We start from the raw sequence: 57,671 nt of genomic DNA, 5'->3' as shown, positions 1-57,671 counted from the left end.
CGTGTCGATGTGCCGCCCGCCGCGCTCGAGATCTTCGCATCGCCATATCGCGACCAGGTGTTCTATAGCGTGCGTGTCGACGATGGGCGGCTGCTCGCGGGTACGCCTGATTTCCCGCCGCGTCCGCTGCGGGCGCCCGACGTGCCGGATTCGTACTACACGCAGTTGCACGGCCAGCAGGTGCGCGCTGTCGACATCGTGCGGCTCATGTACGACAACGGCGCGACGCGTCCCGTGCGCGTGACGGTCGGCAAGACCGTGCGCTCGCGCGATGCGATGACGCAACAGCTGTGGCGGCCGCAACTCGTGCGCCAGCTCGAAATGATCGCGCTGGCGGTGGCGCTCGTTTGCATCGGGCTCACGTTCGAGTTGCGGCCGTTGATGAAGGTGAAAGACGAGGTGGCCGACCGCGATCCGATGCAGCTCGAACCGATTCGCGTCGAGCGTCTGCATACGGAGCTGCGGCCCATCGTCGATGCGATCAATCAGTGCATCGCGCGGCTCGGCGTGCAGGTGGCGGCGCAGCGGCGCTTTATCGCCGACGCCGCGCATCAGTTGCGCACGCCGCTCACGCTGCTCGGCACGCAACTGCAATTCGCGCGGCAGCAGGAAGGCCTCAATCCCGCGCTCGACGAAGCGCTTGCCGCGATGCATCGCAGCAACCGCTCGATGGTCGGGCTCACCAACAAGCTGCTTTTGCTCGCGCAGGCCGAGGCCGCCGACAACTCGCAGCTCGCAATGGAACGCGTCGATCTGGTGCCGCTCGCGATGGAGGTCGTCGAAGATCTCGGCCTGCTCGCGCAGGCACGTGAAATCGATCTGGGCGCGGAATTGCACGGCGCGGCGCCGGTGCTCGGACATCGCGGCTTGTTGCAGGCACTGATCGCGAATCTCGCCGAGAACGCGATTCGCTATACGGGCAGCGGTGGTCACGTGACGGTCGCCGTGAACGCTGATACCGCGGCCAATGCGGTGACGGTCAGCGTGACCGACAACGGCCCCGGCATTCCGGCCGAATCGCGCAGCCGCGTGTTCGAGCCGTTCTTTCGTGCGTCGACGGATACCGAGGGCACGGGCCTCGGTCTTGCGATCGTGCGCGAAATCGCGGACGCCCATCACGGCGAGATCACGCTGAAGGCGGGCGAGGGCGGCAAGGGTGTGCATATCGCCGTGACGTTTCCGCGCGCAACGCCGAAGTGATCGGGATAAACCCGAGGTTCGCGCAACATGCACAGCCGTGAAAGCATCGGGAAGGGTTCGCACCTTCGAAATCACGGGCAGGCGACCCGCGCGGCGCCCAGACACAAGATAACGGAGACACCCCCAATGAAGCTTTCCTTGACGCGTTTCTCGCGCGCGGCCTATGCCGCCGTCGCGGCGTCGCTCGCGCTGTGCGCGCTCGCGAGACTCGCGACGTCTGCGCAAGCCGCCGCGCCGGAGAAACTCGCGATCATGGTGGGCGGTACCAACAAGCTCATCTATCTGCCGGCGCGTCTTGCCGAACGGCTCGGCTATTTCAAGGCCGAAGGGCTCGACGTCGAACTGCTGTCGCAGCCGACTGGAATAGACGGCGAAAACGAAATGCTCGCGGGCGCGGTGCAGGGCGTGGTCGGCTTCTACGATCACACGATCGATCTGCAGACACGCGGCAAGGAAGTGAAGACGATCGTCGTGTTCAGCCAGGTGCCCGGCGAAGTGCAACTGGTCGCGGCGAAATCGGCCGATTCGATCCGGAGCATGGCCGACGTGCGCGGTAAAACGCTCGGCGTGACGGGGCTCGGTTCCTCGACGAGTTTTCTCACGCAGTACCTCGCACAGCGCGCGGGCGTGCGGTCCACGCAATACACGCTGCTGCCGGTCGGCGCGGACAGCAGTTTCATCGCGGCGATGCGGCAAGGACGCATTCACGCGGGTATGACGACCGAGCCGACCGTCACTCAACTATTGAAAGCGGGCGACGCCAAAGTACTCGTCGATATGCGCAGTGTCGATGGCACGCGCGCTGCGCTCGGCGGCATGTATCCGGCGTCGAGCCTCTACGTGCAAAACACGTGGCTCGACGCGCATGCCGACGAAGCCGCGAAACTCGCGCGCGCATTCGTCAAGACGCTGCGCTATATGCGCACCCACAGCGCGGAACAAATCGCCGCGCAGATGCCAAAAGAAGACATCGGCAACGACAGGGCGCTGTATATCAGCGCATTGCAGGCCTCGCTGCCGATGTACACCGTCGACGGCAAGATGCCAGCCGACGGTCCGCAGACGGTGCTGAAGGTACTGTCGAGCTTCAATCCGGCGGTGAAGGGGCGGCATATCGATCTGTCGCGCACGTTTACCGATCAGTTCGTCGATGACGTGAAGCCTTGAAAGCGGGCTGACCGCGGGGGGCGCTTCGAGCACAAGAGGATCGGCACATCGTGTTTTCAGGCAGTTTGCGCGGACGCTTGTTGTGGTGGCTGCTGTTGCCGTTGGCGGCATTCGTTTCCATTTCTGTCGTCATTTCATACCGGTTCGCGCAGAACACCGCGGACCTGGTTCAGGACAATGCGTTGCTGTCGTCGATGCGGATCATCGGCGAGGATATCGACTGGGACAACTGACGCGCGGTCTGACGCGCGTGCAGTCCGGTGTCGTACAGATGATGTTCAACATCGGCGGCGGCATCGGCGCGATCGTGATCGCCGGCATGATGGACCGGATGGGGCGGCGCCGCACGGTCGCGGGCATGTATGTCGGCATCGTCGTTGCGCTTGGCGCGTTGCTGAGCGCGAATGGCGGCACGTCGATGGCGTGGGGCGGTCTGCTCGCGGGGCTGTTCCTGGTCGGCGGCCAGTCGGTGTTGTATGCGCTGGCAAGCAGCCTGTACCCGACCGAAGTGCGTGGCACCGGCGTCGGCGCGGCCGTGGCGGTGGGCCGTCTCGGCTCGATCCTCGGACCGTTGATCGCGGGGCAACTGCTCGCGATCGGTCAGGGTGCGAGCGTGCTGCTCGGCGCGAGCATTCCGCTGATCGCGGTCGCCGCGATTGGCGCGTGGCTCGTCGTGAATCGCTCGACACTTCGTTATACCCCGGTGGCCGCGCAATAGCTTTGCAGCCCGAAATACCGCGCGGGTCCGCCGTCAACGGCGACTCGCGGTCACTTAATCCGTGAAACAAAGGAATTCGACATGAGCAACACCAACACGCAAGCAGCGGCGATCACCGAGGAAGCGACCAGCCGATTCGTCCGCATCACCGAAGACGGCCGCGAGATGCAGCTCCACTACAACGACGTGGGGCAGGGTGCGAAAACGGTCGTGATGCTGCACGGCTCGGGACCGGGCGCGACCGGCTGGGCCAACTTCAATCGGAACGTCGAGCCGCTCGTCGCGGCGGGCTATCGCGTGATCCTGATGGACTGCCTCGGTTGGGGCAAGAGCGACCCGATCGTCTGCAAGGGCTCGCGCTCGGAACTGAACGCGCGCTGCCTGAAGGCGCTGCTCGATGCGCTCGATATCGAACGCGCGCATATCATCGGCAACTCGATGGGTGGGCATAGCGCGGTTGCGTTCGCGCTCGCCGAGCCGCAACGCGTCGGCAAGCTCGTGCTGATGGGCGGCGGTACCGGCGGCCCGAGCCAGTTCGTGCCGATGCCGACCGAAGGCATCAAGCTTCTGCAAGGGCTGTACCGCAACCCGACCATCGAGAACCTGCAGCGCATGATGAGCGTCTTCGTGTTCGACACGAAGGCGTTGACCGAAGACCTGATGCAAGCGCGCCTCGCGAACATGCTGGCGCGCCGCGATCACCTCGAGAACTTCGTCGCCAGCCTCGCCGCGAATCCGAAGCAGTTCAACGACTACGGGCCGCGCCTTGGCGAAGTAACCGCGCCGACGCTCGTGATTTGGGGTCGCGACGATCGTTTCGTGCCGATGGACATCGGCCTGCGGCTCGTTGCCGGGATGCCGAACGCCGATCTGCATGTGTTCGGCCGCTGCGGGCATTGGGCGCAGTGGGAGCATGCGGACAAGTTCAACCGGATGGTGGGGGAGTTCCTGGGACGCGGGCAATAAGCAGGGTTGTCGTTGTGGGCGACTGGTGCGTCGTTGCGGCGGCGGGCTGGTTGCCTCGTTTAGGTTTGGGTTCTTTTCTTCGCCGACTAATAGGCGATTTCAAGATCCAAATGTAGAGTCAATGTAGATACGGGCGACTTGCCGTTTTCGCTGTGAGTATCTACAATGGATATACATTTGGAGCTGGGATATGAAACTCAAGATTCAGAAGTGGGGCAACAGCGCTGCAGTACGGTTGCCGGCCGTGTTGTTGGAGCAAATTCATGCGTCGGTGGGCAGTTCGCTGAACGCGGACGTGCGCCCCGAGGGGGTGTTGCTTACGCCTGCGCGTCGCAAGTATTCACTGGATGAACTCGTCGCGCAGTGCGATCCGAAGGCGCCACCGCCAGCCGATCTCGACGTCTGGAGTGAAGTCAAGCCGGCGGGGCGCGAAGCATGGTAAGGCGCATCAAGTTTGAGCGCGGCGATATCGTGCGCGTGAGCCTGAATCCGACGCTTGGCAAGGAGCAGCAAGGCGATTTCCGTCCCGCGCTGGTTTTGTCGCCTGCCGCATTCAATGCTCTTGGGGTCGCGCTCGTTGCGCCGATCACGCAGGGGGGGGAGTTCGCTCGATACGCTGGGTTCGCGGTACCGCTCTCGGGTTCGGGAACAGAGACTCAGGGGGTGGCTCTGGTGAATATGGTGCGCACTCTGGACCTCGAGGCCAGCGGCGCACGCAAAGTCGAGCGCGCTCCGGCCGAGGTAGTCGAGGACGCGCTCGCCCGCCTTCAAACGATTCTGGAATGACGGGAAAGACGATACGAACTAAACCAGCCCGCGGCGAGCGACCCCATCACTCCGCCGCCGGCATCCGGGTCACACTCTTCGGCACCCGCCCATCACTACCCGCGGCGTCGTCCGCTGCCTCTCCCAACTCCCGCCTAACCGTCGACTCCCGCACCACCAGATGCGGATCAAGCATCGAATAACCCGCGCTTTCTTCGCCCTTACCGTGCAGTTCGTCGATCAGCTTCATCATCGCGAGCTCACCCATCTTCTCGCTCTGAAAGTCTACCGAGGTCAGCGCCGGCGACGCGTACTCGCCATACGTCACGTTGTCGAATCCAGCGATGGAAACGTCGCGCGGCAACGAGAAGCCCAGCTCGCGCGCTTCCTTGATGAAGCCGAGCGCGATCAGATCGTTGTAGCAGATCACGGCGTCCGGTCGTTTCGGGCCGAGCATCAGGCCCGAGCAGGCGCGCTCGCCGGCCGTCGACGACGCCGGCGCAGGACGTCGTGACGCGCGAAGCGCGGGCGTGAGGAGGCGGCGGCGGCGCAGGCGTATCTTCGAGGCGCCCAATCGTCGGCAAGTGGAGGGCAGCAGTCACGGCTCGGTGGCGGCATTTGCGGCTCGTCAATGCGACCAATTCGCATTCATCCAAAAATAATATTCCGCAAGTCATCTATAAGATATCTGTCTTAAGACCGGGGTGATCGGCCGCAAACCCTTGCCAGTCATGGCTCGACCCCTTTGGGTAGGGTCTCGCGACCTGTTTGTCTGGTCACATTTAGTGGAAAACGCGCATATACTCTCGGTCGTATCGCAAAACGAAGGTCGCGGGGTTGCGTCGTGCCGAACTGACGCCGTCAGCCGTCGCGCCACGATTTGCGCTGGCTTCGACTGCCAACGCTCTGTCTATCACTTCCTAGCAAAGCATTAATCATGTCCACACCGCCGAAGATCATCTACACCCTGACCGACGAAGCGCCCGCACTGGCGACGTACTCGCTGCTGCCGATCGTCAAGGCGTTCACGCGCTCGTCCGACGTGCTCGTCGAAACGCGTGACATCTCGCTCGCCGGCCGGATCATTGCCGCATTTCCGGACTACCTGAGCGCGGAGCAGAAGGCTTCCGACGATCTGGCGGAGCTCGGTGGACTCACCATGCGCCCGGAAGCGAACATCATCAAGCTGCCGAACATCAGCGCGTCGGTGCCGCAGTTGAAGGCAGCGATCGCCGAGCTGCGCGACCAGGGCTATAAGCTGCCGTCGTACCCGGACGTCGCGACGACCGACGCCGAGAAGGACGTCAAGGCCCGCTACGACAAGATCAAGGGCAGCGCGGTGAACCCGGTGCTGCGCGAAGGCAATTCGGACCGCCGCGCGCCGTTGTCGGTGAAGAACTACGCGCGCAAGCATCCGCACAAGATGGGCGCATGGAGCGCGGACTCGAAGTCGCACGTCTCGCACATGAGCGATGGCGATTTCTACGGCAGCGAGAAGTCGGCGCTGGTCGCGCAGGCCGGTAGCGTGAAGATCGAACTGGCCGCCGCCGACGGCGCGATCACGGTCCTGAAGGCGAAGACGCCGGTGCAGGCAGGCGAAATCATCGACGCGTCGGTGCTGAGCAAGAACGCGCTGCGCAGCTTCATCGAAGCGCAGATCGCCGAGGCGAAGGCGAACGGCGTGCTGTTCTCGGTGCACCTGAAGGCCACGATGATGAAGGTCTCGGACCCGATCATCTTCGGTCACGTGGTGTCGGTGTTCTACAAGGACGTGCTCGCGAAGCATGCGCAAGCACTGGCCAAGGTCGGCTTCAACCCGAACAACGGTATCGGCGACCTGTACGCGCGTCTGAAGGATCTGCCGGCTGAAACAGCCGCGACGATCGAAGCCGACATCAAGGCGCAGTACGAACAGCGTCCGCCGCTCGCGATGGTCAACTCGGACAAGGGCATCACGAGCCTGCACGTGCCGAGCGACGTGATCGTCGACGCATCGATGCCGGCGATGATCCGCGAGTCGGGCAAGATGTGGGGCGCCGATGGCGCGCTGCACGACGCGAAGGCGGTGATTCCGGACCGTTGCTACGCCGGTGTGTACCAGGCGGTGATCGAAGACTGCAAGAAGCACGGTGCGTTCGACCCGGTCACGATGGGCACGGTGCCGAACGTCGGGCTGATGGCACAAGCCGCCGAAGAATACGGTTCACACGACAAGACGTTCCAGATCCCGGCGAACGGCGTGGTCCGCGTCACCGACGAAGCCGGCGCGGTGCTGCTCGAGCAGCCGGTGGAACAGGGCGACATCTTCCGTATGTGCCAGACCAAGGACGCGCCGGTCCGCGACTGGGTCAAACTCGCGGTGAACCGCGCCCGCGCTTCCAACACGCCGGCCGTATTCTGGCTCGACGCGGCGCGCGCGCACGATGCGCAGATCATCAGGAAGGTCGAGCAGTACCTGAAGGATCACGACACGAACGGTCTCGACATCCGCGTGATGACGCCGGTCGAAGCGACGAAGTTCTCGGTCGAGCGCATCCGCGCCGGCAAGGACACGATCTCGGTCACCGGCAACGTGCTGCGCGACTACCTGACCGACCTGTTCCCGATCATGGAACTGGGCACCAGCGCGAAGATGCTGTCGATCGTTCCGCTGATGGCCGGTGGCGGGATGTTCGAAACCGGCGCGGGCGGTTCGGCGCCGAAGCACGTGCAGCAGCTGGTCGAGGAAGGCTTCCTGCGCTGGGATTCGCTCGGTGAATTCCTCGCGCTGGCGGCATCGCTCGAGCATCTGGGCACCGCGTATCACAACCCGAAGGCGCAGATTCTTGCGAAGACGCTCGATCAGGCGACCGGCAAGTTCCTCGACAACGACAAGTCGCCGGCGCGCAAGGTCGGCGGCATCGACAATCGCGGCAGCCACTTCTACCTCGCGATGTACTGGGCTGAAGCACTGGCCGCGCAAACCGACGATGCCGCGCTGCAGGCGCAGTTCGCGGGCGTCGCGCAGGCGATGGCCGACAACGAGGCGAAGATCGTCGCGGAACTCGGCGCGGCGCAGGGCAAGCCGGTGGATATCGGTGGCTACTACCGTCCGAACGTCGAGCTGACTAGCAAGGCGATGCGCCCGAGCGCGACGCTGAACGCAATCGTCGATTCGGTGGCTTGAGCTCGCGCGGGCGACTGATGCGGTAAGCACGCAGCACACCGCGGACAAAGCCGCAAGCAGGACCGCAAATACGACAATGGCGCCTTCGGGCGCCATTGTCGTTTCTACTGTCACTGCTACGTCGCCGTCGGTCATGCCCGTCCTTATACGTGAACGATTTCCCAATCGGCGAGCTTCTCCGGAATTTCGAGCGTCGACGTGTCGAGCTCCGACAGATGCTCGCAGCTCAGACCGCGCGCGAGGTCGTCGGCGGCCTGTTGCGGGCTCGAGAATTCTCCGAGCGTTTCGTTGCCGTAGGTGGCTTCCCAGCCGTCCTGACCCGGCAGAATGTAGAACGCTCCCTGCGTCGAACCAAAGCGAAAGCCTTTCATTTTTACTCTCCCAGTTGCCAATAAAAAAAGCCGCGATTCGTGACGGCTTCTGCGCAATCTGCGGGATTTGGGTGGCCGTGTCGTGAGGCCCCTCGAATCCGACTGCGTGAAGCGCGTGCTCTTGTGAAAGAGTCTACGTCAGCGAATCGGCGGGCAATTGGGCGTCGAGCCGGTCTTTATATTAAAAATATTCGTGTAAAAACAAAGGCTTGCGCGATCCTTTTTGCGATGTGCAACGCCGCCGGGCATCGTGAAATGGCCGCTTTGTGCTCCGCACCATGATTTTTTACGACGCGCGGCATCGTTTCGTATCGTGAAAATTAGGGCTGCGCGCGACGCGCAAAACGACGCTGTGCGGCCCTATGACACGCCGAGCCGTTCGATCAGCATCGCGACGAAGGTCTCGGTCACCGGCGGCAAGGTTCGGCCGCGCTTTTTGATCAGCGCGATGCGCCGCGTGAACGTGGCTTCGTCGATCGGTCGCGCGACTAGCTCGGGCTCCGCGCGCACCTCGCGCGCTGACGCCGGCAGGATCGTGATGCCGAGCCCGGCGCGCGCCATCGCGACCGCGCTCATCATGTAGGTCGGTTCGCAGGCGATGCGCGGCTCACATTGCGCGTCGTTATCTGCAGCCCGACGTGGTCGCCGATTTCTCGCAGGTGCGCGTCGAGCAGGAAGCCGTGGACCGTGTGCGCGTCACCGGCGGTGGCGGCACGGAGCGCACCGCGACGTTGAAAGTGTCGGTTGCGTATTTCGACGGCTATATCGGCGAGGGGCAGATTTCGTACGGCGGACCCGGCGCGCTCGCGCGGGCGCGGCTCGCGCTCGATATCGTGCGCGAGCGTCTCGCGCTGACCGACGTGCAGACGCGCGAGTTGCGCTTCGATCTGATCGGCGTGAACGCACTGCATGGTGACGCGGTGGCGGCCGGTCATGGCGAGCCGTACGAAGTGCGCGCCCGGGTGGCGGGACGCACGGCGTCGCTCGCGCAGGCGCTGCGCATCGGCAACGAGGTCGAGACGCTGTACACGAACGGACCGGCGGGCGGCGGCGGCGTGACGAAGGCGGCGCGCGAGGTAGTTGCGGTGCAGTCGGTGCTGCTGCCGCGCGAGTATGCGACGCCGGCTTTCTCGCTGATGGAGGCTTGAGATGAAACTACGAGAACTGGCCCACTCGCGCACCGGCGACAAGGGCAATACGCTCAATATCTCGGTGATCTGCTACGACGCGCTGCATTACGAGCGGTTGCGCGATGTGCTGACGCCCGAGCGCGTCAAGACGCATCTGCGCGATGTGGTGCGCGGCGAGGTGGTGCGCCATGAGTTGCCGGGCCTTGCCGCATTCAACTTCGTGCTCGGCGACGCGCTCGGCGGCGGCGTTACGCGTTCGCTCACGCTCGACGCGCATGGCAAATCGCTGAGCTCGGCGTTAATGGATCTCAACGTGGGGCAGTGAGGGCATTGCCGGCGGCGCGTCGTGTTGCGGGGCGGCCGCTCAGCCCCGCATGTGATCACACGCCAGCCTTCGTCAGGTCATGCGCGCGGCGCAGTCGCTCGCGGCTGTTGCTCAGATGCATGCGCATCGCGGCGCGCGCGTCGTCGGCATCCTGACGCTCGATCGCGCGATAGATCATCAGATGCTCGCCGAGCACGCTGCGCAACACCTCGATATGGTCTAGCTCCGCGATCTCGGCCGAACCGAGCCGGGTGCGCGGGCTGACCGAGCGGCCGAGCTGGCTCAGCACGTCGAAGAAATAGCGGTTACCGCTCGCGCGCGCGATCTGCAAATGGAACTCGATGTCGTGTGCGAGCGTGTCGGTGCTGCCGCGCTCGAGCTCCGACTCGAATCGATCGAGCGCAGTGCGGATCTGCTTCAGGTTCTGCTCGGTGCGCCGCGATGCCGCGAGCGCGGCCGCGGCCGCTTCGACGTCGATCCGGAACTCGATGATCGCCATCACGTCGAGCATGCTGGTGAGATCGGCGGCGGGAAGCTGCATCGGCTTTTCGGCGGCGGGCGCGAGCACGAACGTGCCAATGCCATGGCGCGTCTCGACGATCCTCTCTGCCTGCAGACGCGAAATCGCCTCGCGGACCACGGAGCGGCTCACGGACAACTGCTTCATCATCGCGACTTCGGTGGGGATGCGGTCGCCTGGCCTCAGCGCGCCGCGGCGAATCTCATCGGAAAGGGTGGCCACCACCTTTTCAGTTAGGCTGCTCATTTTTGTGGCTGGTTGACTGATCCTGCAAAGTATCGCACAGGACTGTACTCGATTCTGCCGCGTTCGGCGGCATCGGCGCGGGCTATTTTTTGCGTGCAGATGCGCGGTGGGGGCGGGGATGAGGCGGACATTTGCGCAAACGCATGGGCTGCTGACGACAGTCTGCCAATCGTAGACATCGGACGTCTTAGTTCGAGGCGGATTCCGGGTTGGTCAACAGGGTTATGAACCTTTGAATCTGCCGTTATTTCAAGGCGATCCCTCTGGAATCACAGGGTAAACACCCCACTGGATTTGACCAAAGTTACGCGGTAGACTGTCGTCAGACAACATGTCAGGCGTAGAGCAGGGTCTTGCACCCACCGGGTGCGCCGCGCTGCGTTCCATCAGGCCTCGTGGCCGACAGGGAGACACAACTTGACATCAGTTCTGACCACCGCGCTCGACCCGCTGGAATCGGCGGTCGCGAAGGTGAAGCGCAACGTGTTGCCGCTTTTCCTGATCATGTTCATCGCGAACTATATCGACCGCGTGAACATCGGCTTCGTCAACGCGCACATGAAGGCCGATCTCGGCATCGGCGCGGCCGCCTACGGGCTCGGCAGCGGGCTGTTCTTCATCGGCTACGCGCTGTTCGAAGTGCCGTCGAACGTGCTGATGCAGAAGTTCGGCGCGCGCGCCTGGCTCACGCGCATCATGGGCACGTGGGGGCTGGTGGCGGGCGCAATGGCGTTCGTCTGGAACGACACGTCGTTTTACGTGCTGCGGTTCCTGCTCGGCGTCGCCGAGGCGGGCTTCTTTCCCGGCGTCGTCTTTTACTTCACGCAGTGGCTGCCGCAAAAGGAACGCGGCAAGGCGATGGCGATCTTTCTGTCGGGCTCGGCGCTCGCGTCGGTGCTGTCCGGTCCCATCACCGGCTCGCTGCTGTCGATTCGCGGCCTCGGCCTGCAAGGCTGGCAGTGGATGTTCCTGATCGAAGGCGCATTCTCGATCGCGCTGTGCGTCGTCAGCTGGTTGCTGTTGAAGTCGCGCATCCGTGACGCGCATTGGCTCACGGCCGAAGAACAGCGTGTGCTCGAACAATCGATCGCGGCCGAACAGGGCGAGCGCGAAGCGCAAGGCGGCGCGCATCTGCCGACGGTGAAGCTGCTGAAGGACCCGCAAATCGCGCTGTTCTGCTTCCTGTACTTCGCGATCCAGCTGACCATCTACGCGGCCACTTTCTGGCTGCCGACCATCATCCGCAAGATGGGCGGCCTTTCCGACTTCGAGGTCGGCATGTTCAACGCGATTCCGTGGCTGATCTCGATGGTCGCGATGTACGGGTTCGCGGTCGTATCGGCGAAGTGGCGACATCAGCAGGGCTGGCTCGCGGTCGCGCTCGTCATCGCGGCGGTCGGTCTGTTCGCGTCGACGTCGGGCAACCCGGTGTTCTCGTTCGTCGCGATCTGCTTCTCGGCGATCGGCTTCAAGGCGGCGTCGTCGCTGTTCTGGCCGATTCCGCAGGGCTACCTCGATGCGCGCGTCGTCGCCGGCGTGCTCGCGCTGATCAACTCGCTCGGCAACCTCGGCGGCTTCTTCGCGCCGGCCACCTTCGGCTATTTGCAGCAACACACGGGCTCGATCACGGGCGGGTTGTACGGTCTCGGCGTCGCGTCGCTGCTCGCGGCGGCGGCCGGCTTCCTGACGCGCAACAAGCCCGGCAATCGCGAGCCGTTGCCCGATTCGTTGCGCGGCAACGCGCATTGACTACACTGACGGCTCGCATGCGGCCGTCGATTTTTCTGTATTCGAGTTCTCATCCGGTCCGGTCGAACACGCACGCAGCGCGCGGCGGCTTCCGCCGGCCGGCCTACTTCATCACACAGGTGCTTTTCCCATGTCCACCAAACCTACCGAATCGAACGCCACGCCGGTCGTCACCGAACTGCGCGTCGTGCCCGTCGCCGGTCGCGACAGCATGCTGATGAATCTGAGCGGCGCGCATGGTCCGTTCTTCACGCGCAACATCGTGATTCTGCGCGACAGCGCGGGCCATACCGGCGTGGGCGAAGTGCCGGGCGGCGAGAACATCCGCAAGACGATCGACGACGCGCGGCCGTTCGTGGTCGGTCAGTCGATCGGCAATCTGCAGGCGATCCTGAACAAGGTGCGCACGCAGTTCGCCGATCGCGACGCTGGGGGGCGTGGCCTGCAGACCTTCGACCTGCGCACGACGATTCACGCGGTGACCGCGCTCGAAGCCGCGCTGCTCGACCTGCTCGGGCAGCATCTCGGCGTGCCGGTCGCGGCACTGCTCGGCGAAGGCCAGCAGCGCGACGAGGTGGAAATGCTTGGTTACCTGTTCTATATCGGCGATCGCAACAAGACCGATCTGCCGTACGCGAACAACGCCGGCGCGCGTGACGACTGGGAGCGCGTGCGCACCGAGAAAGCGCTGACGCCGGAGACGGTCGTGCGTCTTGCCGAGGCCGCGAAGGCGCGCTATGGCTTCAACGACTTCAAGCTGAAGGGCGGCGTGCTGCCAGGGGACGCCGAGATCGAAGCGGTCACGGCACTCGCCGAGCGCTTCCCCGAAGCGCGCGTGACGCTCGACCCGAACGGCGCATGGTCGCTCGCGGAAGCGGTGCGCCTGTGCCGTGACAAGCACGATGTTCTCGCCTACGCGGAAGATCCATGCGGCGCGGAGAACGGCTATTCGGGCCGCGAAGTGATGGCCGAGTTCCGTCGCGCAACCGGCCTGCCGACGGCGACCAACATGATCGCGACCGACTGGCGTCAGATGGGTCACGCCATCCAGCTGCAATCCGTCGATATTCCGCTCGCCGATCCGCATTTCTGGACCATGCAGGGCTCGGTGCGCGTCGCGCAGATGTGCAACGATTGGGGCCTCACGTGGGGTTCGCATTCGAACAACCACTTCGACATTTCGCTCGCGATGTTCACGCACGTCGCGGCCGCGGCGCCGGGCAAGATCACCGCGATCGATACGCACTGGATCTGGCAGGATGGTCAGTTCCTGACGCGAGATCCGCTGCAGATCGTCGGCGGTAAGGTCAAGGTGCCGCGGAAGCCGGGGCTCGGCATCGAACTCGATATGGATGCGCTCGAGAAGGCGCACGCGATGTATCAGCAGCACGGCCTCGGCGCGCGCGACGACGGCGTTGCCATGCAATATCTGATTCCGAACTGGAAGTTCGACAACAAGCGGCCGTGTCTCGTGCGTTAAGGACGATTTAACTCAATCAAAAAGCCTGGCGGGCTGCACGAAAGATGCAGTTCACCAGGCTTTTTTGTTTCCTTTTGCATTGCACGGTGCGAGCTAGCCGCACCGCGGATGTCGGCGGCCATCATCGGGCCACTTGTCAGCTCTTGCGAAACACCACATGCGAAATCCGCTGCACCAGCAGCGCGGCCGCGAGCGATGCCACCGCCGTCAGCCACACACCGATATGAATCGACTGCACCAGCGCGTCGCGTGCGCTATCGATCAGCGCGAGCGTATCGAGTCCCGACTTCTTCATATCCGCAATCAGCTGTGTGCGCGACGCGTCGTCGATCAGGATGCGCAGATCGACGAAACGCGGCCGCCATTGCGATGCGGCCGGCTCTCCGAGCGCGCTCATCGTGCGCGTGACGACATTGCGATAGTGATGCTGCACGACAGTCGCGACGATGCTCGTGCCGAGCATGCCGCCGACCATGCGCGTCGATTGCAATAGCGCGGTCGTGATGCCGAAGCGCTCGCGTCCGGCGATCTCCTGGCCGAACACGTTCAGGTTGTTCAGGATGAAGCCGAGGCCGATGCCGACCGCGCCCATCGGCAGCACGATGCGCCAGTGCGGCGTGTCCGGATTGGCGAACGCGAGCGCGATCGACGCGAATATCAGCAGCCCGAAACCGATCGTCAGAATGCGCGTGGGCTTCTTCATGTGAATCACGATGCGCGTGTTCAGCACACTGCCGAGCGCGATGCACGCGGCGATCGGCGTCGCGAGCAGGCCGGCCTGCTGCGGCGAAAGACCGAAGCCGCCTTGCAGCAGCAAAGGCGCGAAGAAGATCAGCGAGAACATCACGAACCCGGACAGCATGCCGAGCGTGAATAGCGTGACGAGCTGCGCGTCCTTGAACAGATCGAGCGGAACGATCGGATGCGTGGCGCGCTTTTCGCACGTGAAGAGTGCGATCGCGCCGGCGATCACGCACGCGCCGAGCACGAGATTGCCCACGGTGAGGCCGTGCTTCGGCACCGCTTCGATAAACGCCTGCAAGCCGCCGAGCACGCCCGCGACGAGCCCCGCGCCGAGCCAGTCGATCTTTACTTCGCCGTCATGCGGCCGCCGGAAATTCGGCAGATGCATCCAGATGAAATAGAGCGCCGCCGCGCCAACCGGCAGATTGACGAGAAACGTCGAGCGCCAGCCGAGGTGCTCGCTCATCCAGCCGCCGAGCGACGGGCCGGCCGCCGTACCGATGCCGTAGGCCGCGGCCAGCACGACCTGCCAGCGCACGCGGGTGCGCGGGTCGGGGAACAGATCGGGAATCGACGCGAACGCGGTGCCGACCATCATGCCGCCGCCAACGCCTTGCAGTCCGCGCGCGATCGCGAGAAACAGCATGCTGTTGGCGAGGCCGCACAACACGGACGCGACCGTGAACGTGATCACCGCGGCGATCACGAAGCGCTTGCGGCCGAAGTAGTCGCCGAGCCGCCCGAACACCGGCACCGTGACGACCGAGGCGAGCAGGTACGCGCTTGCGATCCACGCAAAATATTCGAAGCCGTGCAGCTCGGCGACGATCGACGGCAGCGCGGTGCTGACGACGGTCTGGTCGAGCGCGACCAGCATGTTGACGAGGCCGATGCCGAGCATCGCGTAAAGCGCGTGGCGAAACGGCAGGGCGGGGGCGGCGGCGGCGGCGGAACTGGCGGGGGCGGTGGAATTCACGGATCGGGCAGAAGGCGGTTCGGGGTGGACGCTGCACGGCGGATCGCGGTCAGGCTGCCGGCGATTGTACGCAAGTTGTCTGACGTCTTGAGGATTATATGGGTTTTCCCTGGTCAAAAGCATTCGTCGCGTGAAAAACCACACGGCGCGGGAAAAAAGGTGGTGTCCCCGGGCACGACGTCGCACACGGGCCGCGGCGACTCCTGCATCGCCGTCCTCCAGTCGCGGACGCTGGCGCGCGCTTGCATCGTTGGAATGTGCGCGAGCGTACTGGACGGCCCGCACGGGTTCGCCCGAACGTGGTAAGTTCGCTCGCGGTATATCCGATCGATGTGTTCGAGGAGGAACTCATCCTGCGTCACGCCATGGCTTGCCTGCTGAACACAGTCCGCGAAGCCTTGACGATCAGCGTCGGCGTGAGAGCGGCTTGGGGAGGTGGCGCGCTTCTGCTCTATGCGCACGGCGCAGCCGCCGTCACCGACATCGATACCGGCACCGGCGCCGCCTCAGGGATCAACACCGGCTTCGTCTCGCTGTATGGCGTGATCGATACGAGCGTCGAAATCACCGACCCCGGTTCGGGCTGGGTCGCGCGCATGGACTCGGGCGCGTATCGCGGCTCGCGGGTCGGGCTGCATGGCGCGGAGCCGCTCGGGGGCGGCAACGCGATCGTGTTCACGCTCGAAAACGGCTTCAGCTCGACCGACGGCAGCTTGCAGGTGCCCGGCTCGATCTTCAATCGCCAGGCATGGATCGGCGCGAGCGGCAGTTGGGGCGAACTGCGCGTCGGCCGTCAGTATTCGCCGATCTATATCCCGTTCAAGGGCGATCTCGACGCGTTCGGCGCCGGCACGATCGCCTCGGGGCTCAACAATCTGTCGAAGATCACGCCGTATGCGAACAACGCGGTTGCGTATCTGTCGCCGCGCATCGCCGGCCTCAGTGCGACGCTGATGATGGCGATGCGCGATCCGTCCGAGGCCGACGGCAACGGCATCGACGGGTATTACGTGACCGCGTCGTATCGGCTCGACCACCTGCATCTGCTGTACGCGCACCAGCAGACGCACGGTGCCGGCGCGCTGCGCGCGAACCTCGGCGGCGCGAACTACGCCTTCGGCAAGCTGCGCGTGTGGCTGTCCTTTTTCAACGGCGATGGCGGCACACCGGTCTATCACGGCGCGGGCGGCTCGCTGTCGGCGCAGTACAGTTTTTCGACCAATGCGCGTGCCTCGCTCGGCTATGCGCACGTGCGCGACTACACGACGCCTGGCGGCAGCGCGGACCAGTTCAGCGCGGCATTCGAATACAGCATGTCGCCGACGCTGCTGCTGTATTTCAGCGCCGCCTATCTCGCGAATCACGACGACTCGCGCTTCACGCTGCGCGGCGTCAACGTGACCGGGCTGCCCGTTGCCTATCCGGGCGCGCCGGTCGCGGGCGTCCAATTCGGTGTGATAGAGCGGTTCTAGCGCGCATCGCAATACGTCAAGCTTTCAGTCGAATCATTCACCCATTGGATAAAAGCGCTTGAATGCGTGCGCGAAATCACATGTCGCGCGGGCCTGATTTCTGCGTCGCGTTTTACGCCAGCTTTCAACACGAAACGGCTGAGGGCGTGTTTCGCGTCGACGAATCAATTAACGAATTTTGCTTATGCTGATCCTCATATCGTTCGATTCACATAACGCGCAGATTCCGCGTGATCACGCTTGCGCGTTGGCACGATTCCGATTGAACAGAAAACGGGGTAGCGGCGCTATGCTAGCGGCTTCGTCTACTCGAGGAGCGACCGATGACCCAACACGCAGGTTCGATGATCACGTTCAACCGTCCCGACGGCAAGCAGCTACAGGGCTATCTCGCGAAGCCTGAAAAAACCGCGGGTGCGCCCGCGGTCGTCGTGATCCAGGAATGGTGGGGCTTGAACGACCAGATTCGCGGCGTCGCCGATCGCCTCGCGAAAGCCGGCTACTTCGCGCTGGTGCCCGATCTGTATCGCGGCAAGTCGACGGTCGAAGAGGATGAGGCGCATCACTTGATGAGCGGCCTCGATTTCGGCGATGCCGCAACGCAGGACGTGCGCGGCGCGGTCCAGTATCTGCAGCAGCACGCGGCGAAGGTTGGCTTGACCGGCTATTGCATGGGCGGCGCGCTGACGTTCCTCGCGCTGTGCAACGTGCCTGAAGTGGCGGCTGGCGTCGTCTGGTATGGCTTCCCGCCGCTCGACTATATCGACGCGTCGAAGATCAAGGTTCCGGTGATGGGCCACTGGGGTCTGCAGGACGAGTTCTTCGCCGCCGACACCGTCGACGCGCTCGAAAAGAAACTCACCGACGCGAAAGTCGACGTCGAGTTTCATCGCTATCTGGCGCGTCACGCGTTCGCGAACGAAACGGCGGTCGGGTCGGGCCGCATCGCGAGGACGCAATACGACCCGGTCTGGGCGCAACAGGCGTGGGATCGTACGTTGACGTTCTTTGGCCGCACGCTGTGGAAATGAGTTGGTGAATGGCGGAAGCGGACGGTTCGTCCGCTTCGTGAGAGTGCCCGCGGTCGTGGCGCTTTCTTGATTCGGCCGCGCTGTTTTGCAGCGCGGCCGTTTTCTTATGCAGCCCATTCCGGGTTTACGCGGCGCGCTTCGTTGCTCGCGAACGGCAGCTCACAGCTTCGAAGCGCCATCGACATGCAGCGTCTCGACGGTGATCCAGCGCGCGGCGTCCGCAGCCAGGAAAGCCGTCGCGCCGGCATCGACGCGCTGGCAACAGGCCCATGACGTTTTCGCCGACCACGGCTATCATGCAGGCGCACACGACAAAACCGGCGGGGACACCTTGACGACCGATCAGGCAGCCAACCGCACCGCAACCGCGGCCGCAGCAATGCCAGCGGCTTTCGACTACACCCACTTCGACACCTTCGGCACTGTGCCGCGCGAGCAGCTGCCTGTGTGGCGCGAGCGCGTCGGCCATTTTCTCGATGTGCCGATTTCGCGCCGGCAACTCGCCGACGGCTTTCGCGGCACCATCGATACCTATCGCGCCGGCGGCATGGCCTTTACGGATTGCTGCACCGATCCGGTCGCGCAATCGCGGTCGATCGCGCGCATTTCGACCGACAACGTGCGCCAGATCGTGTTTCATATAGCCGTCGAAGGGACCTTCGAAACGACCACGGGCCTCTATCCGAAGCGCGTCGCGCTGCAAACGCGGCCGGGCATTCTCGCGCTCGACATGAACCAGCCGATGCGGATGACGCGCGGCCCGTGCCGTCTGCTCGCGCTGTTCCTGCCGCGCGCCATCATCGATCCGGTGCTGCCGGAGGCGGAGTCGATACATGGCCGCGTAATCGAATATCAGACGCCTCTGGCGCGGCTGATTCCCGCGCATCTGTCCGAACTGTGCCGCATGTTGCCCACGATGGACGCGTCCGCGGCTCAGGAAGCGCTCCACACCTGCGCGCTGTTGATGGCGGCGGCGTTCGGCAAGGAAACAGGCTTGACCGGCAGTGCGCGGGCGGTGGCACGCAGCGCGATGTTCACGGCAGCGCGCCGCTATATCGACGCAAATCTCGGCCAACCTGATCTGACGGTCGACAGCGTGCTGGCCATGTCGCAGCTGTCGCGGCCCACGCTGTATCGATTGTTCGAGCCGGAGGGTGGGCTTCACGCGTATATCCGCAACCGGCGCCTGCGCGAAGCGGCCGATGAACTGCATCGCCACCCGCGCAGGCCGGTGATCGAGGTCGCGTACGGCTGGGGCTTCAATAGCGCGTCGGATTTCAATCGCGCGTTCAAGCGTGCCTACGATATGTCGCCGGGTGATTTTCGCGCGGCGGCATCCGCAATCAATGCATGGAGATGACAACGTGGTGAAGATCGATCCTGACCGGCTGATGGCCGACCTCAATCGGCTGCGCGGTTTCGGCGCGACCGGTCCCGGCGTGGTCCGGCTCGCGCTGTCGCCGGTCGATCTGGCGGCGCGCGAATGGCTGGTCGGCAGGATGACTGAGGCGGGGCTCGACGCGCGCATCGACGGCGTCGGCACCGTGTTCGGACGCTCGCGCAATAGTGGTCCCGCGCTCGTGATCGGCTCGCATACCGACACGCAGCCGACCGGCGGCTGGCTCGATGGCGCAATGGGCGTGATGTACGGGCTCGAAATCGCCCGCGCACTAGCGGAGCATGAGGCGACGCGGCACCTCGCCGTCGACGTCGCGTCGTGGATCGACGAGGAGGGCACGTTCTCGGGCCTGCTCGGCAGCCGCAGCTTCGTCGGCGAGGTGGTCGACGACTCGATTCGCGGCGCGACGAATCGGCAGGGCGAACGCCTCGCCGACGTACTCGAGGCCGCTGGACTGGCGGGCCGGCCGCGTGCTCGTTTCGAGGCAGGGCGCCAGGTCGCGTATCTGGAGCCGCATATCGAGCAGGGCGGACGTCTCGAAGCGATCGGCAAAGCGATCGGCGTCGTCACGACGATCGTCGGGCTGCGCGAATCGCGGCTGCGCTTCACGGGTCAGCGCAATCACGCGGGCACGACGCCAAGGGCGATCCGCCGCGACGCGGGCGCGGCGCTCGTCGCGTTCATCGCGCGGATGAACGACGCGTTCGGGCAACTGGCGGACGCGGATACCGTCTGGACCGTGGGCCGCATCGATCTCGATCCGGGCTCGATGAGCGTCGTGCCCGGCGCGGCCGACATGTACCTGCAATTCCGCGATGCGAACCCGGCACGGCTTCAGGCCATGGAACGCGCGCTCGCGGAACTGGTACGCGATTTCAACGCGCACGACGCGGTGAGCGTCGAATTGCAGACGCTCGACGAGCCGATCGAACCCGTCAGCATGGACGCCACGCTCGCGGAGCACATCGCGCGAGCCGCCGAAGCACTCGCGCCGGGCCAGTGGTTGCGCATGCCGAGCGGCGCCGCGCACGACGCGCAGGTGATCGCGCGTTGCATGCCGGCGTGCATGATGTTCGTGCCGAGCATCGGCGGCGTGAGTCACGACTTTATCGAGGACACGGCCGAGGCGCATATCGTGCTCGGCTGCCAGGTCGCGGCGACGGCCGCGGCTTCGATGCTGCTGCAGCTATCCGCCAGGCATTCCTGAGGGCCGCATTACTTCCACTTGTCGCCGAGCGCGTCGAGCCCGGCTTTCATCAGATCCTCGGGCAGCATCGCGATGCGCAGCTCGCAGTCGGCGTCGAGCGTCAGGAACCACGGTTCGGCAAGCGCGGGGATCGCCGATGCATCGGCGACCTCGACGACCGCCACCGCGCCGCGTTTGCCCTGCTGCTCGGTGAAGTAGATGGCTTCTGGTTTCATGTCCTCGAGGATCTTTCTCATCAGGTCGCCGATTCGGCCTTCGCGCACGAGTGTGCTGAACGGTTCGTTCGGTATTTGTATGTTGAGAAGCATGCGCATGTCATCCTCCTGTTCGATACCCCAAAGGGCATCTTAAGGATAGGTGTTGCATGCGCGGGCGATGGTGCTGATCGCGGACGAAGCATCGGCGATTACGGCCGGTGGGTGGCGCATCGTGCCGGGTATGGGCTGCTTTAGCTACCGAACAGCGAACCCTGCGTTCCCCGGCTCGGCTGACGATGCGCCGGTTTCGCGGGCGCATCGTCCTTGACAGCTTGCGCCGCTCCCCGGTCAGGCGCCTGCCTTTGCGCGTGGTCCGCCGCTGCTTCGAGCGAGGTCTGCCCCGCCTCCAGCGAAAGCAGCAGCATCTTGTTGGCGAGGCCGCCGGCGAATCCCGTCAGCTCGCCCGACGCGCCGATCACGCGATGACACGGCGCGACGATCGAAATCGGATTCCGGCCGTTTGCCGCGCCCACCGCGCGCACCGCATTGACGTTGCCGATCTGCTGCGCGATCTCCGAGTAGCTGCGGGTCTGGCCGAACGGAATGGTCAGCAGCGCGCGCCAGACCTGCTTCTGGAACTCGGTGCCGTGAAAGTCGAGCGGCAGATCGAAGGCCTGGCGCGTGCCCGCGAAGTACTCGTGCAATTGCCGCGCGGTTTCGACGAGCACCGCGAGTTCGTTCGCTTCGCTCATCTCGCCGAGTCGCACGCGGTCAGGCTTGTCGTGCTCCCACAGAATCGCGGCGAGGCATTCGCCTTTCGCCACCAGCTTCAACTGACCGACCGGCGAATCGATCAACTTGTATGCATACGTCACTTTCTCAGGCTCCTGACAGGGTGGCGGCGCAAGGACTTGCGAGGCGGCGGCGTTCGACGACCGGACGCGCAAAACTGTATGAAGGCTGCGCCGTTATCCGATAGTGTGTCGCTTGCGTGGCCCGAACGCGCTCCAGATATTGCTGTCTCATTCGCATTCGACATGGCCGCGACGACCGTCACCCCAGCGACGCTCGCATCACTGTACCGCAGAGAACCCCAGATGACCTTCGACTCAGTAAAATCGACAGCTTCGGTACGACGCGCTGCGGGCGCCACCCGATCTTCTTTCCCACGACTGTGACCACGACTTTAGAACAACTGCGGGCCGGGCGACTGGCGGGTGCGCGCGAACTCAAACTCGCGTGCGGCCTGAGCGAATTTCCGCGCGAGATTTTCGATCTCGCCGATACGCTTGAAGTGCTCGACCTGTCGAACAACGCATTGACGACGCTGCCGGACGATCTGCCGCGTCTGCGCAAACTGCGCATCCTGTTCGCGTCCAACAACCCGTTCACCGAATTGCCCGGCGTGCTCGGCGAATGCGCGCAACTGAGCATGATCGGCTTCAAGTCGAATCGCATCCGCGAGGTGCCGGCGCGCGCGCTGCCGCCGCTGCTGCGTTGGCTGATTCTGACCGACAACGATCTCGAACGCTTGCCCGCGGAGCTCGGCCGCTGCACGCAACTGCAGAAGCTGATGCTTGCCGGCAACCGGCTGCGCGCGCTGCCCGAGGAGTTGCTCGCATGCACGCGGCTCGAACTGCTGAGGGTCGCGGCGAATCGTTTCGATGCATTGCCGCGTTGGTTGCTGCGTCTGCCGCGGCTTGCGTGGCTCGCGTATGCGGGCAATCCGTTCAACGCGGCGCTCGAACAGGCGGCGCTCATCGACACACCCATCAGCGGCATTCGTTGGGATGCGTTGCAGCTCGAACGGCCGTTGGGCGAGGGCGCATCGGGCGTCATCTATCGCGCGGCGCTGCACGCGGACAACGAGCCCGCGCCGCATGCGGTCGCCGTCAAGCTGTTCAAGGGCGCGGTGACGAGCGACGGTTTGCCCGACTGCGAGATGGCTGCTTGCATTCGCGGCGGCGAACATGCGAACCTGATCCCCGTGCTCGGCAAGGTGATCGGGCATCCGTCGGATACGCATGGCCTCGTGATGGGATTGATCGATACGCGCTTCGCCAATCTCGCCGGCCCGCCGAGCCTCGCATCGTGTACGCGCGACATCTATCGCGACGACGCGCGCTTCGACCTTGCGACGGTGCTCGGTATCGCGAGCGGCATCGCGAAGGTCGCGAGTCATCTGCATCGGGGCGGCGTGATGCATGGCGATCTGTACGCGCACAATATCCTGCACGGCGGCGCGGGGCGCGCGCTGCTCGGCGATTTCGGGGCGGCGTCGTTTTTTGACGCCGGCAATCGCGAGCTCGCTATCGCGTTGCAGCGGCTCGAAGTGAGGGCGTACGGCTGTCTGCTCGAAGAGCTGCTCGAGCGTTGCGACGTACCCGATGGACTCGCCGCGCAACTCGCCGCCTTGAAGACGCATTGTCTGAGCGAAGATATCGACAGCCGGCCGCTCTTCGACGAAATTGCCGCCAGCGTCGCGTCGTTCGATCGGCACCTCCGCAACCGGCACCTCCGCAACCGGCACCTCCGCGAAGGAGTCAAGCCATGACGCAGAACATGCGCCGCCGCGTGCTGCTCGCGGGCGCGCTGGCCGCAACCGGTCTCACTGGCATCGCGCTGTTCGCGGACGATGCCGGCGCCGAAGTGCTGCCCGGCACGAAGCCGAAGATCGCGCTCGTACTCAAATCGATGTCTGACCCGTTCACGGTTGCGATGGTCGACGCTGCGCGCAATTACCATGACCACTTCTCGTCGCAATTCAGCCTGACGATTCGCGGCACGGCCAAACAGACCGACACCGCCGCGCAGATCCGCATGGTCGACGAGGCGATCAGGGCGAAGGTGAACGCGATCGTGATCGCGCCGACCGACTCGAAGGCGCTGATCCCGGTGATCGCGCGCGCGATCAAGGCCGGCATCATCACGATCACGATCGACAACCCGCTCGACGATGCGGCGCAAGCGGCCGCCGGCATCTCGGTGCCGTTCGTCGGGCCGAACAATCGCAACGGCGCGAAGCAGGTCGGCCAATATCTGGCCGCGCGGCTGAAGCCCGGCGATCAGGTTGGCATCATCGAAGGCATTTCGGCGAGCAGCAATGCGCAGCAGCGCACGGCCGGCAGCCGCGATGCGATGGATGCCGCGAGCGTGCAGGTCGTCGCGGTCGAGTCGGGTGACTGGGAGTACGGCAAGGCCCGCGACGTGGCCGCGAAAATGCTGGCCGAGCACCCGCAGCTGCGCGCGCTGTTATGCGGCAACGACAACATGGCGATGGGCGCGGTCGACGCGGTTCGCGACGCGGGTCGCGGCGGCGGCGTCTATGTCACCGGCTACGACGCGATCGATGCGATCAAGCCGCTACTCGCCGACGGCCGCGTGCTCGCGACGATGAACCAGTTCGCCGGCCGCCAGACCGTGTTCGGCATCGACTTCGCGTTGAAGGCGGTGACCGAGCGGCGCAAGCAGCGCGAGTTGTCGAAGGTGATCGAGACGCCGCTGCAACTGGTGACGGCCTCGATACGTTGAAGCGGCGTAGCGATTAGCGCGCAGCGACGGCGGCAGCGATTTTTTCCGTGGCATGATGATGTCCGGTGTATTGGTATTCAACCACAACGAACCGCTGGGCCTGCCATGTCCTTCCATACCTGGTTGCTTTTCGCCGGTGCCTATCTGCTCACCACCATTTCGCCGGGACCGAACGTCCTGCTCGTGATCCGCAATTCGGTCCGCTATGGAAACCGCGGCGCGGCGGCGAGCGTCGCCGGTAATCTGCTCGCGCAAGGCGTCGTCGTCGCGCTCGTGGCGCTAGGTGTCGGCGCGGTATTGACGACGCTGCCGCCGCTCTTCGTCGCGATGAAAGTGCTCGGCGCGGGTTATTTGATGTATCTCGGCATCAGGCAACTGCGCGGCGGCAACAAAGAGGCATCGCGGGCCGCGCAGCAGGCGGGCGTCGCATCGTCCGCTTATACGTTCGAGCGCAAGAAGGTATTCCGTGAAGCGTTGCTCGTGTCGGGCAGCAATCCGAAGACGATGATCTTTCTATCGGCGTTCATGCCGCAATTCATCGACCACGAGCGCGGCCTGGCGGAGCAGTTCATCGTGATGTATATGACGATCGCGGTCACCGTCGCGCTCGTGCACACCATTTATTCGCTCGGCGTGCGCGGTATCCATACGCGCGTCGGAGCCAGCCGGTGGGTCGCGGCCCTCAAACGCGGCAGCGGGCTCGTCTTCGTCGCGCTCGGCATCAAGCTGCTGACCGCGCGACGCGGCTAGTCCGTCATGATGCCGGCAAGAAAATGAGCCGAATGCAAAGCATCGTCGATGTGAACGTGCTGTTCCTGAATGGGCAGGGCGAGTGCCTTTTCATCCGGCGCGCGAATACCGGTTTCAGGGACGGCCAGTACGCGTTGATTGCCGGCCATCTCGAACCGGGCGAATCGATCGAGGCATGCGCGATTCGCGAATCGAAAGAAGAAGCGGGTGTGACGATCGCGCCCGGCGCGCTCGAATTCAAACTCGTGATGCGGCGCGACTCGGACACGAACCGCATCAGCTTCTTTCTCGTGTGCCGTTCATGGCAAGGCGAACTGGCGAACATGGAGCCGCACAAGTGCTCGGGCTTCGTGTGGGCGAAGCCCGACCATCCGCCGGCACCGGTCGTCGACTACGTGGCGGCCGCTCTCGCGCATATCCGCGACGGTGTGATGCTGGCCGATTTCAAGCCGTGATTCGCAGAGTTCCTGCTTATCTCGTCACTTTTGCTGACGATGTCCTGAACGAATCAAACCCGCAAAATCCCGCTGAATCGAGCGACGAAACGACCGCCAATTGACGCGGCTCCAATCGCGACGTTCGACGCGAAGGGCGACCTTCAGCACGGCGTGATCTCGCTGTACGACTACAAGGACGGCAAAAAGACGCTGCTGGACGTCGTCAAGATGTAACAGCGAGCGGTACGCCGCAAAAGCACAAAGGGCCGATCAAGCATTGCTTCATCGGCCCTTTGTATTGACGGTAGCGAGATCGTTCGACTCAGGTCATTGTGGTTACGGCACGAGCCACAACGCCACCGCGTAAATCACCAGCGACACCGCGAACGTCACCGCCGTATAGCCCATGACGCGCTGAATCCGGATACCCGCGATCGCGACGATCGGCACGGCCCAGAACGGCTGCAGCATGTTCGATACATTCTCGGCCATCGCGACGCCCATTGCGGTGCGCGGCACCGACGCATGCAGGCTGAGCGCCGCGGGCAGCACGAACGGACCCTGCACCGCCCAGTGGCCACCGGCGCTCGGCACCAGCAGCGTGATGATCAGCGAGCTCAGATAGCTCCACAGCGGCAGCGTGACCGGTGACGCGATCGTCACGAACGCTTTCGCGATCATCGACGCGAGACCCGTGCCCTTCATGATGCCCATGATCCCGCCGTACATCGGATATTGCAGCAGCATCGAGCCGGTCTGACGCGCGGCGCGGCGAATCGAATTCGCGTACGCGATCGGCGTGCGTTGCAGCGCGAGACCGATCATCAGGAAGATCAGGATCGTGTTGTTGATGTCGAGATCGAATCCTTCCTTGTGCCACGTCAGCGCCAGATAGCCGATGCCGAGCGCGAGCATCAGCAGTGTGCCGAGCATCGACTGTTCGAGGCGCGCCGCGAGCGATGTCTCGCTGCTCGCGCGGGCATGCGGGTCGTCGCTCGGCGCGTCGGCGGCCGCTTCGCCGCTCTGACGAAACGCGACGACGTTCTCCGCCTTCGGATGCATCTTGATGAAGATCGCGGTCATCACGACGACGACCAGCACGGTCGGAATGAACACGAACGGCGCGAAGATGGTTTCGCTGAGCGGCACCACGTGGCCGGTCGCTTTCTCGACGAGATTCAGCGCATTGCCGTGCGATGCCTGTGATAGCGCGATCGAACTTGACAGCCCGCTGTTGCAGATCGACCAGGCCGAATAGCTGCCCGCGACAAGCCATGCGAAGTCGACGTCGACGCGCCGCGCGATTTCCCGCGACAGCAACGCGCCGACGATGAGCCCGAGCCCCCAATTGAGCCACGCGGCAACCGCGACGACCGGAAACACGAGCAGCGCGGCACGCGTCGGCGAGTTCGCATGCGACGCGAGCGCGCGCAGACCGCGTTGCACGATCGGCGCTTCCGCGATCGCGTAGCCGGTCGCGAGGATCAGGATCATCTGCAGCGCGAAGCCCAGAATGCCGAACGTGCCGGTGTACCAGGAATCGAGCAGCGTCGGCAGTGTGCCGTTCGGTGCGATCAGCATCGCCAGCACGGCGACGAAGAACGTCAGGCAGATCGACAGGACGAACGGGTCGGGCATGACCTGCTCGAAAACATAAACCAGCCCTTCGACGATGCCGCGCGAAGCGGCCGGTCGGCCGGCGGCGTGAGGGGGAGTGTCTCGCTTCATGTGTGTGACTCTGTGTAGTGCCGGGCCCTGTGCTGGGCGGAGGGGCGGGTACGGCGCGCCGGCGCGGGGTGCTGGCGCGTATTGGCGGCAAACTTGCCTTACCTGATCTTGATCACAGCGGACAGATTGGCGCGAATCCAGGAGGGTGGGCCCAGGCTTGGGCGCGCCTGGCCTCGAACCCGGTGTTGCGCTCGAAAAGACCTCTGTTTCCGTTTCAATGTTCTTATGGTGAACACGGTTTCGTTAAACGAACGCTGCATTATTCGCGGTGGGAGCGGGCAATGTCAAGAAAAGGTGAAATCGGCTGAGCGGTCGCGGCATCGTTTAATACTTTCCCCGACCTAATTACGCAGAAAAAATATATTGGACGTCTTACTGGCGTTCTTGCACTATTCGTTCCCGACGCAAAGTCCGCGCTGCGATCCCCACGCCCGCGCGGGCGCTCATCAAAACCGATAACAGCAATACCTGAGGATACAGATGCCTAACTATCGCTCACGCACTTCGACTCATGGCCGCAACATGGCCGGCGCCCGCGCGCTGTGGCGCGCCACCGGCATGAAGGACGACGATTTCGGCAAGCCGATCATCGCGGTCGTGAACTCGTTCACGCAGTTCGTGCCGGGCCACGTGCATCTGCGCGACCTGGGCGCGCTGGTCGCGAAGCAGATCGAAGCGGCCGGCGGCGTGGCGAAGGAATTCAACACGATCGCCGTCGACGACGGCATCGCGATGGGCCACGGCGGCATGCTGTATTCGCTGCCGTCGCGCGAACTGATCGCGGACTCGGTCGAGTACATGGTCAACGCGCACTGCGCGGACGCGATGGTCTGCATCTCGAACTGCGACAAGATCACCCCGGGCATGCTGATGGCCGCGATGCGCCTGAACATTCCGGTCGTGTTCGTGTCGGGCGGGCCGATGGAAGCGGGCAAGGTCAAGTCGCCGACCGACGGCCAGGTGATCGCAAAGATCGACCTGATCGACGCGATGATCAAGGCCGCCGATCCGAAGATCAGCGACGCCGAAGTCGCCGAAGTCGAGCGCAGCGCGTGCCCGACCTGCGGTTCGTGCTCGGGCATGTTCACCGCGAACTCGATGAACTGCCTGACCGAGGCGATCGGCCTCGCGTTGCCGGGCAACGGCACCATCGTCGCGACGCACGCATGGCGCAAGGGCCTGTTCGAGCAGGCGGGCAGCCTGGTCGTCGATCTGTGCCGCCGCTACTATCAGGAGGAGGACGCCTCGGTCCTGCCGCGCAGCATCGCCACCAGGCAGGCGTTCGAAAACGCGATGACGCTCGACGTCGCGATGGGCGGCTCGACCAACACCGTGCTGCACCTGCTGGCCGCCGCGCAGGAAGCGGGCGTCGATTTCACGATGTCGGACATCGACCGTATCTCGCGCAAGGTGCCGTGCCTGTGCAAGGCCGCGCCCATGACCGACAAGTATCACATCGAGGACGTGCATCGCGCGGGCGGCATCATCGGTATTCTCGGTGAGCTCGCGCGCGCGGAGCTGCTCGATCTGTCGTGCGGCAACGTGCATAGCGGCACCCTCGGCAACGCGATCGCGAAGTGGGACATCGCCGGCGGCGCGGGCGAGGAAGCGCAGAAATTCTTCCGCGCGGCGCCGGGCGGCATTCCGACCACGGTCGCCTTCAGCCAGGAAGCGACCTACGCGACGCTCGACACGGACCGCAAGAGCGGCTGTATCCGCAGCAAGGAAAACGCGTACTCGAAGGACGGCGGCCTCGCGGTGCTGTACGGCAATCTCGCGGAGAAGGGCTGTATCGTGAAGACCGCGGGTGTCGACGAATCGCAGTGGCTGTTCTCGGGTCGCGCGCGCGTGTTCGAAAGCCAGGACGACGCGGTCGACGCGATTCTCGGTGACAAGGTCGTGCCGGGCGACGTCGTGGTGATCCGCTATGAAGGTCCGAAAGGCGGTCCGGGCATGCAGGAAATGCTGTACCCGACTTCGTATCTGAAGTCGAAGGGCCTCGGCAAGAGCTGTGCGCTGTTTACCGATGGCCGTTTCTCGGGCGGCTCGTCGGGCCTCGTGATCGGCCATGCGTCGCCGGAAGCGGCGGAAGGCGGCACGATCGGTCTGGTCGAAGACGGCGACGTGATCGAGATCGACATTCCGCAGCGCAAGATGCATCTCGCGGTGTCGAACGAAGAGCTCGCACGCCGTCGCGCGGCGATGGAAGCGCGCGGCGACGACGCATGGCAGCCGACCAATCGCGAGCGTGTCGTGTCGCAGGCATTGCAGGCGTACGCGGCGCTCGCGACTTCGGCCGATCGCGGCGCGGTGCGCGATATTTCGCAATTGAAGCGCAAATAAAGCGCCAATAAAGCGCGGACTGGCGCGGATCAGCGCGGCGGCCGTTTTCGCGGTGACGCGACTGGGGCTCCAATAGAGACCGGTATGCGGGCGACTGCATGCCGGTTTTTTTTGCGGTGGCAGTGCGAATGGACGATCGACCAGGCGTCTCCTGCGCAGCCCTGCGCGGAGCCTTTCCTAAGCCGGAAAACTGGAAACGATGTCATCGGCACGCTGCGACGACCCCGCCAGCATCACGCAGTTTCTGCCGTTGGCTTTCGCGGCATAGAGCGCTGTATCGGCTCTCGCCATCACCGAGGCAACGGTGTCGCCGTCACCGAATTCGTCGACGCCAGTGCTGAGTGTGCATGCGACGTCGCCGGTCGGAGCGCGCGCAACAGACGCCGCGACGAGTGCGCGCAACATGGCAGCGTAACAATGGGTGTGATCCATGAAGGCTCCTGGCGCAACACCAGGTCGCGCCAGTTACATCCGCTGCCTCCGCACGAAGCGCATATCGTACCGGAAGAATTTTTCGCGCCAGATCAAATTTCAACGATTTTCGCCCGACGATTTCCTTTCGAATCGCTGGACAGACTGATCTGGCGTCGACGTAACGGGGCGGTCGCCACGCATAGCCGGATTTCGGCCTCATGCAACCTTCGCGTTACGGCCTGCTTGCGTCTATGCTTGACTCACTTGTTTGGCTGCCAACAACGCCGACGAGGTCTTCTGCAGTCTTCAATAATCGCCCGCTCACCAAGGGCAAACCCAACAGGAGAAAACCAGATGTCACGATCCATCACGCGGCGCGCTTTCATGGTGTTCGGTGGTTTGGCCTTCGCGGGTACGCTGACCTTGGCGCAAGCGGCGCCCGTCTCGTTTGAGGTGCCTTTGACGGGCGCCCAACAGGTTCCGCCGGTGCAGACGCCTGGCAGCGGCAGCGCCAAGCTCACGTACGACCCCAGCACGCGGGTCGTCACCTGGAACATCAGCTTCAGCGGATTGACGAGTCCGACCACGATGGCGCATTTCCACGGACCCGCCCCGGCCGGTAAAAACGCTGGCGTAAAGGTCTGGCTGTCGCAGAAGGGCACCATGGAGGTGACGAGCCCGATCACCGGTCAGGCCACGCTATCTCCGGACGAAGCCAAGATGTTCGAAGCCGGTGACATGTACATCAACGTTCACACGAAGAACAATCCGGATGGCGAGATTCGCGGCCAGGTGAAGCCGCCGAAGGGCAGCTGATGCAGGCACGGTAGCCGCGCCCGGAGAGCGGGTTTGCGGCAGGCTCACAGATAAGCCGCGAGCAGCATCACCACGGCAACGCCGACGCCGAATGGCAGCAGCGCCAGCAGCGCTGGCGCCTGCCGCGGCGCGTCCACTGACGAGGGCAGCAGTTTGTAGCCGGTCAGCATCGGGCGCAGCAGGTTGTGTCCCTTCGCTACCGCGTAGAGGGCGATCACGAGCACGTGCAGCACCACCGCGGCGAGCAGCACGTACCAGACAAGGCCGTGCAACGCCGAGATTGCGTTGGCGAGCCACGCGGGCACCAGTTCGCTAAACGGCCCTTCGTCGGCGATGTCGTTGTTGACGTAGAGCCCGCTCAGCGTCTCGGTCAGCAGCAAGACGAGCAGAAATAGAACCATCCAGCCGCCGGCCGCATTGTGGCCTACCTGCACATCGGGCTCGCGATGAAACAGGCGGCGCAAATGGTGAAGCGCAGCCGCGGGTGATGCCACGAAACTGCGAAAGCGGGCGGTCTCACTGCCAAAGCAGCCCCACAGCAGCCGGAAAATAACAAGGGCGAGCAGCGTCTCGCCGACGCGCACGTGCCAGTCGATCCAGTTCAGCTTCAACGTGACATACGCGGCCGTGACCAGCACGACCACCAGCCAGTGAAACAACCGCACCGGCGCGTCCCAGACAAGGACAGGGCGGGTTACGGGCTGGGTCGGCCGCGTGTCGGGTTCGTGAGCATCCATGTGTCGTACCTGCGTGCGCAATCGCGCTCGGACGAAAATCCGCGTGGCTCCTCGGCCACGCGGAAAATCGACGGAGCCGTGCTGGCAAACGAATTCAGTGTTTCGAGCGGGACCGGAAATTTCCCTACACTCTATCTGGCGGGAGCTTGAATCCGATTGCCACTCGAAGATCAGCTGGCGGCGGCGAGCGCGGTCGTTGGCGTCTGTTCAAGCCGATTGCCGCCCAGCGACTTGGCTCGATACAACGCCTGGTCGGCGGCTGAGAGCAGGTCGGTGAGGCAAGCCGTTTCCGCGACTTGACTCGGCGAGTCCAATGCTGACAGTGGCGCGAATCCGGTCGCCGTCGGCGCCATGGGACATTGCGGCGAACCGGCTGAGAACGTTCTCGCCTGGCTTTCTTGCGCGGTCGCTGTCGTAGCCCGGCAGCAGGGCGGCAAATTCTTCGCCGCCGATGCGTGCAAGAATCGCGTCCGTACCCGTCACGGCTCGAACGGTTTGCGCGAATGACCTCAAAACCTCGTCGCCGGTCTTGTGCCCAAAGTGGTCGTTGATTCTCTTGAAGTGATCGAGGTCGAACGCAAGAAGTGTGACGGGTAGTCGATTTATGCCGTGGTCGCTGATAACCCGCTCCCCCTCTTCGAAAAACAACTTTCGATTCCCGAGGCGAGTCAGGTAATCCGTGCGGGACTCCTGCAAAAGCTCACGATGAATTTCTTCCCGGGTCAGCCGGAGCAAGGTCATCGGCAAAATGACCGAGTAGAGAACCCCTTCGTACATCGTGATTTCGCTGGAGACAGCCAGCACGCGCGGCCCGAAGATCGGCACCAGCCATGGCAGCACGAAAGCCCGGGCGACGTAAAACAGCGCGTGGATGCCCGTTACCGCCACGGCGACGCGCCGGGATTGAACCGCCGGCATGCCGTCGCCTCGCAGCAGTTCGAGCGACGTCATGGCGGAAGCCAGCGCGATCGGGATGGCGCTGACGTACATCCAGACGGCAGCCTGCCAACGCACGCCAGCCACGGCCCACGTGAGCCCCATCAGCAGAAGCAACCCGATCGAGCTCGCGAGATATCGTCGGCCGTTGAACATTGCCACACCGTCCAGGACGAGCAGATAGCCGGTGAGAATCATGAGATCACTCACTGCGGGGCCAGTTGCACCGAGCAGTTGAACCCGAAATGTAGCCGCCGCGCAACCGATTCCGAGGGTCGCATATCCGGCCGCCAGCATTCGTAATTCCTTGTCTAGCTTCCGCTGATTAGTTACCCCCTGACAAATGAAGCAAAAGGCGGTCAAATTATCGCGGCCAGCGCACGAGCTGGTCAGTTGGGTCAGGCCCGCCCGCTCAACCCTCGCATCCGCCGGGCGAAATGGGCGCGCTCCGCATCGTCCATCAGCATGAGGAACTGATCCGCTTCCATATGAATCAGTTCTTCGTGATCGCCCGCCTCGAAGTAGACGTCGGGCTGGCCTGCCAGGCTGGATTCCAGGTAGGTTTTCATGCCATACGCCATACAAATTGGCGGCAGCGCACCCACATCGCAGTCCTTGAATAATTCGCGCAGTTCGACTTCCGTGGCCAAGGCGAGCCGGCGCCCTGTCTTGTTCCAGAGTTCGGAGAGCTGCACGGCGTAAGTTGAGGGCAGCACGGCGGCCACGTAGCCGTGTTCGTCTTCGAGGAGCACGGTCTTGGCGAGGCGGTCGCCCGGAATGTGCGCCGCAGCAGCCGTTTCGATACTCGAGTGGCTGTATGGGTGACGCACGACTTCGTAGCGGGAACCCTTGCTGCGCAGGCAGTCCTGCAAGGTTGGCGACATCGACATGGCACACCTCCTGTCGAATACCTGAAAAGGAATGAACAATTGCGATCTTTTCAGAATAGTTCACGCACCGGCAATACGCACGCCAGCTGAACGATTCCATCGAGCGATCGAATCCACCGGTTGAATCCGCCGTTCCTCGGCTGACGTTGGTCGGCCGGTCCGGCGAACGACACCTTTGGTCCGTGCGAGGCATCGCGCCGCCGCGGACCGAAAAAGTTCGCAAGCTGTTGATCGTTAAGGAACTGCGTTCTACCGTTCTCGCAGGTGCAGCCGATTTACGAGTAGCCTGCATTCGTCAACTTGACAACGCCCATCGTGAACCTCGAACGCAGCCATACCTTCTCCTTTAGCCCCGACGGCGAACATTTCCTGCTCGACGGCCTGCCGTTCCAGATTCGCAGCGGCGAGATGCATCCAGCCCGCATCCCGCGCGAGTACTGGCGACACCGGATCCGCATGGCAAGGGCGATGGGGATGAACTGCATCGCGTTGTACATCATGTGGAATTACCACGAGACGCATAGAGGCGTGTTCGACTTCCGCAGCGGGAATCGCGATATCGAGGCCTTCATCCGCCTGTGCCAAGCCGAGCAGATGTGGGTGCTGTTGCGCCCCGGGCCTTACGTGTGCGCGGAGTGGGATCTGGGCGGCCTCCCTTCCTGGCTGTTGCGCGATCGGGACATCCAGTTGCGGACCGACTCGGCCACCGATCCTCGCTACATGGCGGCGGTGGCTCGCTATATCGACGAACTGGTTCCACGTATCAAGCCATTGATGAGCGAGCACGGCGGACCGATCCTGATGATCCAGATCGAGAACGAATTCGGTTCGTATGCGAGCAATCCGGCTTACCTCGAAGAGCTCAGGCAGCTTTGGCTAGCAGGAGGCATAACCGGGCCGTTCTACACCGAAGACGGTCTCCCGCAACTCGAACGCAATCGCACCACGGTAACGGGCGGCGCGATCGCGCTGAGCAACGGCGACGCAGCGCAGATCGCAACCGTGCGCCGCGATTTCCCCTCGGTGCCCGCGATGGCTGGCGAGGTGTACCCAGGGTGGCTCACGCATTGGGGCGAAGCGGGGTTCGCGGGCGTGGACTACGACCTCTCCAGTACCTTGGCCACGTTCATGGAGGCGCGGCTGTCGTTCAACCTGTATGTCATTCACGGCGGCACGAGCTTTGGCTTTTTTGCCGGCGCGAACGTGGACGCTTCAGGCAACTATCAGCCCGACATCACGAGCTACGACTACTGCGCCCCGATCAGCGAGCAAGGCATGGCGACGCCGAAGTACATGAAGTATCGAGACCTGATCGCCGGCTATCTGCCCGAACCCTTGCCAGCCATACCCGAGGTCATCGCCACGCTTGACTGCGCAGGCGCTGAGGCCTTGATGCCAACGCTGATGCCAACGCTCTACGCCTCGATCTGGGACAACCTGCCCGCGGCACTGCCACGCGAGCGTGGCGTCGAGCCGCAGTCGTTTGAACGCTACGGTCAGGCGTTTGGCTTCGTGCTGTATCGCAAGTCTTTGCCGGAGCACGCGCGCGGTGTGCTGGATATCAGCGCCGTTCACGACTACGCAACGGTTTTCCTTGGTGAACGGTACGCGGGCGGCGTATCGAGAGCGCAACTGCCGCAGAAGTACGCGCAGTCGCTCCACATGATGCATCGCGCGCCGCTTGCCCTGCCTTCGGCGCGGCACAACCACGGGTCGAGCCCGGACGGCCAGGTAGCGCTGGAGATACTCGTCGAGGCCATGGGGCGCGTCAACTTCGGACCCGCGATCGTTGACCGTAAAGGTCTGCTCGAGCCGGTCACGATGAAACACGTCGACGGCTCGCTCGCGTTGCTCGAGGAATGGGACATCTACCTGCTGCCGATGGATGAAACGTTGATCGCCAACCTCAACGAAGACTGCACGAACCCACGAAAACCCGGTCTCTTTTATAAGGCGAACGTGCTGCTGACTGAAGTCGGCGACACCTGGCTCGACATGAACAACTGGACCAAGGGTATCGTCTGGGTCAATGGCCACAATCTCGGACGCTACTGGAACATCGGCCCGCAAAGGCGCCTGTATTGTCCCGCGCCGTGGCTCGTGCAAGGTAACAACGAGGTGCTGGTCTTCGACCTCCATCAGATCGAGACAAAGCCGATTCAACTGGCCGACAGGTTGTACTAGGGCCTGTTCACGCTAATAACGGGCTTGCGCTGGCCGCCAGAAGGGCCGAGCGCAAGGATTGCGACGCAACGAATACTCGACGTATTCGCAAGGAGCATGACGCGGCGATCGGCCCTTCTGGCGGCCAGCCCCTGGAAGGTTTTTTTTAAACAGGGGAACGTGCCTTTCCGCCCGTATTGCGGCGTCGGTCGTCGCTTGTTTGGCTAGGCCAAACGGCGCTCCTCTCTCCTTGCACTACGCGCGCAAAGGCACGTTCGCAAGCCCGTTATTAGCGTGAACAGGCCCTAGCGCCTACGCCTCGTCCCCCCTTCACCGCTTCGCGGCGGCAACCGGCAGCAGTTCGAGCGTGAGCACTTCGAACGGCGCCAGTTGCACTGCTTGCGACAGATCAGCGTCCAGTTGAGCAGGAATACCGGAATCCCCCGCACGCCCAAGGCTGCGCGATTCGAATCGTGCCGTCGCGTTATCCGGCAGTTCCAGTTGGCGCCGCAGCTCGAGTGTGAAGCGTTGCGTGCGACTGTGAGGATTGCGCAGCGTCACGATCGCCTTGTGCGGCGCCCACGCTGCCCAACCGTAGGCCGCCTGTTCGTCCGGCGCTCCGCCGATCCAATGACTGTCGCGAAGAATGTCGCCGTTTTCTCGCGCCCATTGGGCGGCGCGCGCAAGCACATCCCAGTCGTGCTCGCGCAGTAGCGCCGGCGTAATGTAGAGCTCCTGCAATTGCGTGCCGGTCCCGAAGAACGACCACACTTCGTTGGAGAATGCGTCGCCCGCCGACGCATTGAGGCGTGGATTGCACTGCGCGTAGAGGATGCCGTGCAGCATCAGCGAATTGAGCGGAAAGAGCGGACTGCGCTCCACGACGTTGCGATACGTCTGCGTGTCGCGGTATGTGATCCAGCGCTCGCGGTTCGCGCCGCTGCCCGCCAGGCCATCGTCGCTGCCGCCGCGCCAGATGGAGTCGACGTGGCGCAGCCAGAACGGCGACGGATGCGTACCTGTGGTGAGATTGATGAAGGTTTCGGGTTTGGCCGCGCGGATGTCCTCGATCAGTTGAATCGCCGCGTCCCAATCGCTGTCGAACAGGCTGCCGGGGAACACCCTGTCGGCATTGCCTGTGCCGTCGAACTTGAAATGGTTGACGCCGCCCTTGTCGAGCAAGTCCATCACGACTTCATGAAAGCGCCGGTAATACGTCGGCCCCGATAATGCGAGACCGTTGTCGATGACCTCATAACCAGCGGCACGTCCTCGCGTCACGCGTTCCTGTTTCGGCATACCGTAGCCGCCCCACGGGGAAAGCCATATGCCGGGAGCGGCGCCGAATCGCGCGGCAGCGTCGCGCAGCGGAACGAAGCCATGTGGAAATGCCTTGCTGAAATGCCAGCCGCCGCCAAGGTCGTCCCAGCCATCGTCGAACAGAAGCGAATCGATCTGCACCCCGCGCGCTGTGTGCAACTCGTGGCCGATCGTTGCGATGCGCTCGAGCGCCTGCTCCTGCGTGTACGGCGTGAGGTAGCCGATGTCGCCCCAGCTGTTGTAGTGCAGAAACGGGCGATACGGGCGAGCCCGTTCCCGCTCCAGATAGATGCCGAAGTCGCGCCGAACCTGGCCGTCGCTGGCTACACCTGCTACAGCGGAGTAGACCAGCGTCCTGTTTTTCTCCAGCGGCAACGCGCGATGCAGCATGAAGCTGAGGCTGTCGCCCTTCACCTGACTTGTCGCCAGCGGGTGCTCGAAGCCCAGATAGAAGTTGCCCGCAATGACCGGCGTGCCCTTGCGCTCACTACTGGCCCTGGCGCCCGGAGCGCGCGTCTTCAGCAATGAGACGGCAGCGATCGCTTCGTCCTGAAGAAGCGCCGTAATCGCCAGCTGGACGCGCAGATATCGTGACCCTTCGCGCTGCTCCACGCTCCATTGCACCTTTAGGCGTCCATGTGTATCTACCAGGGAGACGCTCGCGCGTCGCCCTGCGATTCGTTCGCCCAAGCGGGACGCATGCGGGTTGGGTTCGAGCGCCGCGTCGCTCACGGGCGCAACGACCCTCAGCTCGGCCAGGCCCATGGTGGTTCCGTCAGCGAGCGTGAGCGTGAGCGGCGCGACGATGCGTAACGTGCGTTTGCGCTCGCAATCGATCAGTGAGAAACCGGCGAGACGTTCGTCCTCGTTCGTCCAGCGCAATGCAATCGCGTCGTTGCCGAACGAGGAGATATGGCCCGTCGTCTGGAGCACGGGCATGCCAGTTTGCGTAGGCGAAGCATGGTTGGCGCGCATGGAGAAACCTGTCTCGGGCCAGAGGAAGAGATTTTCGCCGCCCCCGCGAATGGCGTCAGATAACGAACTGCGCCGTGGTGGAGGGCGCGAACAGTTCGTCGATAGTCATTATCCGTTCGGAAAGCCCCTGCGTATGGTGGTAGCGCAAGAACGCGTTGAGCACCGCTTCGTTGCCGGGCACACCGTAGCGCTCGCCCGAGGCGGCTCCGGAGCGGCGACTCTCAAATCCGCCAACGCGTACTTACGACCCACTGCCGCCCTTCGGCCCGGTGCGAAACCAACGGCTGCTTGCGTGTACAACGGCCGTTGGTCGATGTTTATCGGGAGACGGCTGGTCAGCCGGCGTCGCAACGTTACTGTCCCGATGAGGGCGAGCCTTAGACAGGATTCGAGGCGGGCCGTCCTTCCAGCACGGCGGCGATATTGTCCAGCGCCGTAAAGCCCATCTGGTCGCGGGTCTCGATCGTTGCGCTGGCCATATGGGGCGTCAGGAACACGTTGTCGAGCTCAGCAAACCGCTTGTCGACGTTGGGCTCGTTCCGGTACACATCCAGAGCCGCGCTGAACAGATGACCCGACGTCAGGGCGTCATAAAGCGCATCTTCGTCCACCAGGCCGCCACGCGCCGCGTTAACAAAAATCGCGCCTGCGGGAAGGAGTCCAAACTCTCTTTTCGTCATGAGCGGGACGCTTCCACCCGGCACGTGCAGCGTGAGGACCTGGCAGTGCGGCAGCATTTCGTCGAGAGCGGCATAGAAGGTCGCGCCATTTTCCAGCGACGGGGCCGCACGGCGCATGTCCGTGTAGATCACGCGCATGCCGAATCCCTGCGCACGCTTAGCGACCGCCCGTCCAATACGCCCAAATCCGACGATGCCGAGCGTCTTGCCATTCACTCGCATACCCAGCATCTCGGTCATGCCGAACGATTTGCCCCATCCGTTGCGCATGATCCGTTCGTATTCTGACGCGCGACGGCACGCAGCCAGCAAGAGCAGCATGGAAAAATCGGCTGTGCACTCGGTCAACGCATCGGGCGCGTTCGTCACGACGATTCCCCTTTCACGGGCCGCCGCTACGTCCATGTGATCGAAGCCCGCGCTCGCGTTCGCAATAATCTTGACCGTCGAAGGCAGCGCGGCAATGTGTTCCGCTTGCAGGCCGGATTTTTTCCCGATGAGTACGGCCGGCACGTCGTGCTTCTTGCAGAAGTCGACGACAGACCACGAGTTCATATCGGACTCGGTCACGAAGGCATGGAATTCGGCCGCAGCGCGATTAGCCACGGCGGTGGGAACCGTTCGCGCAATCAACAGGCTGGTGCGTTTATCTTCCGACATGGTTTTTCCTTTGGTAGGCAGACGTCGAGAGACTACGAAATCGCTGACCGGGCCGTCAATGTTGATTGGATGAATCAACTTCTCGGTGATGACTCGCTCCTATTGTTCGCGGCGCCTGCGCGTTGCGATTTGTTTCCGTTTTGTCCCTCTTCAATCTTGCTTGCGGCCACACGCGCATCAGGAAAACCCTGATGCGATCCCCATCCGCAAGGCCCGCGGATGTTGATTCAATGAATCAAGATTGCTCAACCCCTGATGCGAATGCAACTCTGTTTCCCATGTCCAATTGACTTGACGAGAGGAAAGGAAATGTCTGCATCGAAGAAGTTCGCAGCCGTTACGGGCGCCGGCTCCGGCATCGGCCGAACCGCCGCCGTCGCACTTGCTAACGCAGGATTCGCCGTCGCGCTGATCGGGCGCAGAGCCGAGCCGCTGCTGGAAACAAAGGAAGCAATCGGCAGGGCGGGGGGAGAAGCGGATGTATTCCAGGCCGACGTTGGCGACGCAGCATCGGTCGAGCACGCGTTTTCGGGAATTGCCGAGGCATTCGGTCGGCTCGACGTGCTGTTCAACAACGCGGGGCGCAATGCTGGGGCTGTCCCTCTGGAAGACTACGAAGTCGACTTCTGGAACGACGTCGTGGCCACCAATCTGACCGGCGTTTTCCTCTGCGCTCGCGCCGCTTATCGTTTGATGAAGGCACAGTCCCCGCAAGGCGGACGAATCATCAACAACGGATCGATCTCCGCCCACTCGCCAAGGCCGCACACCATTGCCTATACGGCAACAAAACATGCTGTGACTGGCATCACCAGATCGATCGCGCTGGACGGACGCGCATTCAACATCGCCTGCAGCCAGATCGACATCGGCAACGCCGCCACATCGCTCACTGAACGGATGAACCGCGGCGTACTGCAAGCGGACGGACGCCTGGCACCCGAAGCAAGAATGGATGTGACGCACGTGGCGAATGCAGTCGTGCACATGGCCAGTCTTCCGCTCGAAGCCAATGTTCTCAACATGACCATCATGGCGACCGCCATGCCGTTCGTCGGCCGCGGATAAATCGCCCTTAAGCCAACTAAAAAAACAACAGGCTAATGTTACGGAGACACCGATGAAAATCGCAGAGGAACAAACATTGCCGGTGGGAACCCCGGCTTACGCGGATACCACGAATCGCTCCAGAGTCCGCTACGTCGTGCTCTCGATGTTGCTCATGGCCACCATTCTGAATTACGTAGACCGGTCGGCGCTGGGCATCGTTGCGCCGGGCCTCTCGAAGGGGCTGGCGCTCAACAAGATGCAGATGGGCGAGCTGTTTGCGGCATTTGGTCTTGCCTATTCCATCGCGCTGGTGCCCGGCGGGGTGCTGACCGACATTCTCGGCTCACGCCTCGCCTATGCGCTGTCTCTGGTCGGTTGGTCATTCGCCACGCTGACGCAGGGTTTCGCGACCGGCTATCAGATGCTGCTCGGGTCGCGGTTCGCCATCGGCGCACTGGAAGCGCCGGCCTTCCCTTCAAACGCACGCGCCGTGACCTTGTGGTTTCCCGCCCGGGAACGCGGCTTCGCGACCAGCGTCTATGTAATGGGGCAATACATCGGGACGCCCTTGTTCACCGGATTGTTGCTGTGGATCTTCGCCGCGTACGGTTGGCGGACGGTTTTTTATGTGACCGGTGGCTTCGGCATTCTGTTCAGTCTGCTCTGGTACCGGGTTTACCGCGATCCGCATCAGCACCCGCGCGTGAATGCCACCGAGCTGCAATACATCAATGAAGGTGCCGCGGCGACGCGCAAGCCCCGCGAGAAGTTCGACTGGCGCATGGCGCTCAAGCTGCTCAGCTACCGCCAGGTTCTCGCCATCTGTCTCGGCAAGTTCTGTAACAACACGCTGCTGGTCTTCTTCACCACGTGGTTCATGACCTATCTGATCGAAGCGCGTCACATGTCGATGATCAAGGTTGGGATCTTCCAGGCACTGCCTTTTATCGGTGCCACGGTCGGCATTCTCGCGGCCGGCTCCCTTTCGGACTTTTTTATTCGGCGCGGAGTGGCGCTTTCGACAGCGCGCAAGGCTCCGCTCATCATCGGCACGATGCTCGGCGCGTCTATCGTGCTTGTCAATTTCGTCGAGTCGAACGAGTTGGTGATCGCCATCCTGACGATCGCGTTCTTCGCGCAGGGCGTCGGGTCGATGTCGTGGGCCGCCGTTTCCGAAATCGCGCCTCGACAGTACGTGGGACTGACCAGCAGCATCACGAGCCTCGCAGCCAACATCGCGGCCGTCACCACGCCGCTCATGATCGGCTACATCACCCAGCACACCGGCCACTTCTACTGGGCCCTCAACCTGATGGGCGCGATCTGCCTGCTCGGAACGTTTTCGTATTCCGTGCTGCTGGGCAAGCTTTCCCGCATCGAACTGTGATGCTTTCAACTATACGGTGAAATCGGATGATTGAATTCAAGTGGGATCATCTGCAACTGTGCTCGGCGGACGCCGAAGCCACTGCGGCATGGTTTGCGCGCTGCCTGAACGCCGAGATCGTGCGTCGTCCTGGGCGAGTGGATTTGCGCATCGGCAGCATCAACCTTTTCATCACCTCGCTGGCGAGCGCCCAAGCCGGCCACCCTCTCTGCGAGCGGCAGCAGGGCATAGATCATTTCGGCGTGGTCGTGGACGATATCGACGCGGCGTTCGTGCATCTGTTGCTCTGCGACGCGGAAATCGTCGAACCGATCAAGCAGGTTCGCCCCGGCGTCAGAGCCTGCTTCGTGCGGTCGCCCGGTGACGTTCTCGTTGAGATACTGGAGCGGCGACCCGCCGAGATGACTTTTACCTGAAAAAACGTCAATATTGGCGCTGGATCGGTCGTGCTCGAGTGCAAGGCGCGATCTGCGTCGTCACTCCCCCGTTGCCCCGTTGCGCTGCATCACCTTGCTTGCCATCCCATGCGAAACTGGATCACTCTGACTGAAGCGGCTCGACAACTCGGAGTGCAGGCGCAGACTGTCTATGCGTATGTAAGTCGAGGTACCATCGCCGTCATGCCGGATCCGCTCGACCCACGCAAGAGCCTCTATCGCGCGGAGGACGTCGCCGGTCTGTGCCGAAAAAAGCAGGTGGGACGCAAGCGCGAAGCGCTCGCCGCCGGGACCATATTCGGTGCGGAACCCTGCATTTACAGCAGCATTACCACCTTCTCAAAAGGCCGGCCCTACTACCGGGGGCGGGATAGCATCCGGCTTTCGGACGCGGCGACGCTTGAAGACGTGGCGGCCATTCTCTGGAACGCGCGCGCCCCCGTTTCCTTCGAAAGCGGCGAGTTGCCGCTACAGGGCGATGAGCGCGGCAGGCAATGCGCGTTCACATCGCTGGCAGCGCTCGCGGCCTGTGGACACTCGACCCTCGGACGCACGGACAGCGCACTGCATGTCGAGGCCGGCCGGCTCGTGGCGCTCATCGCACAAGCGTTTGGTGCGCGACGCGGCGCGAACGCACAAATGACGCATGAGCGGCTCGCGCTTGGTTGGGGCCAGGACCGCGATGGCGCCGAACTTATCCGCCGTGCCTTAGTCCTCGTGGCCGACCATGAGATTACGAGTTCCGCGTTCGCCGCCAGGATTACCGCCTCCACCGGCGCGTCGCTGCCCGGATGCCTGCTCACGGGACTCGCGACATTCTCCGGCCCACTGCATGGCGACGCGTCAGGCCGCGTGCGGGCCGTGTTCGACGACGTCGGAAGACTCGGTGCGCAGCACGTGGTTGCCCATCACTTGCAGTCGGCCATTCCAATCCCCGGGTTTGGACATCATCTGTATCCGGACGGCGATCCGAGGGCGGCCGCAGTGCTCGAAGTGCTGAATCCGCCTCAAGAGATCATGTCGTTCATCAACAAGGTGGTTGAGCTGACCGGGCTCAAGCCAAATATCGACGTTGCGCTTGCGGCCCTGACGGCTCAACTGGCGTTGCCGCGCGATGCGTCGTTCGCGTTGTTCGCAACAGCCCGGAGCGTGGGTTTGCTCGCGCACTGCATTGAGCAACTCCGGGTGAGCAAGGTCATACGGCCACGAGGCCGCTATACCGGGCCGGCGCTGGAAGACGCCGCCCCCGAGTCGCCTGCGGAAGGCAGCGAGAATACGCTCGATCCAGCCACGCTCGACAAGAATCGCTTATTCAGGCCGGTTGGGCGCTGAGAGACGCGTCACCTGGATCTTTGCCGAAACAAAAAACCTCGACGCCGATCGGCTCTTGCCGAGAGGGCCGGCTTGTTCCAATGGACGTAAGCGTTTTGAGCGAAGCGGCGTCGGTAGCTTCGCAGACGTTGCCACCATGCTTATGGCGACGGATGGGGCATGCGACGCCAGACCATGGCCAGATTGCGGACAGAAGGTCTGGAGTCTGGGCGGGAGCCGACATTCCAAGGGTTGCATCAAAGTGCGTCCGAGCGGTTGAATCCGCCCGTCACAACGCAGTACGTGCGATACTTCTCGGCCATCGCCATGCTATGCCACCAGGATCTCGAATTTTGTTACACATCCGTAAGTATTCGTATTTTTCCGTGTCGCGATGAGTGATTCTCGCGAGCGGGGGAGGTTCTTGGGGCGATTAGGCTATGTCTTGATTGTAGTGCTGCTGCGCGTCTTCGCAGTCCTTCCCTATACGCTCGTCGCAAGGTTCGGCAGCGCGCTTGGGGCAATGTTATATGCACTTCCAAGCTCCCGAAAACATATCGCTCTCGTCAATCTGCGTCTCTGTTTTCCGGGCAAGAGCGAGTGCGAGTACGACGACCTTGCCAGAAACCATTTTCGCCACGTCGTTCGAAGCTATCTCGAACGAGGGATTCAATGGTTCGGCAGCGCGCAGAGGATACGAGAGCTGGTCCACATCGAAAGTCGAATCGATCTGGAAGACAGGAACGCTCCGCCGACCATCTTTCTTGGCTTCCATTTCGTGAGCATCGAGGTCGGCTGCATACTCTACTCAACGCGCGTGCCCGCCGCCTCACTATATACACGCATGTCGAACGCGCGCCTTTGCAGTCTAGCCAAGCGGCAACGCGGCAGATTTGGCGCCGAGATGATTGAACGTTCGACAAGCGCCAGAAAGATCGTCGGCTTACTTCGTTCAGGCAAACCAGTCATGCTGGCTGCTGACATGGATCACGGCATACACAACTCCGTTTTTGTGCCGTTTTTTGGCGTCCCCGCGTGCACACTCACTTCGGTTTCGCGCCTTGCTCGACTGGCCCATGCGCGGGTTGTACCATTCGTGACTGAAGTATTGCCCGACTACCGCGGGTATAAGCTGACCATCTTCGAGCCGCTCAGCGACTTTCCCTCAGAAAGTGAGACGATCGACGCGCGCCGAATGAATGAATTTCTTGAAACGCAGATCAATCGGTGCCCAGAGCAATATTACTGGGTGCATCGACGCTTCAAGAATCGTCCACCGGGCGTGCCAGGTGTGTACTGAGCACACCGTCCGTAAGGCATGCGACCGTTCCTGGTTGTGTGCTTCCGTGAGGTAACGCAATGAGCTCGACTGACAGGCATAGGTCCGCTATCTGAGTGGACCGGACGTTTGAGTGTCTGTCCGAATGCTCGAGCGTATGGCCGTTCGTGGCCGGATGGCGACCGTCTCAGTTCGCCCCACTCCGGGCCAAACTCCAGCCGCGAAATGAAACTACTTTCCGCAGCGAGACGACGCGCACATGCTCCCAGATACGAGCGGCCGCGGCCCTGCGCCTGCATCAAATGCGCTCGCCAACACGAGCAGGGCACCGCCGGGAACCCGATCCGCTTACACGCCGGCACCCGTCTCATCGAAGAATGAGGTTTTGTCCGTCCCGTTCGCTTTGGCGCGATACATCGCGCTATCGGCCTGGCGCATCAGGGCGTGTACATCAAGACGTCCGTCCGCGCTATTGGTACCGAGCATGCGCACGCCAATGCTGGCCGATACGGCGACCGGATGACCGCCGATCTCTCGAAGCCCATGAAGGATGTCGTGAATACCGTCGGCAATCGCGCGCGCGCCGGCGTCGCCATGCACGTGGCGGGCGAGCACCGCGAACTCGTCGCCTCCCAGGCGGGCAACCGTATCGCCGCGGCGAATGCGTGTCTGCAGACCGTTGGCGAAGCACTGCAACAGTTCATCACCCACCGCATGCCCATAAGCGTCATTGACGTACTTGAAGCCGTCGAGATCGATGAACAGCAAGACAGACTGTCCTTTATCGGCGTCTCGCGCCGCAGTCGCTTTAGCGATCGCCTGCTCGAGGCGAGTGCGGTTGCTGAGTCCTGTCAGAGGGTCCGTCGCAGCCTGCCGTTCGAGCCGATGCACGAGGGCCATCAAGTACACGGAAGTCGCCGCGATGCTGAGCATGATGCCCAATCCCACCGCGAGGTTTTCTCTCCACCACGGCTCGACGTGCATCAAAATCACGACACCTGCAAGCGCAACTGCACATGAAAGTAGCAACGGCCGCTTGCCGTGGCGGCAACCGGCACCCACAAGAAACCAGAACACGACCCAGAGCAAGGGCAGCGCCACGCGCCCGCCGAGCGCCAAGGCAGTCATGACAAGCGCCTGGTCTGCAATGGTGGTGACCGTCAATCGAAGGCGCGGCCGACCAGTCGCGGCGGTCGCGGCTACGTATGTCGCCACGCCGAATACAACGTATGCGAAAACCACGCCCAGAGTGTCATACGCGGCGGCCGTGCGTTGGAGCGCGGCGACGGCGATATAGCCGATCAACACGACCGTGCCCAGGCATATCCGGAGGAACGCCTGCTCCTTCTCAGGTTGTCCGCGAAAGACACCTAGAAACGTTTGCTCATGCCAACGCTGCGCGCCCGGCCGCTCCATGCCGTCTACCCCGTCAATATTGTCTTTTGCAGAGTGGGCATTCTATCGCTATTTGCCGGCGACCAATGCTTCTTGCCGCTCTCTCCGTCCGCTTCCGAGGGTTGAACCGCCATTCCTGCCGCCGCGGCGACCGACACACATCCACGCTTGAAGCGGTACCAGCAAGCACCGGGTGCATGCCCAAATACCAGTGGGTCTTTTGAAACGCGCTGCTACCATTAGGCTGTGTTGTGCGGTATGGCGGCTTTCGCGCCTTGCCTGGTCGCAACAATCTGCGTTCCGCGACGACGACTTTCCACGAACCACGTTTCGGGAGGGATCATGTCGCGTCATTCATCCAGACTGGCGATCCAGTCGCCCCCAATCCCGCGCAATGGGTTGTCCTTTTCGCTGGCGTATGCCGGCGCGGCACTCATCGCGCCTCGGTCGCGGCCTTCCGCGTGGAACCGTGTTCTGCGCCCGCTGACGCTGGCCCGCTTGCAAGTGTCGAGCGAGTGCATGCGAGCAGCTCGCCGTTGCAGTTCGAGCCGGATCGATTCTTTGGGAGACGGTGCGGAAGCAGGAAGGATATCGTCCCTTGATATCAACTCCATATGGTCTATATACAAGCAGAGTGATTGTTGAAACCGGCAAGGAATTGGGAATGGACGACGCTACTTTCGGGGAGCAATTAGCTCCAAATGGAGACGCCGGGCTGCCTTGGTCAAGCAGCATCACGGTGGCGATGCGTGTGAACGGCCAGCCGCGGGCCGCTACGGTGAACCCGCGCGTCACGCTGCTGGACTGGTTGCGCGAAGACTCGGGTCTCAGCGGCGCCAAGAAGGGCTGTAACGAAGGCGCATGCGGCACCTGCACCGTGCTGGTCGACGGCAAGCGGATGAACAGCTGTCTGACGCTCGTCGTGCAATGTGAAGGCTGCGAGGTCACGACTGTCGAAGGTCTGGCCGCCTCCGACGGGACGCTGCATCCGGTACAGCAGGCATTTATCGAGCACGATGCCTTTCAGTGCGGCTATTGCACACCCGGGCAAATCGTCTCCGCGGTCGCCTGCATCGCTGAAGGGCACGCGACCGATGAGGCGAGCGTTCGCGAATGGATGAGCGGCAATCTGTGCCGCTGCTCTTGCTATCCGCAGATCGCGGCGGCCGTGCTCGATGCCGCCGGCGCGGCCGGGCACGAACGATGAAAAACTTCGAATACGCGCGTGGCGCAACCGCGCAACAGGTAGTCGCGTCGTTGGCGGCGGGCAGCGTGGCGATCATCGCGGGCGGTACGGAGCTGCTCAACTGGATGCGGCTCGGCATCGCAGCGCCCGATCGCGTCATCGATGTCGGTGGACTCACAGGTCTCGTTCGTATTGTGCGCGAGCGTGACGATCTGGTGATCGGCGCGCTGACGGACCTGAACGTGATCGGTGAAGACGCGCTCGTCGGCGCCCACGCGAGCGCGCTGGCTCAAGCCTGTCTGCTCGCCGCTTCGGCGCAGGTGCGCAACCGCGCGACGCTCGGCGGCAATGTGATGCAAAAGACGCGATGCGCTTATTTTCGTTCGGAAGCGCCGTTGCCATGGGGCTGCAACAAGCGCAATCCCGGGTCGGGCTGCCCCGCGCGCAATGGCATCAACGAACGGCATGCAATTTTTGGCTGGACCGACGCATGCGTCGCGGTTCAACCGTCCGATCCGGCTGTGGCACTGGCTTGTCTGGATGCGACAGCTGAGGTCATCGGGCCGAACGGCGGTCGAATGATCAAGATGACGGAGTTCCACCTGACGCAGCAGGAAGCGGCCGGCATGGGCGGCGATGCCGCCCGGCTCGAGACGAGACTGGCTGCCGACGAAGTGATCGTCTCCTTTCACATACCCATCCGCGCGGACGCACGATCGGCCTACGTAAAAGTCCGCGAGCGCGCCAGCTACGAATATGCGCTGGTCTCGGCAGCCGCATCCGTGGAGCTCGATCGGGATCGCATTGTGTCGGCGCGCATCGCACTTGGCTCGGTGGCGCAACGTCCGTGGCGCCTTCCAGCCGCCGAGGCGTCGCTGGCCGGGCAGGCGCCGACCAAGGAAGTGGTCACGCCGATTGTCGACGCGGCAATGAGCGACGCCCGGCCGCTCGCTCACAATGGCTACAAGGTGACGATGGCGCGCAATGCCGCGGTGCGTGCGTTACTGACGGCAGCAGGGCGATCATGAGCATCGGCACGGCGGTCTCCCGCGTGGAAGGCCAGGCGAAGGTCACGGGACAGGCGAAATTCGCAGCTGACAACACGCCGCCCGGCACGCTTCATGCTGCGTTGGTCGGCGCGCCCGTCGCGTCGGGCCGGCTGATCGACGTGGATGCCAACGCGGCACTTACCTTACCGGGTGTGGTGCGGGTGCTTACCGCGCACGATATGCCGCGATTCGGTGCGGTTCAGCCGCCAGCGGCGGTGCTCGCGCTGCCGTTGCAAAACGACGCGATTCGGTACGAAGGCGAGCCGGTCGCAATCGTGCTTGCGGAATCCATCGAGGCGGCGGAAGCCGGCCGCGATGCCGTGCTTGTCCGTTGCGAGCGCGACGACCCCGTCCTTCCCGGCGCCGCGACGCGCGAGCCGCCGCCCGAGCCACGCATGCTCGGCGACGATCTGGAGATGGGCGACGTCGATGCGATTTTCGGAACCGCACACGCAAGCGTGGCGGCGACGTATATTCAAGCCGCGCGTCACCACAATGCGATGGAGACATCGGGCACCGTTGCGCGATTCGAGCACGGCAAGCTCACGCTGTGGGATGCGGTTCAGGCGAGCGAGAATGTGCCGCTTGTCGTAGCCGCGGCACTCGGCATGAGGCCGGACGACATTCACGTGATCGCACCGCACACGGGCGGCGGGTTCGGCTCGAAGGGATATGTGTGGCCGCACCAGATTCTTGCCGCCGCCGCGGCACGCGTCGCGGGGCGGCCCGTGAAGCTTCATCTGCGGCGTCACGATCAGTTCGTCTGCGTCGGCTATCAGCCGTGGGTGAAACAGGACATCAAGCTTGCGGCAACGGCGGACGGCCGGCTCAGCGCCATCGATCACGAAGTCGTCAATTCGAGCGCGATTGCGGACACGCATCTGGAGCCCGCAAGCGAAGCAAGCAAGACGCTTTATGCGTCGCCCGCCATTCGCACCAAGCAGTGGCTGGAGCGGCGCAACATCAACGTGCCCACGCCAATGCGCGCGCCGGTGGAAGGTCCGGGGCTATGGGCGCTCGAAAGCGCGATGGACGAACTCGCCGTGGCGCTGAAGATCGATCCGCTCGATCTACGACTGGCGAACTACGCCGAGGTCGATCCGCATACGAACAAGCCCTGGTCGTCAAAAAAGCTTCGCGACGCATATGAGGAAGGTGCGCGCCTTTATGGCTGGCGCACGCGCGGCGAGACGCCACGACGAGACGGAGCGTGGCGCATCGGACATGGGATGGCGACGAGCTCAATGGGCAATTTCCGCTTTCCCGGCGGGGCGCGCGTGCGCCTGAGGTCCGACGGCACGGCGCTGATCGAGGCGAACACGCACGATATCGGCACCTGGCACGCAGACGGTCTTTTGCCAGATCGCGGCCGAAGAGCTGGGCTTGCCGATCGAGAACGTGTCGATTGTGTGGGGCGATACCAACCTTCACCCGGCGAGTCCCGTCTATGGATCGAGCGCCACGGGCAGCACGGGAAGCGCGATCGCACTGGCTTGCCGGGAAATCAACGCGAAGCTCGATGCGCTCGGCGGGAAAGACGTTCGCGCGAGCCTGCGGCGGGCTAATCTACCGGAGATGGTCGCGGACGGTGCGTTCACGCTTCCGGGTGGCGCCAGCTTCAGCGCGGACGGCGACGGTACGCCATACGCGATGCGGACGTGGGGTGCGATCTTTGTCGAAGTAGGCGTCGATCCCGAGCTTGGCCTCGTGCGCTTGCGCCGGGCGGTGGGTGCCTATTCCGCGGGCCGGATTATCAATCCGAAAACGGCGCGAAGCCAGATGACGGGCGCGATCATCTGGGGTTGGGGCAAGGCGACGATGGAAGAAAGCGTGCAGGAGCCCAATACCGGTGGCTGGCTCGCGAAGAATCTGTCGAACGTGGCGGTCCCGGTGAATGCGGACATTCCGCTCGATATCAAGATCCACTTCGTCAGTGAGTATGATCCGCATGCAAGTGCGATCGGTACCCGCGGCATCGGAGAACTCGGCGCGACCGGCGTGGATGCCGCAGTGGCCGCAGCCGTCTACGACGCCATTGGCTTGCGTGTGCGCGACCTGCCCATTTTGCCGGGCAAGATACTGGCAGGCCTTTCGAGTCAGCACGCCGCTGCGGGATAGCAATGCGGCTCGGTCGTGAGTTGAGTGCTCAGGACGGACGGCACCGCAGTTTTGCGCGGATATTTTCAGTTAAGCGAAAGATGATCATCGAGTCATTTTTTGCTTAACTTGTCACAACCCCTGTCGAATAAAGCAAAAGGCGGAAAAATTTAAAGGGAAAGCTGAACGGTAAGTTGGGGCCGATGTTGGGCGTTTGCGCGGATCGTTAAACCAGACGTTGCATGACGGATAGTTAAGCAGAATCTGAAACGCGAGGCCAGCAAGCGTGGACAGGGCCAGTGGTTTTGGCGTCTGATGTTCGGCCTGATGCGAAGCTTTCCATAAGAACGAGGAACCGACCATCCTATAAATGTGGTGATCATCGGTGTTCCGCTGGCGAACGGTTCGGCTGGGGCCAGCGTTGCTGCTACGGCATTTCAGATGCTCGTTCACTCAAGAATTCATCGTTGAATGCCGACATTCAGGAGCCGCCTTCCACCTTGAGAATCGTGAGCCAATGGATTTACAGTCGAGACGCAAAGCTATGATGCGATCTGTCCAGCCTGGCTCGCACCCATCGCTGCACCGCTGGCGGGTTGTGACGAGAATGAAGCAGATATTGCATTGCTGCTGACCGGTCCCTATGAATGTGCTCCATTTTGCGCGCAACCATATATGAACATTTGAACTTGGATATCGATCGCGGCATTCGTGCTTTCTCTGGTCGCCGTCTACTTCACTTTCAAGAAAGCAAGTCTGGTTATCAACTGGATCGAACGGTGTAAACTGAGTCATTCTGTCGATGCAGCGGCAGCGGCAGTGGATAGGCGATCAGGACCGTGACAGCGGCACTGGACACACAAAACGTGCCGCCTGTCCCGCACAACATGCCATCCGATGAGGGCGCCACCACCATGCCACTGGCTGTGAATAATGGTGACGAGTATTGAGAGAACGGGGTATGGCAGGTTTGCGTCATGAAGGTAAAGGTTCTGTTTGCCATGCTGCTGCTTGGCGCGATAGATTGCGCTGCGGAGCCAGGTTATTACAACACGTGCGCGGCGTATCCGAGTTATCCATGCGAGTTCTATGCCGGGTGTCCGTCTCGCGGCCAGCCATGCGTATTCCTTGGCGGCGGTTTCCACCGCTTCCACGACTTTGACCATGACGACGGCTTTCACCATGGGTTCCACGGTGGCAGCACTCACTTCGAGCAGGGCGGGGGCCAAAGCGGCGGTCATGGCGGAGGCCACTAGGCACCGGCACAGGCTCGCACGTGCAGTCGCGATATGAAATGCAATATCCTCATCAAGGTCCGGACGGCGCTCTTCGAATGCTTCCACCATGCGTTTTCGTGCACCTTCGATTTTTCCGTATTCTTGCTGTGAACCGCGGCGCTTGCCAGGATCGCCGCACTTTCGGTCTCGATCGTCATGCGGAGCATCAAAACATCACGCACGTCCGTGATGCCGGTCAACGAGCCGTGTGCGATAGCGGGCGGCGCCGCGCGCATGCGCTGGACATAATGCCCCGATCTCAATGATCGAGGGGGACCGGGAAAGGTTCTCCGGTAAACGGTGTGCCCGTGACCGTGCTGAGCTCGAGCGACGTGAAGCCCGATCCGGCGCTGGCGGCGAAGGGGCGCACATGGACGCTTCCGCCGGTGTCGACCAGGAAGGAGAATGGCGCGATAACGACATACTCCTGCTCGTAGCTTGCACCCGATGGCGGCGTGTACTGTCTTGGTATGTTCGTGTCGAGCGGCGTGACATAGTGTCGGCGAGGATCTTCAGAGCGAAGTTTCTGCCCCTTGGCGGCGATCTCGCTGGGCGTGAGCAACTCGAACGTGTGGTACATCACCGCAGCGCCGGGTACGGTCGCGGCTTCGTCGAGGACATTTCCAAAGGCTGGCAAGAGCTTCTCGATCGCCGCCGTGAAGGCGGGCAGGTTCTTCTGGGTCACAGGGTACTTACCGAAATGCAGACTCGGACCGAACTTGGTTTCCTTGAAACTGCCGCCGAGGGTTGTCGCGGCGGCCGCTTTTTCTTGCCTCTCGAAATCGCTCGCGTGCTTCAGCACCTGCTCAGGAGGCCGCTCATTGCCTTCCCAATCCACCAGCAGGGCCTTTTTATCCACCACGATGTGGCCGTGGAAGAAGTCCAGAACATTGATTCCCTCGGTTCCAGACGGCGAAAGATTCGGACCCGGAACGAATCGCAGCGTGTTCAGGAGATTCACCTGTAGCTTCGCGGGAAACCAACTACTGAACCGCCCCGGGAATCGTGGAGGCTGGTTGGTTTAAGTTGATGCGGGTTCTGCGGCAGCTGTTTCAAGTTGCCGATAGTAGTTTGCCTCAGCTTCGGCGGGCGGGATATAGCCGAGGGGTTCCATCAATCGATGATGATTGAACCAGGCCACCCACTCCAGCGTTGCTAGTTCAACGGATTCCCGCGTTTTCCAGGTGCGGCGATGAATCAGTTCAGCCTTGTACAAACCGTTGATCGTTTCAGCCAAGGCGTTGTCATAGCTGTCGCCCCGGCTGCCGACCGACGGTTCGATGCCCGCTTCGGCCAGCCGTTCGCTGTAGCGAATGCTGACGTATTGGGACCCTCTGTCCGAATGGTGTATCAAGGTTCCGTCGTCGCCCGGGCGCCGCGCGTAAAGCGCCTGTTCAAGTGCATCCAGAACGAAGTCCGTGGTCATCGAGCTGCTGACTCGCCAGCCGACGATACGGCGAGCGAACACATCGATCACGAAAGCCACATACAGCCAGCCCTGCCACGTCGAAACGTAGGTGAAATCCGAAACCCAGAGCTGGTTCGGCCGTGCCGCCTTGAACTGGCGATTGACCCGATCCAGCGGGCGCGGGGCTATGGCATCAGGAACAGTCGTGCGAACACGCTTGCCTCGCATCACGCCGCGCAAACCCAGTTGCTTCATCAACCGTTCGACCGTGCAGCGCGCCACCGCGATACGCTCCCGGTTCATCTGCTTCCAGACTTTATCCGCGCCGTAGACCTGCATGTTGGCCTGCCACACACGCTTGATCTCCGGCCGCAGACGTTCATCGCGGATTGCGCGAACACAGCGCCGCGACGGATCACGAAGCTGCGCGGCATGGCGTCGGTAACCCGACGGGGCAATCCGCAAGACCTTGCAGATCGGCTCGACCCCGAAGGTGTCGCGATGCTGATCGATGAAGGCCTTCAGGACTTGAAACGGCGGTCGAGCTCCGCCTGGGCGAAAAACGCGCTCGCGACCTTGAGAATCTCGTTGGCACGACGCAACTCCTTGACTTCGCGCTCCAAGGCCTTGAGGCGCTCGCGCTCGTCTGTGGTCACGCCATCGCGCTCACCGTGGTCGACCTGGTCGCGCTTGATCCACTCGTGCAGTGTCTGCGGTGTGCAGCCGATCATGGGCGCAATCGATTCGACCGCCGCCCACATCGACGGATGTTCGCTACGCTGCTCGCGCACCAGCCGCACTGCGCGCTCCCGGACTTCCGGGGAAAACTTGGTTACCTTCTTGTTCATGGCTCCATTCTCTCAAGAGTTGGAGCCTCCACAAAATCCCTCAGGATTACCCACAAGTAATGTGATGGTGCTATTCGTTTTGCCTGAATATTCGGTACATCATCGTGATTTCGTGCAGGACAAGAAATCCACGCCAGATGACGGTAGGACCAGGCGGACGATCATGCTTTCGAGCGAGATACCCGCCGAGTCTGGCGATCCACAAGATGACCTGCGCCAGTGATGGCGGTTTATCAGGTATTTCAGTACTGCCATGCGTACGACAGTAGAGGGCTCGCCACTCGATTGGCTGCAGCAATACTTCGCATGGCAGGTTGCCATCAAGCCTTGCGAGCAACATGGAGTACAGGATCCTCCAGCTTACTACGGCGAACAATGCGGTGGCGCGGACGAATCGATCGAGATTGCCAAATTGGCGGGCTTCAATGCGACAGCCACTTTTAAGCACACGATGCCACGATTCAATCGTCCATCGGCGCGCATACCATGCCAGACGCTCAAGGGCCTGAGCGTGCGTTTGCGTAGGCACCGAAGTCAGTAGAAGCCATTCCAATGGCTCTGCTCCTTCGTCCAAGTTCGTTTCCTGTGCATGAATTGCAAACACTTCAATTTCGGGAAGCTTCTCGCGACGACGATTTTGCGGCGGACGAAGGCGTACGGGCATGCAGCGCACAACCAGCCGTGCGGTGCGTGCCGGGCGGTTTTCGCGTGCAGGCACCTGCAGTTGGGCCTCTCCAAGCACTGGCGAGGCCAGCACGGTTTCCCACAAATATCGATCGGGGTGAGCAACGCGTCGGTTCCACGACGCGCGCACCAACCAGTCGACGCCGGCAGGCCGCTGCGCCAGGAACACATCATAGACATCGCCTTCACGGTCGCTCACGCCGATGACATGCGTGCACGGACAGTGCGCCTTGAGTACGCCCAGTTGCTCGATGCCTTCGAGCCATTTCGCGCTCTCTTTTTGTTGTACGGTTCGTTGCCCGCGCAGATGTTTCTTGCCCAACTCCTCGTGCCTACGTTTCCAGGTCTTCATCCCGATCACCCCGAGTGGCAGCCCCTCTGGCGTGAGCGCAAGCAGACTGTGTATCAGGAAACCACGCACGTGTGGATCGGAGCCATATCCCAGACCTTCGGTTGCCCGCAGATGAGACAAATTGAACTCGGTGGTGTCCTGAACAGCAAGGACGACTGGCACCTGTTGCATACGACACAGCGTTTGACCGATGTGCCCACCCAGCACGCCATCGACATCCACGTGCGGGTTGTCGAAAAAACGATATGCCGCCTTCAGCTCCGAACCATTGAACGACTGCGGAAAAGAGCAATGTGGGCCCAACGAAAGCTTGCGTGCCAACGTCACGAGCCGTCTGGTCAGGCGAGCGTCGCCGAGCTCGGCGGCGCCAAACTCTTCATTTGCCCAATCATCAAGGTCAGAGGTGTCCGACAATGCCCGGCATCACAGATCACGAACCGGATCAAAGTTAACATCGGTCGTCACCGTTTACAAGCCATCGCCCTTCAATCGCATAGTCACGAGCGACTTATGGGTAATCCTGAGACAAAATCCGGGGCGGTTCACTACTGTCCTGTGCAATGGTGAGATCCTTGCCGGCGCCCTTCAGATTCTGAAGATCCGATGGCGTGAAGTTCCAGCCGGGTATCGGTGCTCGCTGAAGCAGGGGGCGGGACATGCCCTGCTGAGTGACATGGGCGAGCTCGTGAGCGAGAAGCCGCCGTCCGGCATCGCCACGCGGGTTCCACTGTCCCTGGCCGAACACGAGATCGCGCCCGACTGTGTAGGCAAGCGCATGCACCGCGCGCGCCGATGCTGCGGCTCGCGCGTCGTGATGAATGCGCACCTGACCGAAATCGCGTTCAAAGCGCGGCTCGAAAGCGGCTCGCGTAGCGGAGTCCAAAGGCTGCCCCGGTGATCGAATCACGTCGTGCACCGCAGCTGGAGCTTCAGCGGATCGTTCGGTCGAAGCAGCGGCGGGCCTGGTTTGAAGCGTCCGCATGTTCTCTTGATCGCAAACTCCGCATTTTTTCGAAGCGCGCGAATTCGCCGACGCGACGGAAACATCGGGGGCCGGCTTCCGCATCACCTGATCGGCGACCCGCTCGGCTGCACGCTCCAGCGGATCGTCGACCCGCCCGATCGCGAGTTTTGGCAGCAAGACGCCTGCGGGTGGTGCCGTCGCACTCTCAAGTGCAGAGGTGGGAATGCTGCCGAAATTGCGCGAGACACCGCCGGTTTTAGAACTGGCTCGGGAGGCTTTCCGTTCGTCTTCGTCATAAAGCTTGCTGGCCGTCAGGCGCGAACCCTGTCGGGGCCGAAGACGCAGAGTTGCCCGAGATGCCCGCGTGCCAGCGAAGCTCTCTGCTACTTTCATCTGACGCGTGACGATTTTAGAAGCAAACATGGCCGCCTCACGAAACGTAAGTTACGACGAGCCAGTGTGCCATGCTTTGAGCCGCTGTGCGTCAACCTGAAGCCCGCTTTTGCATATGCGACGGATCGGTTCGCGCGCTTTGGACCGACGTAACCCGCTCTGCCGACAGTGCTGTACGCGATCAAGCGGCGCCAGCGTAGCAGCCCACCCGCGGGCCGGTTACTGGCCGTTCTTTATGGCAAGCGCGATCGAGCATCAATAGACGGGCGCTAAAAGCTCGGGCCTCGGTTCCCCAACGTTCCTTTCGACACTTTGCCTGTCGCAGTTCAATGCGCCGGTGCGGCTTTTTTCCGGCGGCCGCCGGATATTCTTGAGCTGATTTCCCGCTTTTTGCTCTATCGTCAGTTCTTCGGCTGAGAGGCACCCTTTCGTTTCGAGGATCGTACCTGCCAGTTTGGAGTTGCCGCATAGAGAATCAGCTTCGTGGGCGTCCTCCAATGTCGCAATGACGGATTGCAATTGCCTCCCCGTTATCTGGAGACCGCTGCTGATCTTCAGGTTTGCGCGCTTTTCAAAATAGTCTGCACGCCTCACCTGTGGAGAATCGGCAAGCAGAACGGCGTCGAAGGCATCGGTAGCCTCCTGCTTATCGCCAAGCGTTAGAAGAACCTTCGCGAGGTTCACATAGGCTTCGGCGTAAGCCGGATTGATATAGGTAGCCGTCGTCAGGTAGCTCGACGCGAAGTTGAGATAGTTTCTCTGCAGCTTCGGGTCGACGCCATCATTTTCAACCGCGAGGATGAGCGCCTGTCTGCCCGCTGCGTTGTTGACAAAGTCGGACGTCGGTCGATAGCGCAGCGCAGCGTTGAATGCCGCGAGCGCCTGCGAATCGCATCCTTGCTCGCTAAGCCCTATCCCCCAGTTGTAGTAAGCCCAGAACAACGTCCGGTCTTGACGGATTGCCAGCAACGCTTTTGTGACCTCGCCAGCGAAGTCGTGCCGATCCTCGTCCACTTTCGAAAGGGCGAGCCAAGTCCACTTGTGGTAGCGAACGTAAGTGTCATCCTTCAAGACTTCATGCAACGCCTTGATCGATTCCGTGTAATCGCAGTTTCCGTGCTCGTAGCAGGCGGTTCTGTCGTTGGTTGCTAGCGCTGAAGCGTAGGCGAATTTATCGTAATTCTGCATGACAAGCCTTGCTGCCCCGGAAAGTGCTTCCATCGGTGTCTTCTCAGGAGGGCTGGTTTCTTGATCCAGGGCAAGGGAAGGGCCCGTGACATAGACGTGAACCGTGTAGCCCTTTGTGTCTGAAATCAGGACGCTGCGGATCACCACGTCGTCGATG

Annotated in this window: 47 protein-coding genes, 8 pseudogenes and 1 other annotated feature (2 of these 56 cut by a window edge); of the genes and pseudogenes, 33 read left to right on the top strand and 22 right to left on the bottom strand. The window is 62.6% G+C overall.

Going from position 1 to position 57,671, the window contains the following annotated elements:
- The 7 genes and pseudogenes from OKW30_RS36025 to OKW30_RS35995 all read left to right on the top strand — a co-directional run.
- A protein-coding gene (locus OKW30_RS36025) for a sensor histidine kinase (protein WP_187619659.1) crosses the window boundary here: on the top strand, positions 1-1,200 show its 3' portion. 186 nt of this gene lie to the left of the window's left edge; 1,200 of the gene's 1,386 nt are visible here — the last part of the coding sequence; the start codon falls outside the window, past its left edge; its stop codon occupies positions 1,198-1,200.
- A gap of 126 nt (positions 1,201-1,326) precedes the next feature.
- Complete coding sequence (locus OKW30_RS36020; protein WP_429348971.1) at positions 1,327-2,367, top strand: ABC transporter substrate-binding protein; 1,041 nt, start codon at positions 1,327-1,329, stop codon at positions 2,365-2,367.
- Between the two features lie 50 nt (positions 2,368-2,417).
- Positions 2,418-2,597 (top strand): annotated as a pseudogene (locus tag OKW30_RS36015) (sensor histidine kinase N-terminal domain-containing protein); the annotation flags it as partial.
- Positions 2,597-3,085: pseudogene (locus tag OKW30_RS36010) on the top strand (MFS transporter); the annotation flags it as partial. The pseudogenes OKW30_RS36015 and OKW30_RS36010, both read left to right, overlap by 1 nt.
- Before the next feature lie 81 nt (positions 3,086-3,166).
- Positions 3,167-4,051, top strand: a complete 885-nt coding sequence (locus tag OKW30_RS36005) for an alpha/beta fold hydrolase (protein WP_429348970.1) — start codon at positions 3,167-3,169, stop codon at positions 4,049-4,051.
- 190 nt (positions 4,052-4,241) lie between these two features.
- Entirely contained in the window at positions 4,242-4,493 is a 252-nt protein-coding gene (locus tag OKW30_RS36000; protein WP_429348969.1) for an AbrB/MazE/SpoVT family DNA-binding domain-containing protein, read from the top strand.
- A complete protein-coding gene (locus OKW30_RS35995) occupies positions 4,487-4,837 on the top strand; it encodes a type II toxin-antitoxin system ChpB family toxin (protein ID WP_429348968.1) in 351 nt (116 codons plus the stop codon). Before OKW30_RS36000 ends, OKW30_RS35995 begins: the two co-directional genes overlap by 7 nt.
- A 46-nt stretch (positions 4,838-4,883) precedes the next feature.
- Here OKW30_RS35995 and OKW30_RS35990 read toward each other — a convergent pair.
- A pseudogene (locus OKW30_RS35990) lies at positions 4,884-5,393 on the bottom strand (substrate-binding domain-containing protein); the annotation flags it as partial.
- A gap of 360 nt (positions 5,394-5,753) precedes the next feature.
- Between OKW30_RS35990 and OKW30_RS35985 the strand changes: the two are divergent.
- Positions 5,754-7,982, top strand: coding sequence for an NADP-dependent isocitrate dehydrogenase (locus OKW30_RS35985; RefSeq protein WP_429348967.1), 2,229 nt, complete (start codon positions 5,754-5,756; stop codon positions 7,980-7,982).
- A 143-nt stretch (positions 7,983-8,125) separates the two neighbouring features.
- Here the strand turns inward: OKW30_RS35985 and OKW30_RS35980 are convergent, their stop codons facing one another.
- Together OKW30_RS35980 and OKW30_RS35975 are read right to left on the bottom strand one after the other, a co-directional pair.
- Positions 8,126-8,353 carry a hypothetical protein gene (locus OKW30_RS35980; RefSeq protein ID WP_013092475.1) on the bottom strand — a complete coding sequence of 76 codons (228 nt, stop codon included), beginning with the start codon at positions 8,351-8,353 and terminating at the stop codon, positions 8,126-8,128.
- Positions 8,354-8,713: 360 nt separating this feature from the next.
- Positions 8,714-8,974: pseudogene (locus tag OKW30_RS35975) on the bottom strand (LysR substrate-binding domain-containing protein); the annotation flags it as partial.
- Between OKW30_RS35975 and OKW30_RS35970 the strand changes: the two are divergent.
- Together OKW30_RS35970 and OKW30_RS35965 are read left to right on the top strand one after the other, a co-directional pair.
- A pseudogene (locus OKW30_RS35970) lies at positions 8,962-9,501 on the top strand (acyclic terpene utilization AtuA family protein); the annotation flags it as partial. The pseudogenes OKW30_RS35975 and OKW30_RS35970 sit on opposite strands and share 13 nt — an antisense overlap.
- Before the next feature lies 1 nt (position 9,502).
- Positions 9,503-9,808 (top strand): AtuA-related protein, encoded by a 306-nt coding sequence (locus OKW30_RS35965; protein WP_429348966.1) that lies wholly within the window; start codon positions 9,503-9,505, stop codon positions 9,806-9,808.
- Positions 9,809-9,863: 55 nt separating this feature from the next.
- Here OKW30_RS35965 and OKW30_RS35960 read toward each other — a convergent pair whose 3' ends face one another.
- Complete coding sequence (locus tag OKW30_RS35960; RefSeq protein ID WP_184024710.1) at positions 9,864-10,574, bottom strand: FadR/GntR family transcriptional regulator; 711 nt, start codon at positions 10,572-10,574, stop codon at positions 9,864-9,866.
- Between the two features lie 417 nt (positions 10,575-10,991).
- On the opposite strand from OKW30_RS35960, the gene OKW30_RS35955 reads away from it, so the two are divergent.
- Positions 10,992-12,323: an MFS transporter gene (locus OKW30_RS35955; protein ID WP_429348965.1), complete on the top strand. Its 1,332-nt coding sequence runs from the start codon at positions 10,992-10,994 to the stop codon at positions 12,321-12,323.
- A gap of 130 nt (positions 12,324-12,453) precedes the next feature.
- A complete protein-coding gene (gene gudD, locus OKW30_RS35950) occupies positions 12,454-13,803 on the top strand; it encodes a glucarate dehydratase (RefSeq protein ID WP_429348964.1) in 1,350 nt (449 codons plus the stop codon).
- Between the two features lie 136 nt (positions 13,804-13,939).
- On the opposite strand, the gene OKW30_RS35945 is transcribed toward gudD, so the two are convergent.
- Positions 13,940-15,448 (bottom strand): MFS transporter, encoded by a 1,509-nt coding sequence (locus OKW30_RS35945; RefSeq protein WP_429349225.1) that lies wholly within the window; start codon positions 15,446-15,448, stop codon positions 13,940-13,942.
- A 374-nt stretch (positions 15,449-15,822) separates the two neighbouring features.
- On the opposite strand from OKW30_RS35945, the gene OKW30_RS35940 reads away from it, so the two are divergent.
- The 4 genes from OKW30_RS35940 to OKW30_RS35925 all read left to right on the top strand — a co-directional run bounded on the left by OKW30_RS35940 (position 15,823) and on the right by OKW30_RS35925 (position 20,632).
- Positions 15,823-16,995: a porin gene (locus tag OKW30_RS35940; protein WP_429348963.1), complete on the top strand. Its 1,173-nt coding sequence runs from the start codon at positions 15,823-15,825 to the stop codon at positions 16,993-16,995.
- Positions 16,996-17,318: 323 nt separating this feature from the next.
- Positions 17,319-18,026, top strand: a complete 708-nt coding sequence (locus tag OKW30_RS35935; RefSeq protein WP_090807471.1) for a dienelactone hydrolase family protein — start codon at positions 17,319-17,321, stop codon at positions 18,024-18,026.
- A 331-nt stretch (positions 18,027-18,357) separates the two neighbouring features.
- Entirely contained in the window at positions 18,358-19,386 is a 1,029-nt protein-coding gene (locus OKW30_RS35930; RefSeq protein ID WP_429348962.1) for a helix-turn-helix domain-containing protein, read from the top strand.
- A 4-nt stretch (positions 19,387-19,390) separates the two neighbouring features.
- Entirely contained in the window at positions 19,391-20,632 is a 1,242-nt protein-coding gene (locus tag OKW30_RS35925; RefSeq protein WP_429348961.1) for a Zn-dependent hydrolase, read from the top strand.
- Between the two features lie 8 nt (positions 20,633-20,640).
- Here OKW30_RS35925 and OKW30_RS35920 read toward each other — a convergent pair whose 3' ends face one another.
- Positions 20,641-20,946 (bottom strand): panthothenate synthetase, encoded by a 306-nt coding sequence (locus tag OKW30_RS35920; RefSeq protein WP_090807469.1) that lies wholly within the window; start codon positions 20,944-20,946, stop codon positions 20,641-20,643.
- Positions 20,947-21,080: 134 nt separating this feature from the next.
- Positions 21,081-21,704, bottom strand: coding sequence for a methylated-DNA--[protein]-cysteine S-methyltransferase (locus OKW30_RS35915; RefSeq protein ID WP_429348960.1), 624 nt, complete (start codon positions 21,702-21,704; stop codon positions 21,081-21,083).
- 299 nt (positions 21,705-22,003) lie between these two features.
- On the opposite strand from OKW30_RS35915, the gene OKW30_RS35910 reads away from it, so the two are divergent.
- The 5 genes and pseudogenes from OKW30_RS35910 to OKW30_RS35890 form a co-directional block, all read left to right on the top strand.
- A complete protein-coding gene (locus tag OKW30_RS35910) occupies positions 22,004-23,383 on the top strand; it encodes a leucine-rich repeat-containing protein kinase family protein (protein WP_429348959.1) in 1,380 nt (459 codons plus the stop codon).
- A complete protein-coding gene (locus tag OKW30_RS35905) occupies positions 23,380-24,360 on the top strand; it encodes a substrate-binding domain-containing protein (protein WP_184073654.1) in 981 nt (326 codons plus the stop codon). Before OKW30_RS35910 ends, OKW30_RS35905 begins: the two co-directional genes overlap by 4 nt.
- A gap of 105 nt (positions 24,361-24,465) precedes the next feature.
- Entirely contained in the window at positions 24,466-25,110 is a 645-nt protein-coding gene (locus OKW30_RS35900; RefSeq protein WP_429348958.1) for a LysE family translocator, read from the top strand.
- A 23-nt stretch (positions 25,111-25,133) separates the two neighbouring features.
- A complete protein-coding gene (locus tag OKW30_RS35895) occupies positions 25,134-25,565 on the top strand; it encodes an NUDIX hydrolase (RefSeq protein WP_184024745.1) in 432 nt (143 codons plus the stop codon).
- 120 nt (positions 25,566-25,685) lie between these two features.
- A pseudogene (locus OKW30_RS35890) lies at positions 25,686-25,781 on the top strand (ABC transporter substrate-binding protein); the annotation flags it as partial.
- 102 nt (positions 25,782-25,883) lie between these two features.
- On the opposite strand, the gene OKW30_RS35885 reads toward OKW30_RS35890, so the two are convergent.
- Positions 25,884-27,275: a short-chain fatty acid transporter gene (locus tag OKW30_RS35885; protein ID WP_090807457.1), complete on the bottom strand. Its 1,392-nt coding sequence runs from the start codon at positions 27,273-27,275 to the stop codon at positions 25,884-25,886.
- A gap of 480 nt (positions 27,276-27,755) precedes the next feature.
- On the opposite strand from OKW30_RS35885, the gene ilvD reads away from it, so the two are divergent.
- Positions 27,756-29,618 (top strand): dihydroxy-acid dehydratase, encoded by a 1,863-nt coding sequence (gene ilvD, locus OKW30_RS35880; RefSeq protein WP_184073661.1) that lies wholly within the window; start codon positions 27,756-27,758, stop codon positions 29,616-29,618.
- Between the two features lie 177 nt (positions 29,619-29,795).
- Here ilvD and OKW30_RS35875 read toward each other — a convergent pair whose 3' ends face one another.
- Entirely contained in the window at positions 29,796-30,050 is a 255-nt protein-coding gene (locus tag OKW30_RS35875; RefSeq protein WP_429348957.1) for a GGDEF domain-containing protein, read from the bottom strand.
- Positions 30,051-30,386: 336 nt separating this feature from the next.
- Here OKW30_RS35875 and OKW30_RS35870 point away from each other — a divergent pair, with 336 nt between their 5' ends.
- Entirely contained in the window at positions 30,387-30,848 is a 462-nt protein-coding gene (locus OKW30_RS35870; protein WP_429348956.1) for a CHRD domain-containing protein, read from the top strand.
- 44 nt (positions 30,849-30,892) lie between these two features.
- Here the strand turns inward: OKW30_RS35870 and OKW30_RS35865 are convergent, their stop codons facing one another.
- The 3 genes and pseudogenes from OKW30_RS35865 to OKW30_RS35855 form a co-directional block, all read right to left on the bottom strand.
- A complete protein-coding gene (locus OKW30_RS35865; RefSeq protein ID WP_184011723.1) occupies positions 30,893-31,585 on the bottom strand; it encodes a cytochrome b/b6 domain-containing protein in 693 nt (230 codons plus the stop codon).
- Between the two features lie 170 nt (positions 31,586-31,755).
- Positions 31,756-32,818: pseudogene (locus OKW30_RS35860) on the bottom strand (diguanylate cyclase domain-containing protein).
- 101 nt (positions 32,819-32,919) lie between these two features.
- Complete coding sequence (locus OKW30_RS35855) at positions 32,920-33,411, bottom strand: aminoacyl-tRNA deacylase (protein ID WP_184073667.1); 492 nt, start codon at positions 33,409-33,411, stop codon at positions 32,920-32,922.
- A 300-nt stretch (positions 33,412-33,711) separates the two neighbouring features.
- On the opposite strand from OKW30_RS35855, the gene OKW30_RS35850 reads away from it, so the two are divergent.
- Entirely contained in the window at positions 33,712-35,595 is a 1,884-nt protein-coding gene (locus tag OKW30_RS35850; protein WP_429348955.1) for a beta-galactosidase, read from the top strand.
- A 309-nt stretch (positions 35,596-35,904) separates the two neighbouring features.
- On the opposite strand, the gene OKW30_RS35845 is transcribed toward OKW30_RS35850, so the two are convergent.
- The 3 genes from OKW30_RS35845 to OKW30_RS35835 all read right to left on the bottom strand — a co-directional run bounded on the left by OKW30_RS35845 (position 35,905) and on the right by OKW30_RS35835 (position 39,209).
- A complete protein-coding gene (locus OKW30_RS35845; protein WP_429348954.1) occupies positions 35,905-37,869 on the bottom strand; it encodes an enterotoxin in 1,965 nt (654 codons plus the stop codon).
- Between the two features lie 55 nt (positions 37,870-37,924).
- Positions 37,925-38,050, bottom strand: coding sequence for a hypothetical protein (locus OKW30_RS35840; RefSeq protein ID WP_260321215.1), 126 nt, complete (start codon positions 38,048-38,050; stop codon positions 37,925-37,927).
- 196 nt (positions 38,051-38,246) lie between these two features.
- Positions 38,247-39,209: a 2-hydroxyacid dehydrogenase gene (locus OKW30_RS35835; RefSeq protein ID WP_184073670.1), complete on the bottom strand. Its 963-nt coding sequence runs from the start codon at positions 39,207-39,209 to the stop codon at positions 38,247-38,249.
- A 309-nt stretch (positions 39,210-39,518) separates the two neighbouring features.
- Here OKW30_RS35835 and OKW30_RS35830 point away from each other — a divergent pair, with 309 nt between their 5' ends.
- From OKW30_RS35830 to OKW30_RS35810, 5 genes are all read left to right on the top strand, one after another.
- A complete protein-coding gene (locus OKW30_RS35830) occupies positions 39,519-40,277 on the top strand; it encodes an SDR family oxidoreductase (RefSeq protein WP_090807441.1) in 759 nt (252 codons plus the stop codon).
- Between the two features lie 52 nt (positions 40,278-40,329).
- Positions 40,330-41,646, top strand: coding sequence for an MFS transporter (locus tag OKW30_RS35825; protein ID WP_184073671.1), 1,317 nt, complete (start codon positions 40,330-40,332; stop codon positions 41,644-41,646).
- Positions 41,647-41,672: 26 nt separating this feature from the next.
- Positions 41,673-42,062 (top strand): VOC family protein, encoded by a 390-nt coding sequence (locus OKW30_RS35820; RefSeq protein WP_429348953.1) that lies wholly within the window; start codon positions 41,673-41,675, stop codon positions 42,060-42,062.
- Between the two features lie 108 nt (positions 42,063-42,170).
- On the top strand, positions 42,171-43,415 hold the full coding sequence (locus tag OKW30_RS35815; RefSeq protein ID WP_187613146.1) for a citrate synthase: 1,245 nt from the start codon (positions 42,171-42,173) through the stop codon (positions 43,413-43,415).
- A gap of 373 nt (positions 43,416-43,788) precedes the next feature.
- Positions 43,789-44,694 (top strand): lipid A biosynthesis lauroyl acyltransferase, encoded by a 906-nt coding sequence (locus OKW30_RS35810; RefSeq protein WP_429348952.1) that lies wholly within the window; start codon positions 43,789-43,791, stop codon positions 44,692-44,694.
- Between the two features lie 327 nt (positions 44,695-45,021).
- On the opposite strand, the gene OKW30_RS35805 is transcribed toward OKW30_RS35810, so the two are convergent.
- Positions 45,022-46,089 (bottom strand): diguanylate cyclase domain-containing protein, encoded by a 1,068-nt coding sequence (locus OKW30_RS35805; RefSeq protein WP_429348951.1) that lies wholly within the window; start codon positions 46,087-46,089, stop codon positions 45,022-45,024.
- 643 nt (positions 46,090-46,732) lie between these two features.
- Between OKW30_RS35805 and OKW30_RS35800 the strand changes: the two genes are divergently transcribed.
- From OKW30_RS35800 to OKW30_RS35785, 4 genes and pseudogenes are all read left to right on the top strand, one after another.
- Positions 46,733-47,275, top strand: coding sequence for a (2Fe-2S)-binding protein (locus OKW30_RS35800; protein WP_184074296.1), 543 nt, complete (start codon positions 46,733-46,735; stop codon positions 47,273-47,275).
- Positions 47,272-48,282 carry an FAD binding domain-containing protein gene (locus OKW30_RS35795; RefSeq protein WP_429348950.1) on the top strand — a complete coding sequence of 337 codons (1,011 nt, stop codon included), beginning with the start codon at positions 47,272-47,274 and terminating at the stop codon, positions 48,280-48,282. The genes OKW30_RS35800 and OKW30_RS35795 overlap by 4 nt, the downstream gene beginning before the upstream one ends.
- Positions 48,279-49,331: pseudogene (locus OKW30_RS35790) on the top strand (xanthine dehydrogenase family protein molybdopterin-binding subunit); the annotation flags it as partial. The gene OKW30_RS35795 and the pseudogene OKW30_RS35790, both read left to right, overlap by 4 nt.
- Before the next feature lie 370 nt (positions 49,332-49,701).
- Positions 49,702-50,421, top strand: coding sequence for a molybdopterin cofactor-binding domain-containing protein (locus tag OKW30_RS35785; RefSeq protein WP_429348949.1), 720 nt, complete (start codon positions 49,702-49,704; stop codon positions 50,419-50,421).
- A 770-nt stretch (positions 50,422-51,191) separates the two neighbouring features.
- On the opposite strand, the gene OKW30_RS35780 is transcribed toward OKW30_RS35785, so the two are convergent.
- The 6 genes from OKW30_RS35780 to OKW30_RS35755 form a co-directional block, all read right to left on the bottom strand.
- Positions 51,192-51,746 carry a hypothetical protein gene (locus OKW30_RS35780; protein ID WP_429348948.1) on the bottom strand — a complete coding sequence of 185 codons (555 nt, stop codon included), beginning with the start codon at positions 51,744-51,746 and terminating at the stop codon, positions 51,192-51,194.
- Between the two features lie 190 nt (positions 51,747-51,936).
- On the bottom strand, positions 51,937-52,638 hold the full coding sequence (locus tag OKW30_RS35775; RefSeq protein ID WP_429348947.1) for a hypothetical protein: 702 nt from the start codon (positions 52,636-52,638) through the stop codon (positions 51,937-51,939).
- Between the two features lie 60 nt (positions 52,639-52,698).
- A protein-coding gene (locus tag OKW30_RS35770; protein ID WP_429348946.1) for an IS3 family transposase occupies positions 52,699-53,933 on the bottom strand; the annotation gives its coding sequence in 2 pieces (ribosomal slippage) (positions 52,699-53,642 and positions 53,642-53,933; 1,236 coding nt in all).
- Positions 53,536-53,652: a sequence feature (AL1L pseudoknot), on the bottom strand. Its footprint overlaps the gene before it by 117 nt.
- 70 nt (positions 53,934-54,003) lie before the next feature.
- Entirely contained in the window at positions 54,004-55,383 is a 1,380-nt protein-coding gene (locus tag OKW30_RS35765) for an IS4 family transposase (protein WP_429345740.1), read from the bottom strand.
- 94 nt (positions 55,384-55,477) lie between these two features.
- On the bottom strand, positions 55,478-56,356 hold the full coding sequence (locus OKW30_RS35760) for a DUF4157 domain-containing protein (RefSeq protein ID WP_429348945.1): 879 nt from the start codon (positions 56,354-56,356) through the stop codon (positions 55,478-55,480).
- Between the two features lie 225 nt (positions 56,357-56,581).
- Positions 56,582-57,671, bottom strand: partial view of a tetratricopeptide repeat protein gene (locus OKW30_RS35755; protein WP_429348944.1) — the 3' portion only. The gene runs 425 nt beyond the window's last position; the window shows 1,090 of its 1,515 coding nt (coding positions 426-1,515); its start codon lies off the right edge, out of view; the stop codon is at positions 56,582-56,584.

This window comes from Paraburkholderia sp. Clong3 (genome assembly GCF_050436485.1).
In the GTDB taxonomy this organism is placed as follows: domain Bacteria; phylum Pseudomonadota; class Gammaproteobacteria; order Burkholderiales; family Burkholderiaceae; genus Paraburkholderia; species Paraburkholderia tuberum.
The sequence above is the reverse complement of the archived record's forward strand: the minus strand, read 5'-3'. Positions and strand labels throughout refer to the sequence as shown.

Excerpts from the sequence above, each read along its gene's own strand:
- OKW30_RS36005 (WP_429348970.1), top strand. The coding sequence starts at position 3,167 with ATGAGCAACACCAACACGCAAGCAGCGGCGATCACCGAGGAAGCGACC.
- OKW30_RS35895 (WP_184024745.1), top strand. The coding sequence starts at position 25,134 with ATGAGCCGAATGCAAAGCATCGTCGATGTGAACGTGCTGTTCCTGAAT.
- OKW30_RS35820 (WP_429348953.1), top strand. The coding sequence starts at position 41,673 with ATGATTGAATTCAAGTGGGATCATCTGCAACTGTGCTCGGCGGACGCC.
- OKW30_RS35760 (WP_429348945.1), bottom strand. The coding sequence starts at position 56,356 with ATGTTTGCTTCTAAAATCGTCACGCGTCAGATGAAAGTAGCAGAGAGC.
- OKW30_RS35920 (WP_090807469.1), bottom strand. The coding sequence starts at position 20,946 with ATGCGCATGCTTCTCAACATACAAATACCGAACGAACCGTTCAGCACA.
- OKW30_RS35870 (WP_429348956.1), top strand. The coding sequence starts at position 30,387 with ATGTCACGATCCATCACGCGGCGCGCTTTCATGGTGTTCGGTGGTTTG.
- OKW30_RS35885 (WP_090807457.1), bottom strand. The coding sequence starts at position 27,275 with ATGAAGCGAGACACTCCCCCTCACGCCGCCGGCCGACCGGCCGCTTCG.
- OKW30_RS35795 (WP_429348950.1), top strand. The coding sequence starts at position 47,272 with ATGAAAAACTTCGAATACGCGCGTGGCGCAACCGCGCAACAGGTAGTC.
- OKW30_RS35965 (WP_429348966.1), top strand. The coding sequence starts at position 9,503 with ATGAAACTACGAGAACTGGCCCACTCGCGCACCGGCGACAAGGGCAAT.
- gudD (WP_429348964.1), top strand. The coding sequence starts at position 12,454 with ATGTCCACCAAACCTACCGAATCGAACGCCACGCCGGTCGTCACCGAA.
- OKW30_RS35875 (WP_429348957.1), bottom strand. The coding sequence starts at position 30,050 with ATGGATCACACCCATTGTTACGCTGCCATGTTGCGCGCACTCGTCGCG.
- OKW30_RS35935 (WP_090807471.1), top strand. The coding sequence starts at position 17,319 with ATGACCCAACACGCAGGTTCGATGATCACGTTCAACCGTCCCGACGGC.
- OKW30_RS35960 (WP_184024710.1), bottom strand. The coding sequence starts at position 10,574 with ATGAGCAGCCTAACTGAAAAGGTGGTGGCCACCCTTTCCGATGAGATT.
- OKW30_RS35995 (WP_429348968.1), top strand. The coding sequence starts at position 4,487 with ATGGTAAGGCGCATCAAGTTTGAGCGCGGCGATATCGTGCGCGTGAGC.
- ilvD (WP_184073661.1), top strand. The coding sequence starts at position 27,756 with ATGCCTAACTATCGCTCACGCACTTCGACTCATGGCCGCAACATGGCC.
- OKW30_RS35845 (WP_429348954.1), bottom strand. The coding sequence starts at position 37,869 with ATGCGCGCCAACCATGCTTCGCCTACGCAAACTGGCATGCCCGTGCTC.
- OKW30_RS35905 (WP_184073654.1), top strand. The coding sequence starts at position 23,380 with ATGACGCAGAACATGCGCCGCCGCGTGCTGCTCGCGGGCGCGCTGGCC.
- OKW30_RS35980 (WP_013092475.1), bottom strand. The coding sequence starts at position 8,353 with ATGAAAGGCTTTCGCTTTGGTTCGACGCAGGGAGCGTTCTACATTCTG.
- OKW30_RS36020 (WP_429348971.1), top strand. The coding sequence starts at position 1,327 with ATGAAGCTTTCCTTGACGCGTTTCTCGCGCGCGGCCTATGCCGCCGTC.
- OKW30_RS35780 (WP_429348948.1), bottom strand. The coding sequence starts at position 51,746 with ATGGTGGAAGCATTCGAAGAGCGCCGTCCGGACCTTGATGAGGATATT.
- OKW30_RS35865 (WP_184011723.1), bottom strand. The coding sequence starts at position 31,585 with ATGGATGCTCACGAACCCGACACGCGGCCGACCCAGCCCGTAACCCGC.
- OKW30_RS35810 (WP_429348952.1), top strand. The coding sequence starts at position 43,789 with ATGAGTGATTCTCGCGAGCGGGGGAGGTTCTTGGGGCGATTAGGCTAT.
- OKW30_RS35945 (WP_429349225.1), bottom strand. The coding sequence starts at position 15,448 with ATGCTCGGCATCGGCCTCGTCAACATGCTGGTCGCGCTCGACCAGACC.
- OKW30_RS35800 (WP_184074296.1), top strand. The coding sequence starts at position 46,733 with ATGGACGACGCTACTTTCGGGGAGCAATTAGCTCCAAATGGAGACGCC.
- OKW30_RS36000 (WP_429348969.1), top strand. The coding sequence starts at position 4,242 with ATGAAACTCAAGATTCAGAAGTGGGGCAACAGCGCTGCAGTACGGTTG.
- OKW30_RS35900 (WP_429348958.1), top strand. The coding sequence starts at position 24,466 with ATGTCCTTCCATACCTGGTTGCTTTTCGCCGGTGCCTATCTGCTCACC.
- OKW30_RS35855 (WP_184073667.1), bottom strand. The coding sequence starts at position 33,411 with ATGTCGATGTCGCCAACCTTGCAGGACTGCCTGCGCAGCAAGGGTTCC.
- OKW30_RS35815 (WP_187613146.1), top strand. The coding sequence starts at position 42,171 with ATGCGAAACTGGATCACTCTGACTGAAGCGGCTCGACAACTCGGAGTG.
- OKW30_RS35805 (WP_429348951.1), bottom strand. The coding sequence starts at position 46,089 with ATGGAGCGGCCGGGCGCGCAGCGTTGGCATGAGCAAACGTTTCTAGGT.
- OKW30_RS35835 (WP_184073670.1), bottom strand. The coding sequence starts at position 39,209 with ATGTCGGAAGATAAACGCACCAGCCTGTTGATTGCGCGAACGGTTCCC.
- OKW30_RS35985 (WP_429348967.1), top strand. The coding sequence starts at position 5,754 with ATGTCCACACCGCCGAAGATCATCTACACCCTGACCGACGAAGCGCCC.
- OKW30_RS35825 (WP_184073671.1), top strand. The coding sequence starts at position 40,330 with ATGAAAATCGCAGAGGAACAAACATTGCCGGTGGGAACCCCGGCTTAC.
- OKW30_RS35830 (WP_090807441.1), top strand. The coding sequence starts at position 39,519 with ATGTCTGCATCGAAGAAGTTCGCAGCCGTTACGGGCGCCGGCTCCGGC.